Consider the following 57,671-nt stretch of genomic DNA (forward strand, 5'->3'; position numbering starts at 1 on the left):
GTGTATATAAATGCTCCTCTATTTTCTTGAGCACGAAATCATTTTCCCACTCCAAATAAACTTCATCGATCGTTGGACCAAAATCTTCCGGAAAATCCAGCCACACTTTCCCTTCTTTAAAATCTATCTCATGAACTTCCAGATCTTTACTGCGAAGCTTGGCTCTGATCTCTTCCGCAAACCGCAATCCTTGATTCGTAGTTTCAAAAACATAGATATGGCTCTCCGATTGCTTTTGTAGCACACCATTGGTCAACACATCATTTGATGGCGTCTCCCGTACCGCTTCAATCTCTTTCTCAATAGCCGAAATGGCTTTTTTTATAGTCTTTTTGATATTCAATTATCAATGATTCAATAAAGAATTAAGAATGTAATTCTTCATTCTTAATTCTATAATTCTTAATTGTCTTTTACTGATCCCAAAGCTCCGAGCGAATCATTTCTGCACTTCGATCTGAAAGCTTATAATTTAACTGGATCCTGCTTTTCTCCGGTACTTTTTGCTCTACCAGTTTCGCACTTTCCTGAGTGTATAAGATAAGATCTGTCTCCCTAACAAAAAGCGGTAATGATCGCCCATAAATACTTCCTGCCACAAAAGATCCTTCAAACGGAATCATCAGTTTTAATTCATTGATGATCTTCGATATACTTTCATCATCAGAAGTTACTAAACCGATGGTTTGAATCGCTGCAAGTTCTGTAATTTTATACAGTGTTTCCGGATCAAACATATGCACGATGGGAATGATCATCATGGTCTCGCTCAAGCTTCTGAACTTATTCATAAATTTTATCGGCACAAACAGCGCATCATAGGAAGCTGCTTTTTCAATTTCTGTGATGTCCAGAACATTACTTTTGACACCAACCTGTTTCTTAATAGCACTGGAAAGCATTGAAGCCATTTCTTTGTTATCACCAACGGTAGCACACGATTGAATTCTTTCCGGCCACTCCATAAAATCCAGTTGCTCCTGAAAAAGCAATTCTATCTCGGAATCATCAAGTCCATATCCAACGAGTTCTTCGATCAACGCCTGAACTTTACCACCCCCAATTTCCAGACGCTCAGCTTTGTCCAGCATGGAAGTTTGTTTAGTAACTGTGAAGCCTCTTCCCTGCTCACCTTTTATCAATCCTTCTTCTTCCAGAATATGATAGGCTTTCCGAACGGTATGAAAACTGGCTTCCAGCTGTTGCCCCAATTCCCGGGTAGACGGCAATACTTCCCCAACCTGAAACTGTTTGGTGGAGATCATCAATCGAATTCGATCAGCGATATGTTTAGCGGAGGTTTTCATAATTAGATTTGAGACTTAAGACATAAGATTTAAGATGCTTTCTTTTTTCAACTCAAGTCAGTCTTATGTCTTAAATCTTTCATCTTAAGTTATTTCTTATCAATATTTCTATTTAAAAAATACAATCGCACTACTTTTTTATATGATTAGAACTTTTCGCAGAAAAGTTAATCGTCCCCTCTTGAGAGGGGGTTGGGGGTGTGTCAATCTTGTTTATCTTCTCAAATTCTATCACATACTCCTCAATTGCCCTTAAAGCATCTCTATTTTCAGGATAAATATCGGAATCCTGAAACCTAAGAACATCAATTCCAATGCTATTTAAAAACTCTTCTTTTTGTCGATCTTTAATTTGAACTGATTCCTGATTATGAGACACACCATCAACTTCAATAGCCAACATTAATTCCTGACAAAAGAAATCAACTATATAATTCCCAATTGGCTTTTGGCGATGAAAATCATACCCAAAACATTGTTTACCGCTCAAAGAATGCCATAGAACTCTTTCAGCTTTTGTAGCATTATTGCGAAGTTTTCTTGCAAGTTCTTTAAGTGCGGGATTATATGGTATTATTTTTCTTCTTGGCATGATAGCTCAATATAGCTTGTTATCAACTTCTGACACACCCCTAAATCCCCTCTCAAGAGGGGACTTGAATTCTAAGTAATACTAAACTCTAATTCTTTTCCATCAATTTCGATAAAGAATCTTGTCCCGTCGTTAAATTCAATTACTACTTCATTCGACCTATTTCTATAGACCTTATTTATAGTTTTGTTCTTAAGAATTTCTTCTAATCTATTTGCTTCAGATTTCAAATCTTTATCGTTCATTTTTAATCCCGCTTCAGCGGTCTACAATTTTCTTCAATTCAGTGATCATCATCAAAGCTTCGATCGGTGTCATTCGGTTTGGATCGCTGGCTTCCAGTTTATTAAGTACCGTTTCCAATCTCGGGTCCACATGAGTGGCAAATAAATTCATTTGCTCGATCTCGTCCTGCTTTTCAATTTTGTCTGATAAATTCTTTGCAGCGTCTTTTTGTGCGGATGCCTTCCCTTCCAGAGAACCGTTTTTGTTGGTGATATCCAGACTGTGACTTTCCAGGTTCTTCAAAATATCTTTTGCCCGATCGATCACGATCTGTGGAAGTCCGGCCATATTAGCTACCTGAATTCCATAGCTGTGATCAGCGCCGCCACGCACCAATTTCCTCAAAAAGATCACTTTTCCGTCATGCTCTTTTACCTGAACATTGAAATTCTTGGTGCGATCATACATTTGTTCCAACTCGTTCAACTCATGATAATGCGTGGCGAATAATGTTTTTGCGGCAACAGGAGCATGATTATGTAAATATTCTGCCAATGACCATGCAATACTCAATCCATCAAATGTGCTGGTTCCGCGACCCACTTCATCCAGCAAAATGAGTGATCTTGGAGTGGCATTATTCAGGATGTTAGCCGCTTCATTCATCTCAACCAGAAATGTACTTTCACCGGCCGCCAAATTATCCGAAGCGCCGACTCTGGTGAAGATCTTATCAACCATCCCGATGGTAGCAGCCTCAGCCGGCACAAAACTTCCAACCTGAGCAAGCAAAACGATCAATCCTGTTTGACGAAGAATGATACTCTTACCCGCCATATTCGGTCCGGTAATGATCATGATCTGTTGATCTGAGTTATTCAGTTCGATGTCATTCGGAATAAAAGGTTCGCCCATCGGCAGGGTTTCTTCCACAACAGGATGTCGTCCTTTCCTGATGGATATCTCTTCAGAATCTCTTACTTCCGGTTTTGCATAATTATTTTTGAAAGCCACTTCAGCAAAACATTGGATACAATCCAACTCAGCTAATGCAAAAGCAATTTGCTGGATATCATCTGCAAACTCAGAAACGTATAATCTTACTTCTTCAAAAAGTTCGTACTCAAGTGTCTTACTACGCTCCTCAGCTGATAAGATCTTCTCTTCAATTTCCTTAAGCTCCGGAGTGATATATCGTTCAGCATTAACCAAAGTTTGTTTTCTGATGAAATGCTCCGGTACTTTGTCTTTATGGGCATTCGTTACTTCAATATAATAGCCGAACACTTTATTGTAACCGATCTTCAGCGATGCAATTCCTGAATCTTTAGCCAGCTTATCTTTGATCTGCGCTATGTATTTCTTTCCGTTCTTTGCGATATCACGCAGTTCATCTAATTCTTCGTTATAACCATCACGAATCATATTTCCATCCCGAATACTTGCCGGAGGTTCTTCAGCTAGTGTCTTAGTGATATGCTCCTGAAGATCGATCAACAATTTCAATCTTCCGGAAATGTCTTTCAACAAAGGATCATCAAAACTTGCAAACTGACTTTTGATAACCGGAATCTGAGCCAGTGAAAGTTTCAGTTGAACAATATCCCGGGCATTGGTTCTTCCAACACAAATTCTGGAAATCAATCGCTCAAGATCTCCAACTTGTTCCAGTTCTTCCCGAAGTTGAGATCTCACATCATGTTTGGAATAAAAAATCTCAACAGAATCCAGACGCTGTTGAATGGGCTTTAATCTTTTAAGCGGACGCATGATCCATCTTCGAAGAAGTCGACCGCCCATGGCAGTACACGTCTTGTCCATGATCGAGATCAATGTCCCTTCTACATTTCCATCCTGAATACTAGCCGTAAGCTCTAAATTTCTTTTTGTAGCAGAATCAAGAGACATATACTCATTACTCTCATAAGCATATAATCTTCTCAAATGTCTCAAATACGCTTTTTGAGTTTCCTGCATATAATGCATTAGTGAACCTGCAGCAACATGTGCTGTTTTCAGTTCCTCAACGCCAAATCCCTTTAACGAGTGAACTTCAAAATGCTCTGTTAAGATCTTATACCCATAATCCCCTTCATATACCCAGTCTTCGATATAAGTGATATTGAACTTCAGGAATGCATCTTCCAGTTTGTTCTTCAATTTCGAAGAGACCAACACTTCTGAAGGCTGAATAGCTGCCAATAAACTATCCAGTTGCCTTTCACTTACTTCGCTTAATCCGAATTCTCCGGTTGAGATATCAGAAAATGCTACACCTACTCTGTCTTTTGTCCAGTGAAGTGATACGATATAATTATTTCGTTTGTGTTCCAGTAGTTTTTCTGAAAGTGTTACTCCCGGAGTCGTTATTTCAGTCACTTCACGAGTTACGATCTTTCGACCTGCTTTTTTGGCTTCATCAGGGCTTTCAGTCTGGTCACAAACAGCTACTTTATAGCCTTTCTTTACCAACTTTGGCAGATAACTGTCCAAAGAATGAAAAGGAAAACCCGCTAAGGGAGTTTGATCTCCTCCGTTGTTCCTTTTTGTAAGCGTGATTCCCAATTCTTTACTCACCAAAACTGCATCATCTGCAAAGGTTTCGTAAAAATCTCCCACTCTGAACAGTAAAATAGTACCCGGATGTTCATCCTTGATCTCAAAGTACTGCTTCATTAAAGGGGTTTGCTTCTTTGCTGCCATTGGTGTTTAAACTATTCCTGTGCTAACTTTTAATAAAAATTCGGGCTTGGAACATACCAATGAATTGAATTAAAAACTACGACACATTCTTGCTTTGAATTAGAAATGTAACACGTATATTTTAAGATTCGAAGGTATCCCTTTGATAACGAACTTGTTTAGCTTGCAAAATCTCAAAGACTTCTGGAATAGATTATTAAAGATAGTAGGTAAGAAAGATCTTTTCTTCAGCGCCTCAGCTATCACATTCAATCTCTTTATCTGCTCTATTCCGTTTGTTTTGATCATGATCTCCATTGTTGGATATGTGTTGAGTTATGATGAAGCTCTCGAGATGATCATTCAATATGGTAGTAATTTCCTTCCATCATTTTCTTTCCAAGCTGAAACTTCAGATGTAATTCAAGGCTCACAAACAATTGAAAATTTGCTAAACCCCTTAATTGGAGCAAGAGAAGTCTTCGGAGTTATAGGATTGATCATTCTGCTTTTCTTTACTCAAGGGTTGTTACATGCAATTAAGCATGTATTGTTTGATATTTTTGATATCGAAGAACGTAAACACCCTTTAATGCAAGTAGTTTATAATTTCTTCTGGTTCGGATTACTAGGTGCGTTGGTTTATGTACTAGCTTTAGTAATCAACCTTTCTTCTGCTATTGATTTGAATGACTTCTCAGTTCCGTATACTGATATTACTTTAGAATTCTCTTGGGTTTATGAACTACTAAACTTCTTGGTTCCTATTATTTTCACCTTCATTGTGATCTATATAGTATTTAGATACTTAAGCGAGAGACGCATCCAAAGAGACATTGCAGTAGTTGGTGCTTTTGCCTACACACTATTATTCGAAATTGCACGATTAATAATCAGTGGTTATTTGGAATATGCATTCAGTTCATACCGATATTTCTATCAAGGTTACGCTATTCTTATTGTTATAGGAATTTGGGTTTTCTACAGCGCTTTTTTATTTGTTCTTTCAGCTACCATAGCCAAAGCTTATTATGATACTTACAAGAGCCATAAACCAACCGTACTTGATAATCCATACGCTGATTTGGATTGATGTCAGCTGGTAAACTAGACCAAAGTTTTTATTCAGGAAATGATCCTGTACCAATAGCCAAGGTACTTTTGGGAAAAGTTCTCTGCACAAATTTTGACGGAGTTCTTACTTCAGGAATGATCGTTGAGACTGAGGCGTACAACGGACGAACGGATAAAGCCTGCCATTCGCATGTTCATGGAAAGACAGAAAGAACCAGCATCATGTTTGGTGAACCCGGTATCGCTTATGTTTATCTCTGCTACGGAATTCATCATCTTTTTAATGTGGTAACTAATGCTGAAGGAAATGCAGATGCCATTTTGATCCGTGGAATCGAACCATTAGATGGAGTTCACACTATTCTTGAACGACGAGGAAGATCTAAACTGGAACGCTCAGTTGGTGGCGGCCCCGGAATTGTATCTCAAGCATTGGGGATAACAACCCAAAACTACGGAGAAGATCTTCAAGACGATCTTATTTGGATTGAAGACAGAGGTATCACCATCAAACCTTCGCAAATTATTTCCAGCCCAAGAGTTGGAGTTGATTACGCCGGAGAAGATGCAAAACTACCTTGGCGATTCAGAATTAAGGGAAACAAATTTACCAGTCCTGCAAAGTAATGCTAATCTCTATCAGCTGTATAGCTACAACGAATTAACGTTTAGTGAAAAATTAGTTTAACATTGAATGAATTATTCGAAACCCTTTTTGGTTTTAATACTGAAACTATTATCAATTTAAATAACAGAACAATGAACAAGGCAATTAAACTTTTATCTTTAGTACTTTTTGGAATAATGTCTACTGCAGCAGTTAATTATATAGCTACTGAGTGGTCAATCGACAAATCTCATAGTAATATTGACTTTGAAGTACGTCACTTCTTTACACCGGTTAACGGAACTTTTCATGACTACAATGCAACCGTAAACTTTGATCCTGCTAATCTTGAAGAAAGCATGATCGATGTAGAAATTATGGTAAACAGTATTGATACAAGAAATGAAAGAAGAAATGGTCACTTGAAAACAGCCGACTTCTTTAATGCAGAAAAATACCCGAAAATCACTTTCAAAAGCTCCAAAATTGAATCTAAAGGAGATAATAAATTTGTAGCTCATGGTGATCTAACTATTAAAGATGTCACTAAAAAAATCGAAATGCCTTTCACTTTATTGGGCGTTATGGATCATCCAAGAGGTGGAAAAGTAGCCGGAATCACATCTGAATTTGTGATCGACCGTAATGTTTATGGTGTTGGAACCGGAGACTGGGTTTCAGACGCAGTTGTTGGAAAGGAAGTAACAGCTACATTAAATCTTGAGCTGAACAGCAAGTAATCAATTTTTTTTTAAAAGAATTGAAAGCATCGTTTCATTGAGACGATGCTTTTTTTTATTTTAGGCAAACACCTAAAAAAAATTATATGAATAAGCGATTACTTTTAATAACCGGACTTTTACTTTTAGCTGCAATTTCAAGGATGATTCCCCACCCGTATAATTTTGCACCTATAGGGGCAATGTCGTTATTCGGAGCAGCTTATTTTTCTAACAAAAGATTAGCCTTCATACTTCCTTTACTAGCATTTTTTGTAAGCGATCTGTTAGTGAATAACATACTCTATGCTGACTATTACTCTGGTTTTGTATTCATCTCCCCCGGCTTTTACTGGACTTACGGTGCTATGATAGCAATTGTAGTTGCAGGTATTTTTATTCTCAAAAAAGTGAACTTCAAAAGAGTTATAGGTGGTGCTTTCTCCGCTTCTGTGCTGTTCTTTATAATCTCAAATTTCGGAGTATGGATCAGTACTCCGACTTATGATCTCACTCTCTCAGGCTTTGTCGCATGTTATGTAGCTGCAATTCCTTTCTTTCATATGACTGTTTTAGGAGATCTATTTTACTGTGGAGTTCTTTTTGGCCTCTTTGAGTTTGCTAAATATAAAGTCCCGGAATTAAAAGCAGCATAGTTTCTTAAAGTCAAAAAGAGTGTTATACTCTGTGAGTTAACTATAAGATCAGCATAACCTCTTTTAGATGTTTGAATTGTTTCCGGATCAACCGGTTTATGACTATCCTACATTACTGAATGTAACATATTCTTTGATTTGGGCATTTGTGCTTTCATCAATCATTGCTATTACTCACAAAGTAACTTTTACAGGACATCAGTATCCTAAAAACTTTTTTCAGGCGTTGGCATTGGGCTCAATTGTTTCTGCAATGGTAATGATGGCCATTGGCGATAGCTTAGCCCGTGGTCTTGGAGCATTTGGTGCACTGGCTATTATTCGTTTCAGAACCAGAATACAGGACGCCAGAAATATTCTTTTTATATTTGCAGCTTTAAGTGTGGGTTTGGCAATTGGTATTTTTGGTTATACAATTGCTTTTGCAGGTACCATTATCTACTGTACGATGGCGTTAATTCTACATTTTACCCCTTTCAGCACAAAAACCGGAATGCGTGGACGTTTGCTTTTCAGGCTCAGTGATTCTGACCCTACAAAATTAGCGAAAGTTACCGGCGTAATCGGAAAGTACTGTGCAGACTTTCATGATGTTGAAGTTACTTCCAGAAATTCCGGACGGTTTGATTATGAATATGAAATCGAAATGAATCTGGACGCTGACAATACAGCTTTTTTGACAGAGCTCCAGCAAGTTGAATCTATTACAAGAGTTCGTGTTACCTTCAAAAATATTCAGGAAACTAATTAGGGGTAATTATGTCTAGAGTAAATTCCTTTTATGTTTTCATCTTCCTTGCCTTTGTAACGCTGATGACCGTTAATTCCTTTTACTTCAAAGGAAGCAGTTCTTTTCTTGGAGTCACCTATGCCAAAGCATATAAGATCAATGCAGAGAAATCGGGCATCATAAATAACCTCTTAGTAGTCCCTGGGCAGGAAGTCCAAAAAGGTGACAAACTCATTGAAGTGGAAAGCCCGCAATTAAATCTGGATATCCAGAAACTCAGAAAAGAAATTGAGCTCTTCAAATCAGAAAAAAGAGAAAAAAAAGCATTACTTGATTCAAAAATAAAGCTTTTAGAGTCTGAAAAATCTATCCTCAAAGGCGAGATTGAAAATGACATAAAGCTTATTCAAAATGAAATAGATCTTAACAACAAGCTTACTCAAACCATCTCTAAAGATATCCCCACGGATTCTTTAACCGCTCTTAAACTTCAGATCAAGTCTATCCGGGAAAAGGGAAACCTGGAACTTCAGGGGTTAGATATTCGAATTCTGGATCTCAAACAGGAAGACGAATTCGATCAGTCTCAAATTCAGTCTAAAATTGAACTGGCAAATGAGGAACTGGAGTGGAAACTTCGTGAAGAAAGAAGACTAAATAAGTTCGCTACTTTTTCCGGTGTTATTGAAAATGTATACGTAAAAGAAGGGGAAGAAGTAGAGGCTTTTACATCGCTGGTTTCCATAAACCCTAAACATCCAACATCTGTTGTTGGTTACTTAGTTGGTAAAAAGGAAAGAGACAGAGAACTGGGTGAAATTGTTACTGTGAAATCTCTGGAACAGCCCCAACTGGAAATTCAGGGTAAGATCATTGGGTTTGGCGCGGTCGTGGAACTTCCACAAATTATGGAAAAGGATAATTCTCTTACTACTTTCGGTCTGGAGATCTTCATTGAAATTCCTGAGGATAATCCACTCGTTGTGGGTGAGCAGATCATCGTTAAGTAATGGCAAAACGTATTACATTTTTCATTCTAACCTTCCTTTTTTCAGGATGGAATACAGTTTTTGCGCAAACTACAGTCTCCGATTTTTTATTAACAGCTTTTGAGGATATTAATATTAAGGGATACGACGCCTCTATTGATTTTATTTCTCCACGGAATTACCGTCTGCCCGTTGTCGAAGATCTGGAATTTCGATACAGCAACGACGAATTTACATTAGAAGATCAGCAGTATGCCCTGAGGTTCAGGCCAGGAAATCCGTGGAAAATACGTCGCAATAATGCTCTTTTTAATGCTACAAAAAAGGAATTATCCATCCGTAAGCAGATCCAGTATCAGGAAAACCTGGAAATGAGATATGAACTTGCCGCTGAATATCTCCTTGATATTCGATTGAGGAAAATTGAAGAACAGAAGTATGCTTTAATTCAAAAAAGGGTAGACATTCTTAGCACAAATATGGAGAGTTCTCTTTTTAATGCTAAGGATTTTGTTGAGGCTAAAATGGATCAAGTGGATGCTATTACAAATCAGGATGATCTCAATGTTTCTCTTTCACAAACAAAAAAAGAAATTACTTCTTTACTTCAACAAGCGGATATTGAGTGGAATAATGAACTGTTGATTTCTGTAACTGCAATTGAAAACGTTTCTGACGAAGTTGCTTTAAATTCTTTCTCTTCTTTAGAACTGGATCTTATTTCTCAGCGAATTGAAGTAGCAAAAAGAGAGGTGAAATTAGAGAAAGCCGATTTTAACGTTGGCTATTTCCAAACCGAGTACTATCCCGAAAAAAACCGGGACTCTGATTTCGGTATCGCATTTGGAATAAGTATTCCGATCTTCAAATCTAACAAAAATCAGATAGCCGAGCGTAAACTGGACGAGATTGAACTTAAAGGTGAACTCGCCGCTGAACAATTTCAGGATTCAGTAAAAAGAATTACTGAATATGAATATCTGAAAAGTCTGATAAGTCAACATGAAATTCTTACAGACCGAATAAACACGTTAGATCTGGTTAGCCTTAAAAAAAATCTTAGTCAAATCGAGGACAATAATCCTCTTACTATTCTTGAACTCGAAGAAGGAATACTAAAACTAAAAGAATTAGAGCTTAAGTCATACAGGCGTGTGGTGGAACAATATATTGAGTTTTTGAACACGTTTAATGTACTTACGCAGCTTCCGCTTACAAATTATCTCTCCGAAAGTCTGGAAACATTCGAATGAAAAATATACTTATTACAGGTGCTACTTCCGGAATTGGCCGTGAACTCGCACTTCAACTCGCAGAAGCAGGTAACAAAGTTGGTTTGATGGGGCGTAGAACTGAGAAACTTGAATCAATCCAAAAAGAAATTGGTGAAAATGCTTTCATACGCACATTAGATGTCACCGATCTTGATGAAGCTGAAAATGTATATCGGGATCTTATTAATGAAATGGGCGGAATGGATATGATGATCCTGAATGCCGGAGTAGGGGTAGATAAAATTATGTCTCCATGGAAAGCAGACAAGCTTACTATTGAAGTTAATGTACTTGCTTTCTCACACGGACTTCATTTTGCGTTTGATTTCTTTCGAAGACAAGGACATGGACATATTGTTGGAATGTCATCGATTGCATCGCACTTGGCTTCATATAAAGCGGCTGTCTATACAGCTTCAAAACATTTTGTATCTAATTATATGACCGGATTTCGCCAAAAAGCGAAACGTATACCGGCTGACATTACAGTAACTGATATAAAACCCGGATTTGTAAAATCTGAAATGACCGAAAATGTACCCCGTATGTTTTGGGTTGCTGATACGGATAAAGCCGTTAGACAGATGATCAATGGTCTAGATAAAAAAAGAAACATTGTTTACATCACGAAAAGATGGGTACTTGTTGCATGGCTAGCGCGACTTACCCCTCAATTTGTTTGGGATCGCATCTAAAGTTTTACTTATCAAAATGGAATTTTTGTTTAGATTCTGAGAAACTAACGATATTTCACTATGCGTATTCTACTTTTTGTTCTTGTTACCCTATTAATCAGTTGTTCTTCAAAAGAATCTAAAGACCTGATCCCTGAAAAAAGCGGCCCCTCTTCCATGTCTTTGGGATATCTGGAAGCTCCGGCAGGATTTGAGGTCTCCGTATTTGCTGAAGGTGTTACTAATGCCCGACAAATGGTCATGAGTGATTCGGGTATTCTTTATGTAGGATCGCGTCGTGAGGGAAAAGTATACGCTGTTGTAGATAACAACAATGACTTCCTGGCCGATTCTGTTTACACGATCATTGAGGGATTAAGATTACCAAATGGAGTGGCATATAAAGATGGCTCTCTTTTTGTAGCTGAAGTCAGTAAGATCTGGCGTTTCGACGATATCGATCAAAATTATGCTGATTCTCCTGAACCGGTTTTAGTTACAGATGAACTGCCAACTGAAGGACATCACGGCTGGAAATACATCGCTTTTGGTCCTGATGATAAGCTTTATGTTCCGATTGGTGCACCTTGTAATATTTGTAATCATGAAGAAGATAATCCGCTATTTGCCACTCTTACCAAAATGAATGCAGATGGTTCTGAACATGAAATTGTTGCCAAGGGAATTCGAAATACAGTCGGGTTTACATGGCATCCTGAAACAGGAAATATCTGGTTTACAGATAACGGTAGAGACTGGCTTGGTGATGATATCCCTCCTTGTGAGTTAAATGAAATTACAGGAGAGAATCAGCATTTTGGTTATCCCTATTTACACGGCAATGATGTATGGGACCCAAAATTTGGAGAAGATGGAAAACCTATGGCCTACCGTTTTAAAAAACCGGTTCAGGAACTAGGTGCACATGTTGCTCCACTTGGTGTGATTTTTTACACCGGAAATATGTTTCCAACTAGCTATAAAAACAGAGCTCTGATCGCAGAACATGGTAGTTGGAACCGCAGTTCAAAAGTCGGATATCAAATTTCTCAGGTTATTTTTGATGATGAAGGCAATCCAACAGAGTATAAACCTTTCATTACAGGCTGGTTAGCCGGAGAGGAAGATATAAAAGGTCGTCCGGTTTCCATCCTTCAGTTAGACGATGGTTCTTTACTCATCTCTGATGATGATTCCGGCAAAATATACAGAGTCACTTATTCCATTTAGATTCTTTTTGAGAATATATCACAAAGAACGTTTTTAGTGCTTATCTTTGTTGCTTAACAAAAGAACATTGAATATCTAAAATCTCTTCATGAAGAACGTTGTACTTATTCCGGGTGACGGAATTGGCATTGAAATCACAGCTGCTGTAAAAACAATTTTAGAAACTGCAGGCGCCCCAATTAATTGGATCGAATGTGAAGCAGGGTTAGGAGCATATCGAAAACTAGGTAATCCTTTACCTGATGAAACCGTTGCTGCGATTGAGGAACACAGAATTGCACTAAAAGGACCTCTTACAACTCCTGTTGGTACCGGGTTTAGATCTATTAATGTAGCATTAAGACAAAAGTTCAACCTCTTCAGTAATATTCGTCCTGCTATCACTCTCCCAAATGTTGATACTCCATTCAAATCCGTAGATATGGTGATATTCCGGGAAAACACTCAGGGATTGTATATCGGCAAAGAGCATTGGATCGATGAAAACAAACACGCTGAAAGTATAGCTGTAGTAACAGAAGAAGCCAGTAGAAAAATTATTACCGCCGCTTTTGAATACGCACGTACTAAAGAAATGGAAAAGGTTACTCTTGTCCACAAAGCAAATATTTTGAAACTGACTACCGGTTTATTTTTAGAAGTAGGACGTTCAGTAGCAAAGGATTTTCCTGATATCGAATTTCAAGATTTGATCGTTGACAATATGGCCATGCAAATGGTTATGCGTCCTGAACAGTTTGACGTTGTTGTAACCACAAACCTATTCGGGGATATTTTATCCGATCTAGCTTCAGGATTAGTTGGAGGGCTTGGAGTAACAGGGTCTGCAAATATCGGAGACGATGCTGCCATGTTTGAAGCTGTTCACGGATCTGCTCCTGACATTGCCGGTCAAAATAAAGCTAACCCGATTGCTTTACTTTTCTCATCGTTAATGATGTTGGAACATCTTGATGAAAAGCCAATTGCTGAAAATATCCGAAAAGCCATTTACAAAACCTTAGTAGAGAAAAAAGCAAAGTGTACTATGGATATTGGAGGTAAAGGAACTACGGATTCATTTACTGAAGCCGTTTGCAGCAACCTTTGAGATTTTAAATAAATCTAGATCAGAAAAAAGGCAGAAGTTATTCTGCCTTTTTTATTTAAAATACTCTGAAAAGAATTCCGCTAACAAGTGACATCACAATCCCGAAGACGAGCGCCCACCAAAAATTCTTGATCTTAAACCCTTCAACTAATGCATCAACTAACATTATCATTAATGTGTTAATGACTAAAGCGAACAAACCAAGGGTTAAAATAGAAACGGGTAATGCGATGAATTGTAATATTGGTGTAAGAAATGTATTTACAATTGCCAGCAAAGCAGCTACAACAATTGCACTCCAAAAGTTTTTTATTTCAACACCGGGTAGTATTTTTGCGGTTGCGAATACTGCAACACTATTTAAAAGCCAAGCCCAAATCATAATGGTATAGTTTGGTTAAAATTCAATTTTGCTTACGCGAGCTCACTTATTTTGTTTAGATATTCATGAAAAAAATTATTTCCGGCTTTGACGAACTAACTAATGTTCAATTATATGACTTGCTTAAATTACGTCAAGATGTATTTATAATAGAGCAAAATTGTATTTATCCTGATCTTGACGGGTATGATAAAAAAGCTCTTCATCTTCTTATTTATGAACATGATAATCTCGTCGCTTATTCAAGAATTTTTGCCCCTGATGTTAAATACAAAGCGGAAACTTCTATAGGAAGAATTATAGTGTCGCAAGAGAAGAGAGGAGGAAATTTAGGAAAAACACTAATTGAGAAAAGTATCAACTACTGTATTACAAATTATCCAAATAGTGATATCAGAATAGAGGCTCAGGCGAAGCTCAAAAACTATTACTCACAACTTGGATTTATTGGAGATAGTGATATTTATTTAGTTGACGGGATCGACCATTTACAAATGGTCTACAAAGCTAAGAACTAAGTTCTTTTATCTTAATTTCAAAACTAGTTAGTGCTTCGTTGAAATTTCGTTTAATTGATTCAACGAGTTCAGGCATACGTTCAATTTGTTCTCTGTTTCTGGCTTTTGTTTCCAGATCTGCAACAAGCATGTGAGTATCATCCATGCCTACGTATTGAAAGGTGGGTTTTAGTTTATGGGCTTCAGCTCTTACAGCATCCCAATCTCCATCCTTTACATTTTTTTCTAAGTTGGATAATTGATCGGGGGTATCCTTTACGAAAAGCCTAAGCATCTCTACAATCATCTCCGAGCTCCCTCCTGTAACCTCTTCTAAATATGACAAATCCAATTCGCTATTCATCACAAAGAATTCAGATTTAAATAGAGTTTAATAAGTCTTTTCAATTTTCTCAATTAAGCTGTAAAAATTACAATTCCGACTAACACCAAAACTGTAATTTTGAAAATCAGAGCTTTCCAGTTTTTCATTTTCTTTATTTACTAACCATGAACATTCCAAGAATTGAAAAAAACAAATTCCTGAGTTAAAAACAAGTTATCCACATTTTTTATTTTAATAAAAAACAACAGTTGGATAATCACTCCACAGTTACACTTTTCGCCAGATTTCTTGGCTGATCAACATCACAACCTCTGTTTACAGCTATATTATATGATAAAATCTGTAATGGGATTACTGTTAACAAAGGTGATAATTCATCTTCTGTTTCCGGAACGGAAAAACTAAATTCAGATAAGTTTTCCACTTCCTCGTTACCTTCTGTAACAATTGATATAATTCTTCCTTTTCTGGCTTTTACTTCCTCAATATTGCTCACCATTTTATCATTGGTATGATTAGTACCTGCTATTACAACAACCGGCATCATTTCATCGATTAAAGCAATTGGTCCGTGTTTCATTTCTGCTGCAGGATATCCTTCGGCATGGATATAAGATATTTCTTTGAGCTTGAGTGCTCCCTCAAGAGCTACCGGAAAACCGAAAGACCTCCCGAGGTATAAGAAATTAGGAGCATAAGAAAACAAGTTGGAAACCTCATCCAGGTCACTACTTTTATCTAAAATCTTTTGAACCTTGCCGGGTATTTCGCTTAACTCTTTAATTAATTTACTCGCCTTTTCTTTGGATATGGTTCCCTTTTCCTGAGCCAACTTTATTGCCATCAATGTGAGTACTGTAACCTGCCCCGTAAAGGCTTTTGTAGAAGCCACTCCAATTTCGGGCCCGGCATGGATATATACACCCGCATCTGTTTCTCTGGCTATCGAAGAACCCACAACATTAACAACTCCAATTACGAGAGCTCCATTTTCTTTTGCCTGTCTAAGAGCGGCTAAGGTATCTGCGGTCTCTCCACTTTGTGATATTACAATCATCACATCCCCTTCACCAATTAGTGACTCTTTATACCGGAGCTCAGATGCGTATTCAACCTCCACAGATACCTTAGCTAAAGATTCAAATAGATATTCACCCACAATTCCTGAATGCCAACTTGTTCCACAAGCTGCAATTACCAAACGTTTAGCATCTGCAATCTTACCCAGAACATCTTTAATACCGCCAAGTGTAATAGTTCCGCTTTCAACATCCAGACGGCCTCTCAAACAATCTGAAATAGCTTTGGGTTGTTCAAAGATTTCTTTATGCATAAAAAATTCATATCCGCCTTTTTCAATTTCTTCTAAACTAAGCGCTAGTTCATGAACTTCTTTAGTTAAAGAGTCGTCATTTAAGTTATGAACCTGATATTCATCTTTCTTGATAACCGCAATTTCACCATCATCGAGGTAAACAACCTGATCGGTATATTCAGCAACAGCCGAAGCATCAGACGCAATTAACATTTCGCCTTTACCTATACCTAATAATAATGGAGAACCTTTTCTGGCTACTATTAACTGATCAGGATAATCAGCATGTATAATTGCAACGCCATACGTGCCCTCAACCTGAGCAAGCGCAATTTGTACTGCTCTTTTGAAGTCGTCTGTGTTTTTGGAGTAGACATCTTCGATCAGCTTCGCTAAAACCTCAGTATCTGTTTGAGAGTAGAACACATGTCCTTTTGACTCTAAAACTTTCTTAAGTGAATTATAATTTTCAATTATTCCATTATGGACAAGTGCTAATTTCTCAGAACTACTTGTATGTGGATGCGAATTTATATCGTTTGGTTCTCCATGTGTTGCCCACCGGGTATGACCAATTCCAATTTTAGCTTCATCACTGCTATCAATCAGAGATTGAAGTTTCGCAACTTTTCCTTTTCCTTTTTTTATTTCAAGAGAGCCATTGTAAAGAGCTATACCTGCAGAATCATACCCCCTATATTCCAACCTTTTAAGCCCATTTATAATAACTTCATGAGCTTTTCTATCTCCGATATACCCAACAATTCCACACATAGTAATTTTCTTATTTAGTTCTTTAAAGCTATACTTTAAATATAGATATTAACTATTACATTATTTCATATAAGTCTCTAATTTTTTTTGATGCAAATCTGTTTTTTTGAAGATACCAAATGTAAGAACTTCAAGCCTCTTACCCTTACAAGACCCACTTGGGACTTAAGAATCGGCATTTTAACTATTTATCAGAAATGGGAAAAAATGCTCCAGCCGGATCTGATAGTGTGGGATACAGAAGAACATTTGAAGCAAGTCTTTAAATCTCCCGATGCAAATCCATCTGAACCAAGTTGGTACATAAATTCGAGGGTTCTTCCTTCTAAAGAATTGATCCAAGATATTACTAAGCTAAATCCGGGTGATGCCTTGTTCTATGAAAATGAACTGGTTGCATTATGCTCTGAGGATACTTTAGATATTAGTCTACTTGACAGCTTAAACCCTTCAAAAAAAATCCAGCTTGATAAAAACCCTTCTTGTATCGAATATGTATGGGATCTTTTAAGTTTAAATGCCTCTCAAATTAAAGTAGATATAGAACTTCTGAAAGATAAACCAATACATAAAGAAGCCGACGAAACTGTTATTATAAAACATCCTGAAAATATCTACATCCATAGTTCAGCTAAAATTGAACCCGGTGTTATTCTGATAGCAGAGAATGGACCTATTTATATTGGTGAGGGTGCTGTGATTGAAGCCGGAGCAGTTTTAAAGGGACCGGTTGCTGTGTGTAAGAATGCGACTGTTAAATTGTGTGGCAGGATTTATGATGGATCAACAATTGGCCCCAGCTGTAAAATTGGAGGCGAAGTTGCCAATTCAATTTTTCATTCTTTTTCTAATAAAGCCCACGATGGATATGTTGGAAAATCTATTTTTGGACAGTGGTGCAACTTGGGAGCAGATACGAACACTTCTAATCTAAAAAATAATTATGGCATGGTAACCATTAAAGATTGGGAGACAAAACGCTCATACGATACAGGAATTCAATTCTTTGGCACCGTGATGGGTGATCATTCCAAAACCTCAATTAATACAATGTTGAATACTGGGACAACTTGCGGAGTTTCTGCTAATATTTTCCAGTCAGGATTTCCCCCGAGATATATTCAATCTTTCACATGGATAGATGGGCAAAGAAATCCAAGATTCAGATTCGACAAGGCATTAGAAGCTATGAAAGCCATGATGGCCAGAAGAGATAAAGAAGTCACTCCTGAATATGCTAAAATGGTTGAATATCTTTTTGAGATTAGAGAAAACTGATATCGATCAAAGCCTGCTGCTGGCTCCTTTTACATCTCGGTATTCAAATTCAATTTTAATGGAATCTTTGTCTTCCTCTATTTCGATGGATGCCCCAAGTTGTTTTGCCAGCACTTTAAATATTTCAGAGAAATTATACTCATTTTCTTCCAGAAGACGTCCAACAACTCGTGCTAATTCTTTGTCGAATAAATAAATACAAATATTGGCCTCGTCTTGAAAAATACCCACATTTAACTCTTTTGAAGGAGTAAATTTATTCTCACCCTCAAATCTGAATACTTCGAAAATCATCTCACTTAATAATAATGAGAGAGGCACCGCTTGGTTAATATTGAACTTGATCTTTTTGTCATAGGTTGAAACATTTACTTTAAAATCCTGAATCCTCTCCTGCATAAAACTTTCACTTAAAACTTTATCAACCGTTTTATTTACAGCGATATTTTTAAATGTACCAAGTTCGTATACAATTTCATGAATAATAGCTATCGATTTAACTCTTAGAATATTTGCAGATATAATTTCATCCTGATCTTTAATTCCCAACCCCATTTGATCCAGTTGAAGAAAACTGGAAACCAATGCAAGATTGTTTTTCACTCTGTGGTGCACCTCTCCAACAAGCAGTTCTTTTTCAGCTAATAGTTTATTTAATTTATTATTCGTCTTCTTAAGTTTTTGTTCTGATTTAAACTCACTAAATGCATTACTGATCAATCCTGAGATAGATTTTATCAGTTTATCCTCAGATTCTGTCCAGGCTCTTTTCTTTCTGACCTCATCAAAGCCAATAAATCCGTAAAACTTTTCCCCAATACTGATCGGGTATACTATTAATGATTTAATATTCTGAGGCTCTAAAACTTCAATCATATCAGGTGGCAGGTCATGAATGTCCTCTGCAACCATAATTCCATCATTCAACAGCATGGGCTTTAAAGAAGGCATCTCTTCTTTGTAGTTAAGACTCTGAAGTTCTTCGATTTGAGGTGTTACCCCCGGCGCACACCATTCATATGTATTTCTTGTTTTCTTTCCGGATTTAAAATCTTCAAAAATATATACTCTGGACACATCAACAGTTTCTCCCAAATATCGGATTACTTTATTCATTTTGTTCTTAAATGAATCAAGGGAGTTTAGGCTGAAAGAGATCTCAGCTAATGCCTCTTGGAATTTCAAATTATTGTTAAGACTTTCTTTATCCTTTTGTTCGTTCAGAATTCTCTTAACCGAAAAAGGTAATCGCTTATAGTTGTCTTTGGTGAGCACATCATTTGCGCGATTTTCCAATAAAGTTATTTCCTGCTCTCTGGTAACATCTCCGGATAAAATGATAACCGGTATCCCGGGGATTACTTTCTTGGCGTAGCTCAAAATATCTTTACCTGAAAAGCTTTTGAGATCAAAATCTGAGATAATAATATCCGGATTCCAGTCAGCTAATACTTTTTCGAATTCAGGTTGTGTGGTCACTAATTTAGTTTTAAAATCCTCATCCATTAGTTTTAGCTCTCTGAGAATTAACTCATGATCTAATGGTGAATCTTCTACTATTAGTAACTTAATTGACATATTTTAAATATTAGTGACCAAATCTATGGCAACTCATTTAGTATTACCCAATAAAAGCCAATTTCTTTTACGGCTTCCATAAATGAATTGAACTCAACAGGTTTAACAATGAAACTATTTACACCAAGTTTATAGCCTTCTACAACATCCCGCTCTTCTTTTGATGAGGTAAGCATTACGATGGGTATATTCTCTGTATCTTTGTTTGATCTGACCGCTTTCAACACTTCCAGCCCGTCTACTTTGGGCATTTTCAGATCAAGCAGAATTACTCTTGGTTGGTTGTGAACACTTCTTCCTTCAAAATCTCCGGTGCCGAACAAAAATTCAAGAGCCTCTTCCCCATCTTTTAAGCGTGTTATTTTATTACTTATCTTATTTTTCTTGAGGGATCGCAGCGCCATTTCTGCGTCATGATCATTATCCTCAACCAATAAAATTTCAACTGTTTTATTTACATCCATTCTTCTCTATCTGTTTGATATATGTTAACTGTTTGGCATTGAAAAGAAAAATGTTGAACCTTTTCCTTCTGCACTTTCTGCCCAAATTTCTCCTCCATGCTTATTGATAATACGTTTTACAATTGCCAAGCCAACTCCGGTTCCATCAAATTCATTTTTTGAATGGAGCCTATTAAACACTCCAAATAACTTGTCATGATATTCCATCTTAAAGCCCGTTCCATTGTCTTTTACAAAATAAGTAATCCCTTTTTCTTCACTTTGATCGAATCCGATATTTATAACTATTTTATCCTTTTTTGATGAATACTTAAATGCGTTTGATACAAGGTTTACTACTACTTGTTTTATTAACGCTATATCCCCCAGAGCATTAGGCAAGCTGTCGATTTTCAGATCTATTTGTTTGTCTGAATATGCACCTGATTCTACTTCACAAACGCTCTCAAAAAGTTTATTCATATCTATCTCTGACTTCTGAATTTTCTTCTTCCCTAATCTGGAAAACTCAAGTATGTCATCAATCAACTGCCCCATGGTTACTGCACTTTCCTTAACCACGCCCATCAATCTTTTTCCTTCGCTATCCAGTTGATCTGCATAATCTTCCATGAGAATATCAGAAAACCCATTTATTGATCTGAGCGGAGCTCTGAGATCATGTGAAATTGAATAACTGAAAGATTCCAACTCCTCATTCACAGAAGCTAGTTCCTTTGTTCTATTGGCAACCTCTTTTTCCAGTTTCTCTGTGTAATAAACCTCAGAAGTTATATCTGCTGTATACATGATCATCCCTCCTATCTCCCCTGGCTCATTATACCATGGAATAAGTTTCCAACTGATCCACTGAACAGTACCATCTTTTCTAACTATTTTATCTTTAGGATTTGATAGCTCCTCCCCATTTAAAACTCTTTGATGTTGTTCTAACCATTCAGGCATTTCGTTGATCTCCGGAAAAATATCATAATGTGATATACCGACCAGATCTTTTTTATCAATATTATATTGCTTGAACCATTCGTTACTTGCTGTTATATACTTCATTTCCTTGTCTAGCATGGCCACTGCTGCCGGAGCTTGTTCAACAAAGCTACGGAGCTGAGACTCTTTCAGCTGGATATTTTCCAATAACCTCATTCTCTCTGTAATATCGAGATTAATACCTATCATTTGAGCAGGAGCTCCTTTCGAATCAAGTATTAAATCACCTCTTCCACTCAATATAATTTCTGTTCCATCTGGTTTATTAAATCGGAATACAACATCAAACCTTTCACCAGTTTCAAGAGTTTTTGATGTCGCTTCTATTACCATTTCCAAGTCTGAGGGATGGACCATCTGTGAAAACATTTCAAAGTTTGGTGTAACGCTTTCTTCTACACCAAATATCTCATAAGCCTTATCGTTCCATTCCAATTCATTGGTTTTTAAATTCCATATCCAAATAGCGATCTGGCCTGCTTCTACTGACAGTTGAAGTTTCTCATTGGTTTCATCCAATTCTATGGACTTTTTCTTTGTCTCATCAATATCCATGAATAAACCACGCAAACCGGTTAACTGGCCATCCTCAAAAACCGGATGTCCTATTGCTCTTACCCAAATCTCCCTGCCGGTTTTTGTTATCAGAATACACTCCTCATCCCAGGAACTTTTGTTCTCAATAGCATTATTGATTGCATTTTGAATTACAGGCCTAAAATCTTCCCTGTAAAAATTTATTCCTTCTTCTACCTTGATTGGCGTCCCTGGTTCAACCTCATGTATTCTATATACTTCATCCGACCAGAAAGCTGTCATTGTACCGAGATCAACTTCCCAGGAACCAATTTTAGCAGCGACTTGAGTTTCAGAAAGCAGTGCTATGCCTCTTTGAATTTCTTCATTACTAGATTCAAGATCGTGTTCAACTTTCTTTCTTTCATCAATATCAATTATAGATCCAACCATCCTCACCGGATTACCATCTGTATCAAAACTGGCTTGTCCTACGGTTTCAAACCATCGATATTCACCGGATTTGTTCTTCATTCTTATTTCCAGCTTATAAAGAGCTCCACTTTTCAAGTGTTGTTCAACGGCGCTCACAACCTCTTTTTTATCATCGCGATGCAACAAAATATTCAGAAATGTATTGTAGCTGGCTTCAATTTCACCGTCCTCATAACCAAGCAGTTCATAAAATCTGGGCGACCACCATTCACTGTTATCCTCTAAATACCAATCCCACAATCCCGCATTGATGGCTTTTAGAGACAAATCAAACCGTTGAACATATTCGAACAAATCACCCTTGGAGTCAGACAGTTCCTGAACTGATTTTTCAAGTTCTTCATTTTTATTTTGTATCCGAGCTAAGAAAATCCTGAAGATCAAATAAATTTCACCACCTATTAAAAACAACGAGAACAACCCCAATATTACTTCCAATCGTATGAGCGTACGAACCGACCCGTTAGAAATAGTTTCAAAAGTCTTCACTATTTCGTCCATCTTTGCAAGGAACTGTTCTTCATGATTTCGAATAACAGGAATAGCCTCAATTACTTCTTGTCTGCTGCTAAAGTCACTAAGCGAAGCTCTTATTGCTTCGTAATGAGGTTCCGTTTCAGAGAAAAGTGTTTGGATCAAATCGTTTTGATTGGCTTCAATACCTAGCACCTCGCTTCCATTCTTTAAACCATTATGAGTTACAGACCATATCTCTAGATCTCGTTTTAAGTCCTCTAAATCAATATCATTATTCTCAGCTAGGTAAACTGTCTTAGCGATTTTCTGACTCAGCATTCGTTGTCTGCCCGCTAAATTGATTACTGTAGCATCATCCCTTTTTTCATCTAAGATCTTCTGAATCAGTAATTGATTGGATACGATCAATACAATAAGTGTGGAAACAGCTATTATGCTGATGCTTTTGACTGAAAACCTATCTGTTATACTCAAAGTACTCTCCTGGTTGTTAAATAGGTATCATTCCAGTATCTCTCCTGAAGAGCTGATATCATCACACCTGAACTTGTTGATGCATGCATAAATTGTTGATCATTGATCATAACCCCGGCATGCATTGTTTTTCTGCCCGTTTTAAAAAACACTAAATCTCCTATTCGGATATTATTTTTCTTAACCGACTTCCCCACCTTCATCTGATCGACAGTTACACGCGGGAGCTTAACATCAAAATAATCAGCAAACACAATTTGAAGGAAGGCCGAACAATCCACTCCATCGTATCCATTTCCACCCAACAGGTACGGTACCCCTTTCCAATCTTTGAAAGCTTCATCTAACTTACTTCTGACCTTTTTCTCATCTTTCGACAACGCTGTAGATTCCATTGTGGCAACAGAAATAGTGGCTTCGGGTCTTACTGACTCTTCAGTTTTTTCTACCTCTACTTTATTAGCACGTTCCTCCCACGGAATCGCACCTCGTTTAACCATGCCGCATGCAGTAAAGAGTACCCACAATAGTAAAAGATGCTTAACTGACATTCGACGTCTTTAGATGAAAAAGCTGAATTTAAATCATTATCTTAAAGTTAGTATAAATGAACTAAAAATTTACCCTAAATTAAAGCAATTTAATGTATTTACTGGTTAATATAGATCATGTTGCAACTTTAAGAAATGCAAGAGGAGAGGGTTATCCAAGTCCTGTTGTAGCAGCTCAGATATGTGAGAAAGCCGGCGCCTCAGGAATCGTTTTTCATTTGCGTGGCGACAGAAGGCATATAAGAGATGAAGATGTAGTTGCTTTAAAGGAGTCCGTTTCCGGTAAACTGGACTTTGAAATGGCCGCTTCTGATGAAATGCTCTCCTTTCTTAAAGAAATAGATCCCCATCTTTGCACCTTAGTTCCGGAAGGGCGAGAAGAGCTTACTACCGAAGGCGGACTTAATATGAATGTTGTTTTTGATGATTTTAAAGAACGAGTTTTTCCTTCTATTCGGGAAACTGATATTGAAATAAGTCTATTCCTGGATCCTAATCCTGAAGACATCAATCTGGCTTTTGAATTAGGGACCGATGCCATTGAGTTACACACCGGAAATTATGCGAATGCTCCTTCCTCCGGAGAGGCTGACCACGAACTGGAGAGGTTAAAGAAAGCAGCTGAACAAGCTCATGAGCTCGGTATAAAAGTAAATGCAGGACATGGTTTGAATCAGAAGAACCTTCCGAAGTTCATAGCTACTGTACCACATCTGAATGAAATCAGTATCGGCCACGCTTTAATCAGTGATGCAGTTTTTGATGGATTGGAAACTACAGTTACGAATTATTTGGGGATTATAAGGGCTTGACACTTTTTTCAAACCCTCTCCTTTTTTTCCTCTCCCGTGGAGAGGAAGACTTTTTAATACAAATATAATTTCAACAACGAGCTTCCCCTCCAAGGGAGGGGATTAAGGGGAGGGTCAAAATTTTAATTTTGATATGTATACAACTTCAATAAATTATAAAATGTCTCCTGAAAACTTCCCTACATACCGAAAAGATCTAATTCAGAAAGCCAGAAAACTAAGAAAAAACTCAACACCCGGCGAGATTGAACTTTGGAAGCTTGTAAAAAATAAGCAAGTACTGGGTTATCAATTTAGAAGGCAACGACCCATCAAAAATTATATAGTAGATTTTTATTGTAAGGAACTTCGATTGGCGATCGAAATAGATGGAAGTTCACATAACTATAAAGTCGAGTACGATCAAAAAAGGCAAGAGAAATTGGAAAAGTTGGGAATCACATTCCTAAGGTTTTCGGAAGAAGACACAAAGAAAAATCCTGATTATGTTGTGATGGAAATTGAGAAATGGATTATAGCTAATAAAGAAAAAACAACACCCTCCCCTCAATCCCCTCCGGCGGAGGGGAAGCTTTTTAACAAAAGTAGAAATTTAATCAACGAGTCTTCTTCTTTGCGGGAGAGGAAACAAAGGATAGAGTCATAATGAGTGATACGAATACCCCACACAAATCAGGATATGTAGCGATAGTTGGAAAACCCAACGCCGGGAAGTCTACGTTAATGAACCAGATTTTGGGAACCAAACTTTCAATAACTACTCATAAAGCTCAAACTACCCGACACCAAATTATCGGGATTCATTCTGAGGAAAATTCACAGATCATCTTTCTGGATACACCCGGGATCATTCATCCAAAGTATGAGCTTCAAAAAGCCATGATGAGGTTTGTCGAAAAAGCCGAGAAAGAAGCCGACGTGATCCTTTTCATTGTTGAAGCAAAGGAAAACAATATGCCGGAATATGCCTTTGATTCATTGAAACAAATGAAAAAACCGGTGGTTCTGGTAATTAATAAGATCGACGAATCTAACCAAGAGCAGATAGAAAAGCTGGCTAAAGACCTGAATGATTATTTCGAATTTAATGCCACTGTTTATATCTCTGCGCTAAACGGCGAAGGCGTTCCCGGCTTGATGGAAAGTATTTCCAAACTCCTTTTACCCGGACCTCCATTCTATCCAAAAGACGAACTTAGTGAACATCCTGTTCGGTTTTTTGCTGCCGAATTGATCCGCGAACAGGTTTTTCTGCAATATCATGAAGAACTTCCTTATTCCGCTACTGTAGATGTAATTATTTATGAAGAGAGAGAAGATCTGGATTACATAAACGCAGAAGTGATCGTAAACAGAAACTCTCAAAAAGGAATGATCATCGGTAAAGGCGGACGTGCAATTAAACAACTCGGTACTGCTGCACGGGAATCCATCGAAGAATTTGTTGGAAGAAAAGTATTTCTGGATCTCCACGTAAAAGTACGTGACAAATGGAGAGAGAATGAGAATATGGTCCGGAATTTCGGGTATTGATTTAGAAAAACTAAAGAGTCTGCAAAAATTCTTTGGCTAAAATTTAGATCCAGATTCCGGCCTTCGCTGCGGAATTGTAGATGTCATGTAATTCGTTGACAGTTTTTGAACGGTAAAATATATAGGGTCATCCCGAACTTGTTTCGGGATCTTTGTAAGGAATTGCTCTTGAAACAGTCTTACTTACTATGAACAAAGGCTATGTGTACTTTCTTACTAACTATCGAAGAACTACGATTTACATCGGAGTTACCAATAACATTCATTCAAGAGTGTGGAAACATAAATTGGGAGAAGGCTCTTTATTTACTTCAAAGTATAAACTAACCATTCTTATATATGCCGAAGAATACGATAATATAGGTGATGCTATAGCAATGGAGAAGCAACTAAAGAATTGGCATAAACAGTGGAAATGGAATCTGATAAAGCAAACTAATCCAAAGTTAGAGGATTGGTATGATACCTTAAGAGGATGGTAAACAAGAACAGACTAAAAGTCTTTACGTAAGATCCCGAAATAAATTCGGGATGACCTGCTTGCAATATTGAGGTTGGTATAAAGAAATTTTGTCAACGAATTATAAAACATCTACAGGTATGACAATTTTTAGAATTTAAAAATCCTATCAACAAACAATCTATATTCACCTTTATTTGATCAGCATCATCTTCTTGGTTTGCATAAAGCCTCCTGCCTGTATTCTGTAAAAATACAGCCCTGTTGAAAGACCCGACGCATTGAACTCAATTTTATGAATTCCGGCACTCATTCGTCCACTTACCAGTGTTGAAATTTCACGTCCCAGCAAATTATACACTTTCAGACTTACCACTGCTTGTTCAGGTAGCGCAAATTCAATATTCGTGCTTGGGTTAAATGGATTTGGATAATTTTGCCTTAGACTGAATTCTTTAGGCAAACCCAATTCACCCTCGTTAGATGTCATAATATGATCCAATATTTCTACATATTTTACAACTGACTCTGATGCAAAAGCTCCTGAATACACGGTAATAGAGAACTCTTTTAAGGTATCGGCTTTCTCTGAAACTTCACTGTTATTGATATAATACGCTGTCCTTATTGCATCCTGATAATCTTCCAGAGAAGCATTTCCTGATATTTTTATTCCACTTTCTACAGAATCAATGTCAAGAGAACCCGGATCGTCTATGAATAATGAATCTTCTTCCAGAAAACCATTTGATATTTTTATGATAGCGCTGTCAGCTGAAATATCAGTACTTGAGGAAATACCAATATCACCGGCTATTAATAATTCCGGACTGTCCTGAAAGTATTCTAGTGTATCCGATGATTCAAAAGTTAAGCTCGCCACTTCTGATAAACTAAAAACTTCAGAAGAGTACATTCCCCATACACTGTCTGCATTCATAACTCTCACAAACAAGATCTGATCTCCGATTGGCAGGTTTGTTGAAGGAATTGTAAACGTGGTTTCAATATCGGCTGCTGCATTAACAGAAATAGGAGTGGCAGCGGCAAAACCGGGGTCGGTATTAAAGAAATATTCTGCAGATATAATATTACTAACTAAATCAGGATCGCTTTGGTCGATCAGGATCAGTTTTTTAATAGGCATGCCCCAGTTTCCATCTGTAAACTTTGCCCTGATGAAAACTGTATGCAAACCTACTGATAATCCCTCAGTACTAAGCATTGCTTCTTTATCGATTTGCGCAGATGCAGAAATTGAAATAGCCGTTCCACTTCCGTGACCCGGATCTTCATCAAAGAAATATTCCAAAGTTTCTATTTCTCTTGCTTCTCCCTGATCCACTAAAATGAGTTTTTTAATGGTTAATCCCCATTCGTCATCACTGTTTTTTGCCCGAATAAAAAGTGTGTGTAATCCTCTGGAAAGAGACGAAGTCATAATGGAGCCTTCGTAAGTCACTTCACCATCTACTTCGGTTACGGAAATAGAAATACCGTTTCCAAAACCCGGATCAGAATCGAAAAAATACTCCAATTGAGTTACTGTTTGGCCCATTAACGGTGAAGCTAAAAGCATCACCAGCAATACGTTTGTAAGGAATTTCACGACTTAATTCCCTTTTGCTTTGATGGTAACCTCGATATCTTCTCCGGCTTTAACTTCAGTCGGGATTCTTAATTCATATATCGTTGGTAGCGAAAAAATAGGTGAGCCATCCATAGGATTTGCACCTCCGGTTGGCCCAATATCTGTGCCATCACTCCCACCGTTTATTATCAGTTCATGCTCTGGTGTTAATAGCCAATCAGAACTCCAATTAACATCTGCGCGTACACTGTCATCAGCAAAAATACCATCCAAACCCATAATTATTCCAATATTTCCAGAGCCTGTATTATTACCGCCATCGTATGAAATTGGAGTGGTTGTGAAATTATTAATAAAAGTATTGTTATTGTTGGCCCAGATTGGTCCTTCACTAGTTGTAGAATTGTTCGCGAAGATGTTGTTCTTAAAAATTGAGTCGTCAACACTACTACCCAAAGTTGCTCCTGTGATTAAACAGTTTTCAAATGAAGTATTATGTACAGATTGAAACGTTGAAACACGAATCACACTATTCAGAACTGATATATTTTCAGAGAAGCCGGAAGATTGTGAGGTACTAAAACTAGTATAAATAAAACTATTGGATATGGTAACATTATTTGCTCTATCAATATCCATTCGAGCAATAAAAGTCTCATCAATTAATATGTTAGTGGATTCACTATCTAATGCATTTCCTATTTCAAATCCCCCACTTCCATTTATGTACAATCCCTTAAGAGTTATATTATGAGAGTTTCTCATCTCCAGGTTCAGGATTCTACTATGGTAAGGTCTGTCTAACGAAGCCGCTGCCGCATTATAACCGGCACCAATTATCGTAAGATTAAATTGATTATTGATCTTGATATTTCCATAAGTATTTGTGTTGGGCATCAAATAAATTATATCATCGGAAACAGCTGCATCTATTGCAGCCTGAAGATCTGTATAGTAGTTATCGCCCAACGTATTTGACAATGATCTATCAACTATCAGTATATTCTGTGCAGTTGTAATTTGAGTTGCTAATACAGCAATGAGTAAAAAGAGAATTTTTTTCATGATGTCTTTTTGTTTGTTAAAATATTCGATTCCATCGGTGCTGTAAATCCCCACTTCTGGTGATTTTTTCAGATCAATTCGAACGCAATTGCAAATTGAACCAATCCTGCCGTTGTTGGTATCCCCGTTTTTTTCTTAATGTTTTTTCGATGACTTTTTACCGTCTCCAAAGTTATATACAGCTGTCCCGAAATATCTTTGTTACTAAATCCCTGCGCTATCCTGGTTAAAACCTGCCTTTCTCTTCTTGTAAGCGATCGGAATTCATCAAAATGCTTTCTCACATACATCTCCTCACCGGCAATGCGCTCTATTCTCCGAGTTACCGAATCTATTCCAGAAATCGGGTTTGATGAAGTGAGCAATAAATTATGCTCTTTGAAGGGTTTACAAACGGTAAAGAAAGTGTCGAACTCCCCGGTTCTGGGATTGCGAATTTTCTGAAATTCTGCATGAAGCTGATCATCATCGGCTTTCTCATAAAACTCAAGGAATCTTGGTCCCACATATTTCAAGCTGTCGGGATGGATATTCTTTTCAAAATACTCGAAGCCCATGTTATTGATCTCTTCTTTTGAAAGCAGCCCCCACTCTTCTCCCGCTTTATTTAAATGACCAATAGTTAGATCACTTTTATCATTTACATGGAATATACCCGGCATCAAATCCACTAACTCCTGAAGCGAATCAAAGTTTTTCCGGAAAAGCTTGTCTAAAATATACAAGCTTTGAACCTGCGTCTTCAGAATTTCAGTTTCTGTTCTGTACCCCATATTCGTTCTTTTCACAACCAATAAATCCGCTTACAAAATAGGATAAAAAGCGAAAGTGTCAAACCGGAAGCGCCTGTAAACGCATGCGAGCCATGCAAAAAAAGAAGAAACCATTATTCAGAAACTCTGAAAGATGATTTTTATGCAGTGATTTAACATTCCTGTAACTGATTTTTACAACTGATAGAAGTAAACTCTGACTCAACTTTAAAAATCAGGGTTATCATGATCAAACGAATTTCCTCTTCGTTAATTCTTATAGTTTTATTTTCAATAAATACATTAGCTCAAACTAGCTTGAGGTCCGATGTAAAGTTCTTAGGAGAACCTTCCGCACATTCAAATGGAATTATTTTTACATATGATACTGATCTTTGGATAGTATCAAAGGAAGGAGGAGAAGCAATCCGAATTACCGGAATGGAAGGTGAAGAATCTAATCCAGTTTTTTCGCCTGATGGAAATTGGATCGCTTTTACATCCAATCAATATGGGAATAATGATGTTTATATTATGTCGACCCAAGATCGGAAAATAACTCAACTCACTTTTCACCAAGCCAACGATCAGGTTGAGTCTTGGTCGTGGGATTCCAAAAAAATCTATTTTAGTTCTAATCGGTATAACAGAATTACTACTTTTGAAATCAGCCCTGAAGGCGGTACGCCAACTCGTTTGTTCGAGCACTATCATAATACCGTTCACAATCTGTCAGAACATCCCACTTCCGGCGATTTCTATTTCAATGAATCCTGGGAAAGCTTCATATTTCCACAGAGAAAAAGATATGTCGGTTCATTTAACCCGGATATAAAATCATACAATCCCAAGACTGACACTTATACTGAACATACCAGCTGGGAAGGAAAAGACTTCTCTCCTACTATTGATCAGAATGGAAAAGTGTATTTCATTTCTGATGAAGCTAATAACGAGTACAATCTTTATACACTGGAAAATGGGCAGAAAAAACAACTCACCAGATTCAATACTTCCATTTATAATCCGTCTGTAAGTCCCGACGGTAGTGTCGTTGTTTTTGAAAGAGATTATGTACTATACAAATATGACATCGCTTCAAACAGAGCTACGAAGATCGATGTAACCATCACCAAAAATAATACACTCACTAAATCTCAAAGTTTTGATGTAAAGGATAATATCTCTGCTTTTGATGTTTCGCCTGACAAAAAGAAAATGGCTTTTATTTCCAGAGGAGAATTGTTCGTTTCTGATGCAGAAGGCAAATTTGTTCGTCAGATCGAGACCAACAGCATGGGAAGAGTACTAGAAGTGAAATGGCTGGCAGATAACAAAACCCTGATCTTCAATCAAACTGTGGATGGATACCAAAACTGGTTTACCATTGCTGCGGATGGAAACGGCACTGAAAAACAACATACATCCGACAAAAGAAATAACAGAGACCTTGCACTGAATCACGATCGTACTGCCGGTGTTTATCTGAGTGGAAGAGATCAGCTTCGACATATTGATCTTGATAATTTCAAAAGCAAAACATTGGTAGAAAACGAGTTTTGGGGGTTTCAAAATGTAGCTCCAATGTTTTCTCCTAATGGCGAATATGTACTTTTCAGCGCGAAACACGATTTCGAATTGGACATCTATGTCCACCATCTGGATTCAGAAAGAACCATGAATCTCACCAACACCGGTGTAGATGAAAACGGAGCATTTTGGTCGCCGGATGGCAAGTATATTTATTACACGGGAAGCAGAAGCGTTCCTTCGTATCCAAGAGGTGCCGGAGAAACTGACCTTTTCAGAATTCCACTAGACTATTACGACGATCCCTATAAATCTGATTTATTTGATGAACTTTTTGCTGAAAAAGAAGAAAATGAAGACTCAAAAGACGGCAAAGAAGAAGAAAAACTCACTATCGAAATTAATACTACTAATCTGATGCAAAGAGTTGAACGCGTCGGAGAAGGTTTTGGAAATCAATTCTCACCATTTGTCACTCAGAAAGATGATAAATCTATGGTTCTGTATGGCAGCAATCACAATGAAGGTGATTTCACACTTTCTGTTACCACCTTCGAGCCTTTTGAACGACCAAAAACACAAAGTTTTGAAGGAACCGGGTTTGTTTCAGGGATCATAGAAGTAGACGGTCAACTTTACGGTCTTATCAGGGGAGCTATCAATAAATTGGATCCTTCATCAGCTAAAGCAAATAAAATTGATGTATCCCATTCTTTTGAGCGAAATCTTCAGGATGAATTCTATCAAATGTTTGATGAACTTTGGGCGAATATCGAAGAGAATTTCTACAATGAAACTTTCCATGGAATAGACTGGAAGAAAATCAAAGACCGATATAAAAAGTATCTGCCTTATGTTGATTCCCGTGCCGATCTGCGCCGAATGAATAATGATATGCTTGGAGAACTCAACTCTTCTCATATGGGATTCAACACATCTGGGAATGAAGAAAACCAATATTACTCAACCGTTTCGATGGCAACGGGAATAATTTGGGAAAAAGATAATCCTTATCAAGTATCTGAAATTATCGAAACGGGACCTGTTCACATTTCAGGAAATAAAATTAATACCGGAGATGAACTTATTGCTGTAAACGGAAAGGATGTTGATGCAACAATGAATCGTGAAATGTATTTCAGCGTACCATCCATGCCTGAAGAAGTTACACTAACTTTCAAACAGGGTAGCTCTAATATTGACATCAAGATTCACCCGACATCCTATTTTTCTGACCGCAATGATCTGTATGATGAATGGGTTTCCGGAAACCAGAAAATGGTAGATGAAAAAACGGACAAGAAAGTCGCATATGTTCACATGAAAAATATGGGTGGTGGCGAACTGAATAACTTTCTCATCGAAATGACTTCAGAAGCCTACAATCGTGATGCACTGATCTTTGATCTTCGCTACAATACCGGTGGAAATGTACACGATGACGTGCTTCGCTTCTTGTCTCAGAGGCAGTACGCAAACTGGGCGTATCGTGGCGGAGAGTTGGCTCCTCAGTCAAATTTTGCTCCGGCTGATAAGCCTGTTATTCTCCTGATCAATGAGCAATCACTCTCAGATGCAGAAGTTACTGCAGAAGGATTCAAGCAATTAGGTCTTGGAACTGTGATGGGAACCGAAACTTATCGATGGATCATTTTTACTTCCGGAAAAGGATTAGTGGACGGTTCATTTTACAGATTACCTTCATGGGGTTTATATACTCTGGATGGTGAAAATATTGAACAAACGGGCGTTGCTCCGGATATTGAAATTCATAATACATTCAAAGATCGGGTGAATGGAAATGACCCACAATTGGAAAAAGCAATTCAGGAAATACTAGATCAACTCAAAAATGACTAAGGATTTTCAGTCAATAAATTTTCTGTTGCATTCTAAAAAACTAACCCGTAATCTTGAAGTAATGAAATTAACAAACCAATATATCGCCCGGGAAATGATGTGTATGTGTTGCTATATGCGAACACTTCACTAGGGCTTTTATATTTTAGAAAAGAAATTTTCAAAGTCCTTTAGAGTGTATGATCTGAAGGACTTTTTTATTGGCTGTTAGTTTTATTCGTTCTTTAACATCATGCATTCTCATCGAGAAAGGTGGAGGGATCAGGTCCTGCGAAGCCTTGGCAACCGTCCTGTACAAATTTGTACAGGAAAAGGTGCTACATCCTGCTTAGTGCAAATAATGTACTGAGAAAGATGAGTGCGAAGAGCTCTACTGTATTTGTAAGCCTCTTTCGGACTCATCCCCGAAAGGGGCTTTTTTATTAATTATAAATCAAAAAATACAATACAATGAGTTCACAAAAATTTGAGACACTACAATTACACGCAGGACAAGAACCGGATCCAACCACAGGTTCACGGGCTGTTCCAATTTATCAAACCACTTCTTATAATTTTAAAAACACTGAGCACGCCGCCAGTTTATTCGGTTTAAGGGAATTCGGGAATATCTACACCCGAATAATGAATCCTACCACAGATGTTTTCGAAAAACGAATTGCTGCTCTTGAAGGTGGCGTGGCTGCAGTTGCAACTTCATCAGGACAAGCTGCACAATTTCTGGCGATCACAAATCTGGCCCAGAAAGGCGATAACATCGTATCAACGCAAAACCTGTATGGTGGAACATATAACCAGTTTAAAGTTACTATTCCCAGACTTGGAATCGATGTCAACTTCGCCGAAGAGGATACTGTTGAAGCTTTTGAAAAGCATATCGATGAAAACACAAAAGCTATTTATGTTGAGTCGATCGGTAACCCCAGAGGTAATGTCGCTGATTTCGAAGGGTTATCAGCCTTAGCAAAAAAATATGAGATCGCCCTTGTGGTAGATAATACTTTTGGCGCCGGTGGAGCTTTAGTTCAGCCAATAAAATTTGGCGCAAATGTTGTAACTGCTTCAGCTACAAAGTGGATCGGTGGACATGGCACTTCCATAGGAGGAGTGATCGTAGATGCCGGAAATTTCAACTGGGGCAATGGCAAATATCCGTTGTTCAGCGAACCTTCTCCGGGCTATCACGGTCTTAAATTCTGGGAAGTATTTGGTGATGAAGGTCCTTTTGGAAATATCGCATTTGCTATCAGAGCTCGCGTTGAAGGTCTGAGAGACTTTGGTTCATCCCAATCTCCGTTCAATAGCTTTCTTTTACTGCAAGGGCTGGAAACACTGTCGCTCAGAGTTGAACGACATAATGAAAACGCCAAAAAATTAGCTACTTGGTTAGATGAGCACGAACTCGTTGACTGGGTAAATTATACCGGTCTTGAAGAACATGAATATCATGAACGAGCAAAGAAATATCTGGCTGCCGGTCAGTTTGGTTCCGTATTTACTTTTGGAGTAAAAGGTGGTTTTGATACTGCCAGAACTTTCATCGAAAATGTCGAGTTGGCGAGTCATCTGGCTAATGTTGGAGATGCTAAAACATTGGTCATCCATCCGGCATCAACCACACATCAGCAACTAACTGAACATGAACAAGCTTCGTCAGGAGTGAAAGGAGATCTTGTTCGGGTGTCGGTTGGTATTGAACATATCGATGACATCATAGCTGATTTTGAACAAGCACTACTAAAATCTCAGGAACTTGTCGCTGTTTAATGTATTTCGACAAGGAATTTTTATGAGCAACAAACCAAATATCACAACAATTAATCAAGCCCGGACTACCGAATCCGGGTTTGAATTTCCTTCTTTGAACATTGCCTGGAATAGTTGGGGGACACTCAACGAAACAAAGGACAACGTGATTCTGATCTGCCATGCATTGACCGGAAGTTCTAATGCAAAAGACTGGTTTTACGGTCTTTTTGAGTCTACAGGATTTATTGATCTTGACCGACACTTTGTTTTGTGTATTAACGATCTGGGCAGTTGTTACGGATCAACCGGACCCGCTTCTGTTTCGCCTGTAACCGGGAAGCCCTATCAGGCAGATTTTCCGGAAATTACGATTCGGGATATCGTCAAACATCAACAATTACTGCTTGATCATCTTGGTATTAGAGGTGTTGAATTGGCAATTGGCGGATCGATGGGCGGCATGGTAGCGTTGGAATTCGGACTGATAGATCCAAGAATTCGATCTTTAGCTTTGCTTGCTATGGGGAAATCTCATACTCCCTGGGCAATAGGAATCAGTCATGCACAAAGAAAAGCTATTTATGCTGATGAACATTGGCAGGATGGATTTTATGACCCAAAAGTCCCTCCACAGAAGGGGTTATCTGCGGCCAGAGCACTTGCGATGATCACTTACCGTTCTCCTCAAAATTATGAACACAAATTCCGAAGAGACTTCAACAGGAATAAAGATCAGTTTGAGGTAGAATCCTATTTAGATCATCAGGGAGAAAAACTAAGTAGCCGTTTTGATGCCAATTCGTACATCTCATTGACAAAAGCCATGGATTCCCATGATGTATCAAGAGATCGTGGCTCTTTTAGTGAAGTCTTAGGTTCGTTGACAACACCTTGTTTGATCCTTGGTATTAGCTCTGACCTTCTTTATCCGATAGCTGAGCAACAAGAACTCGCCGAATTAATTCCTAATTCAGAGTTCAAGAAAATCCATTCCGATTACGGTCATGATGCCTTTTTGATCGAATTCGAGCAAATCAATAAGCATCTTAAATCATTTTATCATTCTATTTAATACTCCTATGAGCATCACACTTAATTCAATTACCGGAAAAAACATATCCATTTATAAGAGTAAAAAAACTATTCCCGTTTTTATTGCCGGAAACGGAGCAATTGGCGGCACTCTCATCCGACAAATCAATCATCTTAATAATGCTCTGTTCCAAGTTAAAATTGTTGGCGTTTGTAACAGCAAAAAAGTGATCTGGAATTCAGATCCTGTTCTATATCATGAAAAACTTAAGTATTCCGATGAAGAAACCAATTGGGAAAATATTACAAATAAACTCGCTCGTTATCCTGAAGGACTCATTTTTATAGATGCTACCGGAAGCGAAATTGTAGCCCGTCAATATCTGAAACTTCTTACTCAGGGAATTCATATTACAACTCCCAGTAAAAGAGCGAATACATTTGAACAGAGTTATTTTGAGGAGCTTAAAGCTTTTCAAAAACCGGGAAGAGCGCAGTACAGATATGAAACTGCTGTTGGCGCCGGACTTCCGGTCATCAGTACCATTAATAATTTGATCGAATCAGGTGATTCCATAACAAAAATAACCGGTGTGGTTTCAGGTACAATGACCTACATCTTTAATCAGCTTCAACAAGGAATTACTTTCAGTGAAATCATAAAAGCAGCAAAAAAAGAAGGCTATTCCGAGCCCGACCCAAGAGACGACTTATCCGGAGAAGATGTAGCCCGCAAGTTCTTAATAATGGCAAGAACCTGTGGATATAAATTTGAAAGGGATCAGATCAAAGTGGAATCATTGGTGCCAAAAGAACTCATAGATTATCAGGTCAACGGTTTTTTAGATCATCTTTCTTTTTATGATGATCACTGGAAAAACAGAAATTCACAGGCATTATTAAACAATAAACGGCTTCGATACACCGGGGAATTTACTCCTGATGGAATTGAAATTGGGATTAAGGAAGTCCCCGCCGGTTCACCTTTAGGAGGGCTAAGAAAAACAGATAATCTGATCCAGATCTATTCAGAACGCTATGCCGATTCCCCCATCGTAATTCAAGGGCCAGGAGCGGGAAAAGAAGTCACCGCTGCAGGAGTTTTGAGTGATATCATTGAAATTGGAAGGGGTATTTAAAATGTAATTTTATTCTTACATCCTCTTTTTTTAAAGCCTTACTACATAGTTATCTAGGTTTAATCTTGTAGAATTAACTCCTATTAGCTATAATTGTTTATTCTTTTAAAATGAGGCTACTATGAAAATTCTTTTTGTAAACCCGGACATGCCAGTAACTTGCTGGACAATGGATAAAGAGGTGGATCTTGCAGGTTATGATGCATTATTTCCACCACTTGGTTTGTTAACTGTTGCTGCACTTCTTCCCGAGGAATGGGATAAAAAATTGGTGGATCTAAACATAGAATCACTTGAGGATAGTGACATTTTGGAAGCTGATTATGTTTTTATTGGTGGAATGAATGTTCAGGAAGTTTCGATGCGAGAAGTTATCAGCAGGGCTAAAAAATTTGACAAACCTATTGTAGCCGGCGGACCTTTATTGACCCATGAATATGAACGCTTTCCTGAAATCGATCACTTCGTGCTAAATGAAGCTGAAATAACCCTTCCATTATTTCTTGAAGACTTAGAAAAAGGAGAACCTAAAAAAATATATTCAACTTCCGAGTTTGCAGATGTTCATGAAACTCCACTTCCTCTCTGGCACTTAGCGAAGTTAGACAGATATGGCGCAAACTTAATTCAGTATTCCAGAGGTTGCCCATACATGTGTGATTTTTGTGATGTAACCTCTTTATTTGGCAGAAGGCCACGGACTAAAACACCGGAACAAATTGTACGAGAGCTTGACAGCATACCGGACATTGAGTCATTTGGGATTATATTTTTTGCAGATGACAATCTAATTGGTAATAAAAAATTAGTTAAACAGGAACTGCTTCCGGAATTGAAAACATGGCAGGATAACAGGAAAACGAAGATCATGTTGGCCACTCAATTAACCATCACTCTTGCTGATGATGATGAAATGATGACTCAAATGCTTGAAGCTGGATTTGGAATGGTTTTCATTGGCCTTGAAACACCGGATGAAGACACGTTAGCCCTTTGCAGGAAGAAACAGAACACCAAGAGAAACCTGATCGATAATGTTAAATACCTTCAAACCAGTGGTTTTGAGGTTATGGCAGGATTTATTCTTGGTTTTGATAATGATGACGAAGGTGTATTTGATCGGCAAATAGAATTTATACAAGAATCAGGCATTGTAATGTGCATCATCGGACTCCTTAATGCACCTCCCGGAACCGAATTACACGAAAGAATGGAGCGAGAAAACCGTTTGCTTGATCAAAATTGGTTTTTTGAAGGAGCAACCAACATTGCCCCTAAAATGGACAGTAAAGTCCTCATGGATGGGTTTAACCGAACCGTAACTTACTTATATAACGGAGAAGGGTTTTATAACCGGGTTATAAAGTTTTTGTCGATGTACGAAAAACCAGCCATCCACAAGAAAACAAAGCCTACAAACAGTTTTCGTAAATATGTCAGAGCATCAATTTTAGTCATCTATAGATTAGGAATTAAAAACTTTGACAGAAAATATTTCTGGAAGGCTTTGCTTTGGTGCTTAAAAAATAAGCCCAGACATATGCCGGTGGCTGCTCATTTGTATGCGAGAGGATTTCATTTTCGGGAAGTGTACAGCGATAATGCATACAAGGGAGAAAAGTTATTAGAAGAAATGAAACTTCGAGAACAACGTAATCTCTCTATTTCGGACGGAGAGATTAACCAAATCTTGAGTGAGGTTTCATAGTATACTTATGAAATGACCAGTTTTTATAAGTGGTCTCTTCTTCCCGTCTACAATTTCATCTTGTAGAATTAACTCCGTTTAGCTATAATTGTTTATTCTTTTAATAAGAGGCTATTATGAAAATTCTTTTTGTTTACCCGGACATGCCGGTAACCTGCTGGACCTTGGATAAAGAAATCGAACTTGTAGGTTTTGATGCATTATTCCCACCACTTGGGTTACTAACTGTAGCCGCAATGCTTCCTGAAGAATGGGATAAAAAATTAGTCGATCTAAATGTAGAATCACTTAGCGATCAAGATATTATTGAAGCTGATTATGTTTTTCTCGGTGGGATGAATGTTCAGGAAGTTTCAATGCGAGAGGTGATCAAAAAAGCAAAAAAGCTTGATACACCGATTGTTGGTGGTGGTCCTTTGCTTACTCACGAATATGAGCGTTTTCCCGAAATTGATCACTTTGTACTAAATGAAGCTGAAATAACTCTTCCATTATTCCTTGAAGACTTAGAAAAAGGAACCCCTCAAAAAGTATATACTACTACAGAATTTGCTGATGTTCATGAAACTCCCTTACCTCTTTGGCATTTGGCAAAATTAGATAAATATGGTTCGGCATTATTGCAATACTCGAGAGGATGTCCTTACATGTGTGATTTCTGTGACGTAACCTCTTTGTTTGGAAGAAGACCACGTACAAAAACGGCTGAACAAATTGTAAGAGAGCTTGACAGCATACCCGATATTGATTCATTTGGATACGTATTTTTTGCAGATGACAATCTAATCGGTAATAAGAAATTAGTTAAACAAGATCTGCTTCCTGAATTAAAAATATGGCAGGACAATAGAAAAAAGAAAGCTTTGTTTGCCACTCAGTTAACCATTACTCTCGCTGATGATCAGGAAATGATGGATCAAATGCTTGAGGCAGGATTCTCAAGTGTTTTTATTGGTCTGGAAACACCGGATGAAGATACATTAGCACTTTGCAGGAAGAAACAGAACACCAAAAGAAACCTCATCGACAATGTTAGATATCTTCAAACCAGTGGTTTTGAGGTTATGGCAGGATTTATTCTCGGTTTTGATAACGATGACGAAGGAGTATTTGATCGACAAATAGAATTTATTCAAGAGTCTGGCATTGTTATGTGTATCATCGGGCTCCTTAATGCACCTCCCGGAACCGAATTACACGAAAGAATGGAACGGGAGAATCGTTTGCTTGATCAAAATTGGTTTTTTGAAGGAGCTACTAATATCGTCCCAAAAATGGATGCTAAAATCCTCATGGATGGTTTTAATCGTACTGTAACGTACTTATACAATGGGGAAGGTTTTTACAACCGCGTCATTAAGTTCTTGTCTCTTTACGAAAAACCCGCGATCCATAAAAAAACAAAGCCCATTAATAGTACTCTTAGATACCTTAGAGCATCCTTTTTAATCATTTATAGGTTAGGAATTAAAAATTACGACAGAAAATATTTCTGGAAGGCTTTGCTTTGGTGCTTAAAAAATAAGCCCAGACATATGCCAGTTGCAGCTCAAGCATATGCCCGGGGTTTTCATTTTAGAGAAGTGTACAACGACAATATTTATAAAGGAGAAAACTTATTAGAGGAAATGAAACTTCGTGAACAGCGAAACCTCTCTATTTCAGATACTGAAATAAACCAAATTCTCAAAGAAGTTTCCTAAATCTGCTCTTTCAGAACTAATTGAGTATCTATAAATAAAAAGTCATTCCTCTTTCGAAGAATGGCTTTTTTTATTAGAAGCGAAGTTTTGAGTGATATTATTGAAATTGCCAAAACCGGATAACCTAGTACTTTCAATATGCCTGAAATCTATTATTTTGATGGCAACGAAAATAAACTCCCCGAATGAAAAAAATATATCTGCTCAGCTTCCTGCTTTTGCTATCTGCCAACCTTCTATCACAGGAAAAGAAGAATGCACGTGAATATGGAATTAAGATCGGGATTCTTACTCCCGGTTTAAATAATGCTATAACAGATGTAGAAGGTGTACTGGTGGGACATACTACTCTGATTGAGGGTGAAGCAACACGGACTGGAGTGACAATGATTTTACCTCATTCCGGCAACTTATTCACGGACCGGGTTCCGGCAGCTGTATTTGTAGGAAACGGGTTTGGTAAAGCGGTTGGTTTTACTCAGATAGAGGAGCTTGGAGAAATAGAAACGCCAATCGGGTTAACAAATACATTAAGTATTCATACTGTTGCCAATGCTATTACTGACTATGTGCTTGAACAAAATCAAAATGTATACTCAGTAAATCCCGTTGTTGGTGAAACGAATGACGCTTACCTGAATGATATTCGATCTCGTGCTGTAAATTTTGAGCATGTTCATCAAGCGATAAAAAATGCCAGATCAGGAGAAGTGGAACAGGGTAATGTTGGCGCCGGCACAGGAACAAGAGCCTTGGGTTATAAAGGTGGAATAGGAACTTCTTCCAGGAAATTACCCGAACGATTTGGGGGTTACACTGTTGGGGTCTTAGTTCAATCAAATTTTGGCGGAGTACTTACTATTGATGGAGCTCCGGTGGGAGAGGAATTAAAAAACCATTATTTATCCAGCATTGTGCCTTATGATGTAGATGGTTCCGTCATGATCATTGTAGCAACTGACGCCCCTATTACTTCCCGTAATCTTAAACGATTAGCAAAAAGAGCTTTTCTCGGAATATCAAGAATTGGTGGGTTTGCAAGTAATGGAAGCGGTGATTACGTGATAGCATTCTCGATACATCCTGAAGTCCGCAACAAATTGGACCATCCTACGCCTGTAAAATCAATTTCTGAACTTGATAATAATGCTACCTCTCCTCTTTTTCTAGCCGCAGTTGAAGCTACAGAAGAAGCAATTTTAAACTCATTATTCCATGCTGAAACGATGAAAGGAGATCATGGAACTCAGGAAGCTTTACCGGTCGAAAAAGTTTTGGAGATACTTCGGAAGTATAATCTTCTGGAAAAGTAGATGTTCGGTTAACTTAACATCTCAATTTAACTGCATAAAAAAAACCATTCCTCTTTCGAAGAATGGTTTCTCTCTCTTACCAGCTGCCATTAATACTGTCAAATTAACGGCGCTTTCTTACCAAAGCCTGTCGCTTCATTTTCTGTGCTCTGTCAGGCATCGTATCGAACTTAATTTTTTGCTCCTCATTCAACAATGCTCTGATCTCTCCTTTCTTTGCAATGTGAATTTTATGGATACTCGCCTGAAGATCACCCATTTCATCAGCTACTTTATTGATTGCTGCAACATCGTAAGTGTCACCGGATGAAAGAGTTCGTAGTCTTGCAATTTTCTCTCTTAATTGATTTTCTAACGGAAGACTTTCTTGCTTTCCTTCCAGCATTATGCCTTTTATTTGCTCTTCTTGATCTTCACTCAGATCTAATTTGGCTAACATAGGTTCCTGCCCTCTTCGCATTTGTCCTTTTTGTCCGCCTCTTTTTTCGATGCGCTCTTTTAGTTCTTTGCGTTTTTCTTGCTGATCACTTCTCTGTGCCTGAACGGATAGTGTTCCAATTAGCAACAAAAGAAATGCGGTTGTTATAATTCTTCTCATGACTGTCTCCTGTTTTGATGATTATTTATTTTTGTACCTTGTACACTTCATTAGAAGAAAACCCCTAACAAAACTTGTGGTCAACCATGAAATTTTTTCTAAGTCTGCTACTTTTATTTCTATTCAGCCAAAATCAGCAAGCTCAAAGCTGGTTGATAACTCAGGAAGACTGGGGTGGCACTGATTCTCTTGATTCAAGTCTGGAACATGAAATATCTTATATCACTATTCACCACGGCGGCGAGATGTTTCCGGACGATAAAAACACAGTTACTTATTTACAGAATTTACAAAAATGGAGCCGCTCCGACCGTAAATGGAATGACATTCCCTACCATTACGTAATCGCACGAGACGGTAAAATATATGAAGGCAGACCACTTAATTATCGCGGTGATACCAATACTACATACGATCCAACCGGACATGCACTTGTTGTGTTACTTGGAAATTTTGAAGAGCAGGAAGTGAAAGCCGAACAAATTGAATCTCTTAAAACCGTGACTGCATATTTAGCAAAGCAAGAATCTGTTCCCGCCGAAAAGATACAAACTCATAAAGATTATGCGGAAACACTCTGTCCGGGTAAAAAACTGACGGGTTACTTAAATACCCGTGATTGGAATTCCTTTTTAAACGGACTGGATTAAAACAAGAAAAAACCTTAGCTCTTTTCACATTTAAAACCATAAATACAACTCAACATCAAAACCCGGAAGATGGATTAACTAAATTTTATAAATTTAAGCTTAAAATTACCTTCCGTATTTCCACAATTGTTTAATAATTGAAATTTACTACCTCCACTGATCAAAAATTTAACACCCTGTTTTTTATTGCTTGATACAAAGTTAATAATATGAAAAACTACCTGATCTCCTTTTAAATAGATTGGGGAAATTTTATAGTACCTCCCTATTTCATTCCTAGGCTTTTTTTCTAACTCCTCTCGAGTTAAATAAACAATATTATGATCTTTAAATGAATCAAAATCTAATTTTTTTAAATCATATGACTCATCAATTACTACATAAAATGGTCCTTCATGAGGAATTATACCTGGATGAGGTTGAAGCCTATCTTTAAGTTGTATCTCAAGAGCTTCTCTTAAGTAAGTTGAACTTCCTTTTTCTTGAGCAAAGCTTATTTGAAACAAGCTCAACATTACTACAAATAATGATAGAATATATTTTTTCATTTAATTTTATCAAATTTATCAGTTGGAACCACAGCCTGAACTCTCATAATGTTATAAGTATTGCTCATAATCAATCTTATAACATTTGGTGTCATAAATTCCTGAAACCAGCAGAAGGCTCAGAGCTGTAAAATCGATTTTTCTCTACCCTTAAAACACCAATAAATGAAGTACAAACTTCTCTACCTGTTATATGCTTTTATAGCTTTTCTGGTTAGTTCCTTTTTTTGAAAATAAGGAATCCAGGTACTTCCTGAAACTACCATGACCCCAACAAAAGCCCCGGCTGGGATACTCAGTTCTTCACTATCTGACTGAGAAGCCAACGAAGTTGCTGCAATAGTAACTCCTGCTATTACACCTAAAACCTGAACTACAGTCATTCCATCTCTTTTCTTCAGATATTCCATGCTTTCAGGATTATCAAATAATGCTTTTTTAAGATTTCGGGCACTTGCTCTTTGGATTTCTCCACCATCTTTTGAAAAATACTCCACCTGGCTGGACTGCATTCCACCGCCAACAAACATAGATGTACCATTCGGACCAGGAACAAAAGACCCTCCTCCTCCATAAGATTGAGTTCTCGTATAAAGATCTATATTTCCTTTTTCTAACCGTTTTGCGAAACTATCCCCATAACCGCTGTACATTCTTCGAAAATAACCATCCGTTGTTTGGTAAGCGTGCACTTCAGACAGTGGGATTTCAGTTGTATCGTTCACAATTATTTTGGAGGATCTAAATAGTTTAGTACTCAATTCCACCTTTCCTCTGATAATTGTGCTGTCTTTGAGTTCCACAAAATTTCTGTATTGAGCTGAAACCGAAATTGTGAATAAAAAAAGAACCGCGAAACAATTGAAAACCTTTATCATAACCAAGCTTTTTAAAATTTGAAGAATATATAAAAGCCTAGTCTTTAATTCCTATTAATTTTGAATTTAGAAAGTTTATGAATCGAGTGGAAAGCTTTTGAGAAAATCTTACTTATCCAGCGTAGCTCCGCTGCGGAACGAGGTTAAGTCGCAGACTTAAGAGAGCTTGGGGACCTTAAAATATATATACCCCAAAAGTATCCTATTATTGTAGTCACTGGAAATAAAAATACAATATAATCTCCACCATGGTTAATTGCTTCAATTATCATAATTACCATAAAATCCCCAAATAGAAAAAACATTACCAGTTCGACGCAAATAAGTAATATCAAAAGTATAATGTAACCTTTAATTATTTTGTGAGGAAGTAACAGTGAACTAATCGAATAAATACAATAGGCAAACATGTATGTTATTGGTATTCCATAGATAGAATAACTAAAGGTCTCCCAATCAGCTATTCGTGGAAATGCTATTAACCAAAAAAAACCTACTATCAAATCCAATATTAAAGCAGTTAAATAAGCTACTAATCCTAGTTTAATAAAATATTTCTTTTCCATGTCTTTATTCCCAAATTACTTTTGTACGGGTTTCTTTTCCATGCCATAATAGATCTCCTCCCGATAGCCTTAAAATAGTAACTTCGTAAGTTACTATTCTACATGTAGTATTTGTTCCATAATTTTTGTCTGGTTCCGTAGCTCCGCTGCAGAACGCCAATCGGATACCCCGCCTCTTTTTTCACCGTACTCAATCTACATTATAGCATCGGTTTTGAAAGGAACGACATAATTTAAAGTATTGCCTGTAATGCAAGTTACAGACTTGCTTAGCTACTGCTCTTTAAGTCACAGACTTAAGAGAACTGGGGACCTTATCTTCTCTGAGGTATATTTATCAAAAAAAGCCACATCAATCTAAGATCAATGTGGCTTTTGTAGTTTGATGCTTGTTATTTAAAACAAACTGTGGGCCCGGAGGGACTTGAACCCCCGACCAATCGATTATGAGTCGACTGCTCTAACCAACTGAGCTACGGGCCCCGAATAAGGGCGTCAAAGTTACAAGGTTTAGAACCTATTTGAAAGCTCTTTTTTCGGTTCATTCATTTAAATCATCTATACGAGTTTCACTGAGTTCATAAAACAGTATTATCAATCTTATTGAAATTTTTTAGTTTCAAATGAATGCTGGATACTCTGTTTAGTGTTTACATTCAAAACAACACAATTATGCATAGATATCTTTCCTTTTTTCTTATTTCAATTCTCTTTCCACCTTTGTTAGTTGCACAAAATTCGGAGCGTGCAACAGAGATCTTTGAAGAAGTAGATACACGTCGTAGTAAGATCACCTTCGAAAAAACGGATATGCGAATGATCATCTACAACAGCAATGGAAATACCAGAAACAGATCTATCAGTTCTTTTTCGTTTAATGAAGCTGACCAGGAAAAAAGCCTGCTTGTATTTGAGGAACCCGCCAATGTTCGGGGAACCGGTTTTCTTACATTAAGCGACGGAAACAATGAAGTCCAGAAATTATATCTACCGGCATTAGGTCGGATTCAAACGATCACGGCATCCCAAAAAGCCGACCGATTCATGGGAAGTGATTTTACTTACGAAGATCTGGGTGACCAAAACCCGGATGACTATGACTTTGAATTGATCCAGGAGAAAGACAAAACCGCAGTACTCAGAGCAGTAAAAAAAGAGAATTCGCAGTATGCCTATATCAAATTCTACATCAATACTGAACGCTATTCTTTAGAGAAAGCTGAGTATTTCGATGAAGATGACGAAATGATCAAAAGACTGGAAGCCGAAGATTTCACAAATGTGGATGCGAATATATGGCGTGCCAATAAAATGACCATGTTCGATCTGAGAGCTGAACGTAAAACAGAACTCATCTGGAGTAATCGTGTTATCAACCAGTCTATTCCGGATTGGCGATTCACTGAACGAGGGCTGAAAAGGAACTAACAGCTCAAAATTTAAAGCTGTTAGCACTTTCCATTAGTTAGATTTTAAAAATATCAGCCCAACTTAAAATTATCAGGACGTATTGTTAACATAGATATATCTACTTGTTGAACAACTTGGGCTGCTGTCGATCCCATTAAAACTCTCTTTATTCCGGTTCTACCATGAGTTGTCATAATTAACAAGTCTGCATGTTTGTTGGCATATTCTGTAATCTCGTAAGGTACGGATATTCCGGGCACTACTTCCAAATGAACCGGCACAGAGATGCTTGAAGCTCCATCATTTTTTATGATTCTATACTCAAACTCCTGTCTTGTCTTTTGGAGTGACAAACCAAGTTCCTTATTTGCATTAAAGTAATCATCAAGCCTTTTCTGAAATAATAGATTGCTGTCCTCATTTGATATACCTACTGTAGGTGCTACAAATCCATATCCCTCGGAAGAATATAATTGGTTAACATAGAGCAGTTTTAATGTAGTATCGAATTGGTACGTAAGCTCTACTGACAGGGCAAGCGATGCTAAAGAATGCTCTGATAGATCTATCGCTGTTACAATTCTTTCAAACCCGCTACTTGTATATTTTCTACTCACAGTAAATACCGGCGCATGTGCCTTCCTAATCACTTTATCGGTGATACTTCCTTTAAAGAAGTTTGTCTCATGAGCTCCTTTTGCACTCATAAGGATCAGGTCATACCCTTCTTTATTCGCAAATTCAGCGATAGCAGAAGAAGGTTTTCTATCTACCTGAACATGAGTTTTACCCAGATATTTCTCCATTATAAAGTCGGATGCTAATTCATCTAACTCCGATTTAGCCTTTTCAACTACTTTGGGATATAGATCTTTGTCCATATCGAAGGGAAGCCCCAGTTTATCCATGCTTTCACTCATATACATACTGAATGGCACAATATGGATAAGGTCGATGGTAGATCCATAAATTTTGGTGAAGAAACCGGCTAGCTTTAACGCAGATTTTGATTGTTCGGAAAAGTCGGTTGGGATGAGAATTCTGTTGACTTTCATAATTACCTCCTTTTATGTAATGGATGTACATGATGGTAATAAAAGAAAATGAAGAATTGATGAAGACCTCTTTCAGCTTTGCCTGGCTTTTCTTTCTCAAGATATCTAAACCACTTACCATAACTTTCCCGATCGGAATTACGGGGAAGCCTCTCCATGATGTTGATGTGAACACAGGAAATTAACTTTAACTGATAATCCTAATGCTTTGGATCCGGCTTCAGTGTTAATAATGGTGATTCAAGGTTTCTTGTGATCTTCTCAGCTGTGGATCCAAGGAAAAATCTTGAAAGGCCTGTTCTTCCATGTGTACTCATTATTACCATATCGGCATAATCATTTGCATAGTCGATGATATCATCATGAGCTACCATTCCTTTCTTAATTACTGTTCTAACCGGTATTGAGATACTCTCTGTTCCTGAAGTCTTAACGATCTCATCATAAAAAGGCTCCTCATTTCTTTTTATTGAAAACTGGTCCAGAGCATTTTCTTTAAAGAACTTCTCTAACCTCTCCATCAAGCCGGAATACAAATTCTCTTTATTGAATGAATTTATTTTCCCGGAATATTCCTGAGAATGCATCGACTCCATAAACATCCCGGAATTATATAGTTCCACAATATTCAGAAAATTGAGACTGGCATTAAATTTATTGGCCATCTCAAAAGCTACGGGAACTACTTCAAAAGAAAAGTCTGATATATCCGTAGGAACCAAAATTGTTTTAATTTTATCGTAATGGAATTCATTACTCAATGCTAAAACCGGTATCTTTGAATTTCGTACTACTTTTTCTGTAGTGCTTCCGTGAAGAAAATCTGTTGCATCTCCACCTCTGGCACTCATAATTATCATATCATAATTACCTTTCTCGGCATGGTGTAAAATTGAATTGGAGGCTTTACGGTCTATCTCGACTATTAAATTTCCCGACGAATTTTTATCCAGATATTCTTCAGAAAAAGACTGTAGCCTCTTTTTTGCATCTTCTGCGATCTTAGGATAGATATCATCTCCCATATCCAAAGGAAGCCCCAGTTTACTTATGCTGTCATTTAAATAAGCTGAAAGTGGGACTACATGAATAAGATCTGCTTTACAATCAAAGTGATCTATAAAAATTCTTAAAGCCTTAAGCGCTTTTTTTGAATTTTCTGAAAAATCGGTTGGAATAAGTACTTTCGAGATCTTCATATACGCAATATTTGATTCTATTTACTAATAGTATCACGATACAGCTTATAAAGTTTCTACTTCTAATATGCTTAGATGAGCTTAGCTTTTCTCTCGTAAATAATCCAATCCACCAACCATCATCATTCCGATCAAAATTCCAATTACTCCTCCCCAAACATTGGTCTCGGGATCGGAGTTTTCACTTATCCCGGGAAGAAACGGGTTCGACTTGATCATCTTCTTTTTAACCGTCTCAACTTCTACCTTTTTAAACTCATCAAATTGAGCGTCAGGGTTTATGATTTTACCAAGCCTTTGATATTCAGGCAGGTTTTCATTGATCTCTGAACTCATCAATTCTTGCGCCCTTTCGCTAGTATATTCGATCTCTTCAGTATCTCTCACTTGCTCAACAAACTCTCTGTTCTGATAGGGCCAGATCACAAATAGTGAACCGATCAGGAAACCGATTAACACTGAAATAGTTTGCGAATGATATTTCCCGAGCAACCATGATAAAAATCTCGAAAAAGCTGCGAGTCCAACTACGGCTCCCAGTAAGAATGGCAATAATCCGATTATTCCGTCCATAGTTTCCGAACCGCCTATCATCCCAATATTTGAAAGCAGATAATCGTATTTTCGCATAATAAGAAGTAAATACGAACCTGAAATTCCCGGAAGTATCATTGCACAGATAGATATCATACCACTTAAAAACACAAAGGCCGGATTTTCAGGAGTATCTGCCGGAACCAACGAAACGACCCAAAGCCCGATCCCTATTCCAACAACGCTCATTAGAATTTCCTGCCAACTGATCTCATTCAGCGTTTTGTATAAGATGTAGATGGAGCCCAATATCAAACCAAAAAATAGTCCATACACAATTTCGGGATGTGTGAACATATAAATCTGAAGCGGAACTACTTTGGTAAAAAAGGCAAGAGCTACAAAAATCCCTCCAAACAAGAAGATCAAAAACTTGATATGCAATTCCCTGAAAGCAGTTTTCCATTTAAATGAGAAAAAAGCTTTTAAAAAAGGCCCGTTTACACTTTTGATCGCATTCAACAATCGTTCATAGATCCCAAGAATCAAGGCCATGGTCCCACCACTCACGCCCGGAACTATATCTGCGGATCCCATCAAAAAACCTTTAATAACTAAAAACGGTGCCTCCTTAAATGTGGTTTTATCCTTTTGGCTATCTCTCATTATTCTCCCCATCCCTTTTCACCGATCAAAGGAACAAATTTAAAATTGTCGTACTCATCCTGCTTGTATTCAGTATCAGATACTCTTGTAATTTTCAACATTTTCTGCGTTTTATCGTCTCCAACCGGAATCACTAATATTCCTCCGACTTTCAACTGTTTAATCAGATCCTCAGGCACTACCGGTGCTCCAGCTGTTACTATGATGCCATCGTAAGGAGCGTAGGTTGACCAACCAAGAGTTCCGTCACCTGATTTTAGAAGTGGTGAATATCCCTCTTCTTTCATCGCTTCTTTTGCTCGGTGATATAATTCATTGTGTCGTTCCACACTGTATACTTCAGCTCCCAGTTCGCAAAGTATCATACACTGATATCCTGATCCGGTTCCGATCTCGAGGATCTTATCTCCTTTTGACAATTCCAGCAACTCTGTTTGAGCAGCAACGGTATAAGGCTGAGAGATAGTTTGTCCTAACCCAATTGGCAATGCACTATCTGTATAAGCTCTGTGATGAAGAGCAGTATCTACCAGTTTATGGCGTGGAATCTTCCCTATTGCCATAAGCACATTCGAATCTTTGATTCCTTTTTCTTTAAGTAATTCAACCAGTTTTTGTCGCGGCCGAACAAAACGACGACTTTGATTTACCATGCACCTGCCGATTTATTAATTACTCAAAGTATACCAAATTCATCTCTTATTTTTTTGACTTAATGAAGCTCTATTTAATGCGATTCTAAATTTCAAAATGACCTGCTTTCAATTCATAAGCTATATATATTCTGAGATGGAATGGATCGACTTACCCGTTGTTCAAGTATTTATTTATGCATTGATCACTGCCCTTGCAACGGGACTTGGTGCATTGCCTTTCTTTTTTATTGATAAAATTTCTGATTCCTTTCTGGGCAAGTCAAACGCTGTTGCTGCCGGATTGATGCTTGCTGCCAGTTACAGCCTGATCTTTGAAGGTTATAATGAAAGCGAATGGATGACAATCGCAGGAATGCTTGCCGGAGTAATCTTGGTCGTTTTAGCCAACAATTGGTTGGAAGGTCGCTCCACACCCGGCTTGGAAGATGTTGTTGGAGGAAAAAGAAAACAGATGCTGATCTTTTTGGGGATCATGACTGTACATTCTTTTGCAGAAGGTGTAAGTGTAGGAGTTTCATTTGCCAGCACGATGGAGTTTGGAGCTTTTATAGCTATAGCAATTGCCATTCATAATATTCCGGAAGGTTTGGCTATTAGTCTTGTTATGGTCCCAAACGGAACTTCTCCCATGAAAGCTATCGGATGGAGTATTTTTTCCAGTTTACCTCAACCTCTGATGGCAATCCCTGCATTTCTTTTCGTTGAAACTTTCAGAGAATATCTTCCTTTTGGGTTAGGCTTTGCTGCCGGAGCAATGATCTGGATGGTTTTCGCTGATCTTGTTCCTGAAGCACTGGAAAAATGTAAACCTCATACTATCGGACTCTGGGTTACCTTGGCAATACTGGGAATGAGTGCATTTCAGATACTTCTGGGGCGTTAATCTCTATCCTATTTTTTACATCACTTTATAAACTTTTTGTACCAATAAACTGGTCAACTTCTTAAATTTAAGTTTGTCAATTTTTCCTACTAAAACTAACAAATGCCCTTTAAGCAAAGGCTCCTTACGCTTTTTCTAATACTATTTTTTGTTGTACCTACTTCACTTATTGCACAAATAAATAACTCAACATTAACTGTCTATATTGATTGCAGAGGTTGTGATGATGATTTTGTACGTAGTGAGATCAACTATGTAAATTTTGTCAGAGACCAAAGTGTGGCCGAGGTTCAATTGCTTGTTACTTTGCAGAGAACAGGGGGCGGAGGTTATCAGTTTACTCTTGACTACATTGGCTTAGGAGAGTTTGAAGGTGAAGATAACACCATACTTTTTATTTCGCCTCAATCTGATACTAATGAACTTATGAGAAACAGGTTAGTTAAGTATGTAAAGCTGGGACTTATAAATTACTTATCTGAAAAAGATATCATTACAGATCTGGAAGTAAGCTATGTTGGTGTTGAGGATAACAGAACAACTACACCTGAAGAAATAGACGATCCATGGAATGGGTGGAATTTTGAACTAGGAGCCAGTACTAATTTTAGTGGCGAAGAATCTAAAAAAGACTACCGGATTAATGGAAATTTTGAAGCTCAACGAACTACAGAAAATTGGAAAGTGCGCTTTGAATACTGGCAGAACTACAGGAACAGACAATTTGTAAATGAAGATTCGTTAGGCAACAAAGAAACAGACACGTTTATTACCGAAGACCAGAATGTTTATGGTTTAGTAGCCAAAAGTTTATCCGAGCATTGGACTATTGGAGGGTATGCAAGAGGGAGATCTTCCACTCAAAATAATTTAGATCTAAGAATAGGAGCAACACCATCTATTGAATATAGCTTATTTCCATATTCTGAGTTTGCCAGAAGGGAAGTGACCTTTAGATACGGAATGCTTGCTCAACAAAACTTTTATTCCGATACCACTATTTTCAACAAAACTGAAGAATTCCTACTTAGGCAAGAAATTTCTATTAATACTCAATTCACCCAGGCATGGGGAGGTATTGATGGGCGGATAACTGCCGGGAATTATATGCACGATTTCTCGAAAAACAGGCTCGATTTTAATCTCAGAATAAACATGCGGGTTTCACGTCTGCTAAGCTTTTCAGCTTCTGGAAGATATTCCATAATCAATGATCAGCTTTCAATCCCTGCCGGTGATGCTTCTGATGCCGAAGTTTTATTGAACCTTCGAAACCAGGCAACCTCATATAATTTTGGCGCCTCTTTTGGTTTCGGGATCAATTTTGGATCTGTTTACAATAACGTAGTAAACAGCCGGCTATAAGTTTTAAGATTCAGAAGATAGATCTGATCCGCTTTTAAGCACAGAATTCAGTTTTTCTCCACCTCTTATTCCGAAATCTAATGTTCTGATTGGGAATGGAATCATAATATCGTTTTCGTCATACGCTTTTTTGATCGCCATAATTGCTTCACTTCTTGGTGACCAAAAATCCGGTAGTGTTCTGAAATCCACCCAAAAACGAACTACATAATTGATAGAGCTTCCGCCAAATTCTTCATAGAAAAATTCAACATCTCTGTTCTTATCAATTCCTTCAAGGTTGTTGATTGCTTCCAGCGTGATCTTTCTGGCTTTCTCCAGATCATCTCCATAAGAAACACCGCATTGAAGATCTATTCTTCGTTCTCCATTTTTGGTATAGTTCATAAATGGGTTCTCATACACTTCCTTATTCGGAATGTATACAATTTGACCCTGAGGCGTTTTAATGATGGTGTTTCTCAGATTCAATTTCTGAACAGTTCCCAGATAACCATTACTGTCAATGATATCTCCAATACCAAACGGATGTCGAACAGATAATAAAATACCTGAAATGAAATTTGCCGCTATATCCTGAAATGCGAAACCTAAAGCCAATCCAATGATACCTGCACCTGCAAGCAGACTGGTTACTGTTCCGTCAAGATTCAGAACTCCCAATGCGATAAATACACCTGCGCCAATTACAGCTACTCCTAAAACAGTTTGGGCTAATCCCACAATTGTTTTATTGGTAGTTACTTTATGCAGAAGTTTACCTGCGTATCTCTTGATCAAACTGGCTATAAAGTAGAAAACTATTAATACCAGTATTGCTACCGCCAGATTTGGCAACATCTCGATGGCAGTATTCAACCATTCTTGAAGTTTTTCAGTTATTAGGCTGTACCCTTCTTCCAAATTCATATTTTATATTCTTGTTACAAAGTTAGTCTTTATAATTATTACAATGATTTTCTAACATATAATGTTCCAAACTATCATAAATAATTGACTAACAATGACTTTACGTAAATTCAGCACCTGCTTTTTTCCTGTTTTAGCTCTCGTTTTACTTTTTTCACCTTCATCAATCGCTCAGGATTATGCGATGTCGGCCGAAGAAGTAAATCCGGTACTCATAAGTTCAACCATTCCCGATGTATCTGTTAAAAATACTGACGGTGAAAATCTCAACCTTAGAGATATCGTAAAAGATCAACCTACCATATTTGTTTTTTACAGAGGTGGATGGTGCCCCTATTGTAACAGACACCTTGCTGATCTGAAAAAAATCGAAGATGATCTAGCAAAAGAAGGTTACAAGGTTTATGCAATAAGTGCTGACCGACCCGAGCTATTGAAACAAACAATGGATAAAAACGAGTTGACCTACACACTTTTGTCTGATGCTCCGATGACGGCTGCCAAAGCTTTTGGAATTGCTTTCAAAATGGATGATGAAACAGTGGAGAGATATAAATCTTATGATATCGATATTGAAAAGGATTCCGGATACGATCATCACTTGCTTCCTGCGCCGGCTGTATTTCTTGTTGACCAGAAAGGCATAATCAAGTTTTCCTATGTAAATCCAAATTACAAAGAACGAATTGACGGCGGAATTCTTTTGGCAGCGGCGAAGGCTTTTAGTAAATAAGAGTACATCATCCTTTATTAAATAAAAAAAGACGAGCTTTAATAATCTCGTCTTTTTAGTATCTGATAGTTTCAGTACTAGCTACTTGATCAGTGTAAGCTTTCTGGTTTTTACAAAATCTCCTGCAACTATTCTATAAAAATAGATTCCACTTGCCCATGCACTAGCATTTAAACTTACATTATAAGTACCGGATGTTTGTCTCTTATTTACCAATGTAGATACTAATCTTCCATTCATATCATAAATTTTCAAACTTACATCTGTTGTTTGTGGAATTGAATAACTGATATTGGTTGAGGGATTAAATGGGTTAGGATAATTTTGATTCAAACTGTACGAGCTTATAATATTTACATTATCTTCATTAGAAACAGGTTCTTCATAAAGATTGTATTTTGATATCACATCAGACTTAAAATTTGCGTCATCAGGTTGAGGCAATAAAAGTTCAGTTCTACCATCTGAATCAAAATCTCCAACTGCAGAACTCGCAACTCGATATTTATTATCTGAGTTAATGCTCCCTAATGCAAGGTTATTATTCAAACCATTTATCATGAATATAGTTTCGGATCCAAAGTTTAACGAATCACTCTGTCCAGAAAAAATCACTGCATTTGTAAGAAAATCTTGATTATCCGTTCCAAAAAGTAACTCATCATCCAAATCGTCATCTATATCAGGTATACTAGTTAGTTCACCATTTGATTGGTACACATATTGAGTATTCTCAGAAAACTCTTCTTTTCGTAATTCTTGAATACCTACCTTAAATGCATGATCGAATTGAGTATCAAAATTTGGACCACCATAATATACAAATACAGCATCTCCCCCTTCGTATGTATAATCAAACGGAGGAAATCCAGCTCTTCCTTCTCCATTAGAATGGAACGAGCTAGAAATTACTAAATCGATTATTCCATCGCCGTTAAAATCACCGGAAGCACTGCTATTCCCAAATCCTAAAATTCTACGTGTACCACTAACTGTTTCGGGCTTGGCAAGAGAGTACTCCATTACAACCTCTTCATTCTCAGTATCAAATTCATAAATCTCAACAATTTCACTGTTAAAAATTGGAGAAGCAGCAAGAAACTCTATATTTCCATCAGAGTCTATATCTCCTACAGCTTCAAAATTGGACCGGTGCCCATCAAATATTAGATCGTATGTATTTGTTAAATCGCCCCCACCATAGGCTACGTACCAATTGGAGGAATTGATTTGATCTGCCGCCAAAAACTCCCTCGAAAATCCTAGTTCATCGGAGTTATCTTTATTTAAATCTCCAAGATTTACTACAGTTGAAAGAGCATTGTAGCCACCTATCACTGATAATGAATCAATACTCAGTACTGATAAAAGAGTAATTTCATGATCTGAAATATTATCTGTTGCTGTTCCTCCAAAATATATCCTTATTCCACCAGATTCATTTTCGTAATTAACAGCTAGGTCTTCTATTTGATCACCGTTAAAGTCCCCCACTGCAGGGAAACTAGGTAAGTAACCATTTTCATGCTCTAAAATGAGGTCTGGAGTTTCCCAATCTATTTTGTCAGTTGCTCCAAAATATATTTCTACTCTTGATGATTTATTACTATTTATGTTATTCTTAAATATAGCTCCATAATCTTCAATCCCGTCATTATTAAAATCTCCGGCATTGAAACTAGCTATTGACACTTGATCTTCGGGCCATTTTTGGAAATATGATACGGTATCTTGCAGGTTTCTGGACTCATTACCATTTATTATTATAATCCCTGCTCCTACAACAGAACTAATATCACCCGTACCTTCACTTTCAAGATGATATAGCATCAAATCATCAATTCCATCATCATTAATATCCCCAAGCGTATTTTCTGGTGTACGTATATCTGACCTTAGATACTCAACAGATTGGTCTAATTCTTCCGTTAAATTTATTGATGTATAATTTCCGGTTTCATTCTCCCCAAAGTATAAAACTCTTTCATCAAAATTTATTGAAGAAGGGCCAATAAAATCTGTTACTCCATTGTTATCAATATCGCCTACTGCATTAACTTCGGCATATGAAAATTTACTGGACACATCTAATTCTTGGTTTATTGTAATAGAAGTTGAGCTCTTTAAGAGTTCAACTATTTTCTTTTCACCTCTGTTATTTTGTATAAAAAAAGAAGCTGATGAATCTGGAGTTTTAATTAAAAAAGCTTTTAGCCTATTATTCTGGATAATGTTTTCCAAGTTCAAAACACTCTCAATTTCAATACCTAAATTGGAATCTAAAGCTAATGTTAATACATCAATCTCGTCTTCGTTCTGTACTTGTAGTGCTTCATGATATCCAAAAACAACTATCTCATACTTGCCATCTGCATCAAGGTCGGCCGGTAAAATATATGCGTGATTATAAAGATCTACTTCTTCATTGTCATTACTTGTGATAGTATAGCTTTGAAATTTTGTAGAATCAGGATCATCGGCCCCAAAAATGATTTTAACCTCTAAATATTGAGCATTATTTCTGTAATCTTTCTGAATTATTACATCCTGAAATCCATCACCATTTAAATCGAATTCACTTAAATAGTCACCGTTTGATATTGATTCTGCAAATTCTGAAGAAAGAGGTATACTTTGTATATTATTTCTCAGCCCATTGCTGAGGTCGAAGTTTATTATATAATCTGAGCTAAGATTCGATCTGCTAACAAAGTCTGATATCCCATCACCATTAAGATCACCAACTGGATAATAACTCGAATTGGCTTCTGAAGATAATGTCTCTACTATC

At 37.5% G+C, this 57,671-nt stretch carries 53 protein-coding genes, 1 tRNA gene and 1 riboswitch (2 of these 55 only partly in view); of the genes, 29 read left to right on the forward strand and 25 right to left on the reverse strand.

Annotated features, from left to right (window positions below):
- The 5 genes from A8B79_RS14210 to mutS form a co-directional block, all read right to left on the reverse strand.
- A protein-coding gene (locus tag A8B79_RS14210; RefSeq protein ID WP_066223936.1) for a DEAD/DEAH box helicase crosses the window boundary here: on the reverse strand, window positions 1-343 show its 5' end (the start). 1,577 nt of this gene lie to the left of the window's left edge; 343 of the gene's 1,920 nt are visible here — the first part of the coding sequence; it begins with the start codon at window positions 341-343; its stop codon lies off the left edge, out of view.
- 70 nt (window positions 344-413) lie between these two features.
- Window positions 414-1,307: a GntR family transcriptional regulator gene (locus A8B79_RS14215; protein WP_066223939.1), complete on the reverse strand. Its 894-nt coding sequence runs from the start codon at window positions 1,305-1,307 to the stop codon at window positions 414-416.
- Window positions 1,308-1,437: 130 nt separating this feature from the next.
- The gene (locus A8B79_RS14220; RefSeq protein ID WP_066223941.1) at window positions 1,438-1,899 is read right to left on the reverse strand and encodes an endonuclease domain-containing protein; all 462 of its coding nucleotides are present in this window, start codon (window positions 1,897-1,899) and stop codon (window positions 1,438-1,440) included.
- Between the two features lie 71 nt (window positions 1,900-1,970).
- The gene (locus A8B79_RS16185) at window positions 1,971-2,144 is read right to left on the reverse strand and encodes a hypothetical protein (protein ID WP_161485178.1); all 174 of its coding nucleotides are present in this window, start codon (window positions 2,142-2,144) and stop codon (window positions 1,971-1,973) included.
- A 13-nt stretch (window positions 2,145-2,157) separates the two neighbouring features.
- Complete coding sequence (mutS, locus tag A8B79_RS14225) at window positions 2,158-4,827, reverse strand: DNA mismatch repair protein MutS (RefSeq protein ID WP_066223944.1); 2,670 nt, start codon at window positions 4,825-4,827, stop codon at window positions 2,158-2,160.
- Between the two features lie 163 nt (window positions 4,828-4,990).
- Between mutS and A8B79_RS14230 the strand changes: the two genes are divergently transcribed.
- The 10 genes from A8B79_RS14230 to A8B79_RS14275 all read left to right on the forward strand — a co-directional run bounded on the left by A8B79_RS14230 (window position 4,991) and on the right by A8B79_RS14275 (window position 13,849).
- On the forward strand, window positions 4,991-5,899 hold the full coding sequence (locus tag A8B79_RS14230; RefSeq protein WP_066224107.1) for a YihY/virulence factor BrkB family protein: 909 nt from the start codon (window positions 4,991-4,993) through the stop codon (window positions 5,897-5,899).
- A complete protein-coding gene (locus A8B79_RS14235) occupies window positions 5,899-6,507 on the forward strand; it encodes a DNA-3-methyladenine glycosylase (protein WP_066223946.1) in 609 nt (202 codons plus the stop codon). Before A8B79_RS14230 ends, A8B79_RS14235 begins: the two co-directional genes overlap by 1 nt.
- 132 nt (window positions 6,508-6,639) lie before the next feature.
- On the forward strand, window positions 6,640-7,227 hold the full coding sequence (locus A8B79_RS14240; protein ID WP_066224109.1) for a YceI family protein: 588 nt from the start codon (window positions 6,640-6,642) through the stop codon (window positions 7,225-7,227).
- Between the two features lie 86 nt (window positions 7,228-7,313).
- On the forward strand, window positions 7,314-7,862 hold the full coding sequence (locus A8B79_RS14245) for a DUF6580 family putative transport protein (RefSeq protein ID WP_066223947.1): 549 nt from the start codon (window positions 7,314-7,316) through the stop codon (window positions 7,860-7,862).
- A gap of 67 nt (window positions 7,863-7,929) precedes the next feature.
- Window positions 7,930-8,613: a DUF4956 domain-containing protein gene (locus A8B79_RS14250; protein WP_066223949.1), complete on the forward strand. Its 684-nt coding sequence runs from the start codon at window positions 7,930-7,932 to the stop codon at window positions 8,611-8,613.
- 8 nt (window positions 8,614-8,621) lie between these two features.
- The gene (locus A8B79_RS14255; RefSeq protein WP_066223950.1) at window positions 8,622-9,602 is read left to right on the forward strand and encodes an HlyD family secretion protein; all 981 of its coding nucleotides are present in this window, start codon (window positions 8,622-8,624) and stop codon (window positions 9,600-9,602) included.
- Window positions 9,602-10,834, forward strand: a complete 1,233-nt coding sequence (locus A8B79_RS14260; protein ID WP_066223952.1) for a hypothetical protein — start codon at window positions 9,602-9,604, stop codon at window positions 10,832-10,834. The genes A8B79_RS14255 and A8B79_RS14260 overlap by 1 nt, the downstream gene beginning before the upstream one ends.
- Entirely contained in the window at window positions 10,831-11,550 is a 720-nt protein-coding gene (locus tag A8B79_RS14265) for an SDR family NAD(P)-dependent oxidoreductase (protein WP_066223955.1), read from the forward strand. Before A8B79_RS14260 ends, A8B79_RS14265 begins: the two co-directional genes overlap by 4 nt.
- 60 nt (window positions 11,551-11,610) lie before the next feature.
- Complete coding sequence (locus A8B79_RS14270) at window positions 11,611-12,759, forward strand: PQQ-dependent sugar dehydrogenase (RefSeq protein ID WP_066223957.1); 1,149 nt, start codon at window positions 11,611-11,613, stop codon at window positions 12,757-12,759.
- A gap of 88 nt (window positions 12,760-12,847) precedes the next feature.
- Window positions 12,848-13,849, forward strand: a complete 1,002-nt coding sequence (locus tag A8B79_RS14275) for an isocitrate/isopropylmalate dehydrogenase family protein (RefSeq protein ID WP_066223959.1) — start codon at window positions 12,848-12,850, stop codon at window positions 13,847-13,849.
- Between the two features lie 55 nt (window positions 13,850-13,904).
- Here A8B79_RS14275 and A8B79_RS14280 read toward each other — a convergent pair whose 3' ends face one another.
- Window positions 13,905-14,231 carry a phage holin family protein gene (locus A8B79_RS14280; RefSeq protein ID WP_066223961.1) on the reverse strand — a complete coding sequence of 109 codons (327 nt, stop codon included), beginning with the start codon at window positions 14,229-14,231 and terminating at the stop codon, window positions 13,905-13,907.
- Between the two features lie 65 nt (window positions 14,232-14,296).
- Between A8B79_RS14280 and A8B79_RS14285 the strand changes: the two genes are divergently transcribed.
- Window positions 14,297-14,749 carry a GNAT family N-acetyltransferase gene (locus A8B79_RS14285; RefSeq protein WP_066223963.1) on the forward strand — a complete coding sequence of 151 codons (453 nt, stop codon included), beginning with the start codon at window positions 14,297-14,299 and terminating at the stop codon, window positions 14,747-14,749.
- Here A8B79_RS14285 and A8B79_RS14290 read toward each other — a convergent pair.
- On the reverse strand, window positions 14,739-15,092 hold the full coding sequence (locus A8B79_RS14290) for an Hpt domain-containing protein (RefSeq protein ID WP_066223965.1): 354 nt from the start codon (window positions 15,090-15,092) through the stop codon (window positions 14,739-14,741). The genes A8B79_RS14285 and A8B79_RS14290 overlap by 11 nt on opposite strands.
- A 238-nt stretch (window positions 15,093-15,330) precedes the next feature.
- The gene (gene glmS, locus A8B79_RS14295) at window positions 15,331-17,163 is read right to left on the reverse strand and encodes a glutamine--fructose-6-phosphate transaminase (isomerizing) (RefSeq protein ID WP_066223967.1); all 1,833 of its coding nucleotides are present in this window, start codon (window positions 17,161-17,163) and stop codon (window positions 15,331-15,333) included.
- 90 nt (window positions 17,164-17,253) lie between these two features.
- Between glmS and A8B79_RS14300 the strand changes: the two genes are divergently transcribed.
- Complete coding sequence (locus tag A8B79_RS14300) at window positions 17,254-18,441, forward strand: putative sugar nucleotidyl transferase (RefSeq protein WP_066223969.1); 1,188 nt, start codon at window positions 17,254-17,256, stop codon at window positions 18,439-18,441.
- Between the two features lie 6 nt (window positions 18,442-18,447).
- On the opposite strand, the gene A8B79_RS14305 is transcribed toward A8B79_RS14300, so the two are convergent.
- The 4 genes from A8B79_RS14305 to A8B79_RS14320 are packed head-to-tail and all read right to left on the reverse strand — an operon-like array spanning window position 18,448 to window position 23,983.
- Entirely contained in the window at window positions 18,448-20,019 is a 1,572-nt protein-coding gene (locus tag A8B79_RS14305; RefSeq protein ID WP_066223971.1) for a histidine kinase dimerization/phosphoacceptor domain -containing protein, read from the reverse strand.
- A 23-nt stretch (window positions 20,020-20,042) separates the two neighbouring features.
- Window positions 20,043-20,483 (reverse strand): response regulator, encoded by a 441-nt coding sequence (locus A8B79_RS14310; RefSeq protein WP_066223972.1) that lies wholly within the window; start codon window positions 20,481-20,483, stop codon window positions 20,043-20,045.
- Window positions 20,484-20,507: 24 nt separating this feature from the next.
- Window positions 20,508-23,432, reverse strand: a complete 2,925-nt coding sequence (locus A8B79_RS14315; RefSeq protein WP_066223975.1) for a PAS domain-containing protein — start codon at window positions 23,430-23,432, stop codon at window positions 20,508-20,510.
- Complete coding sequence (locus A8B79_RS14320) at window positions 23,429-23,983, reverse strand: NlpC/P60 family protein (RefSeq protein ID WP_082894198.1); 555 nt, start codon at window positions 23,981-23,983, stop codon at window positions 23,429-23,431. Before A8B79_RS14320 ends, A8B79_RS14315 begins: the two co-directional genes overlap by 4 nt.
- A 92-nt stretch (window positions 23,984-24,075) precedes the next feature.
- On the opposite strand from A8B79_RS14320, the gene A8B79_RS14325 reads away from it, so the two are divergent.
- The 4 genes from A8B79_RS14325 (at window position 24,076) to A8B79_RS14340 (ending at window position 26,810) form a co-directional block, all read left to right on the forward strand.
- Window positions 24,076-24,795, forward strand: a complete 720-nt coding sequence (locus A8B79_RS14325; protein ID WP_066223977.1) for a pyridoxine 5'-phosphate synthase — start codon at window positions 24,076-24,078, stop codon at window positions 24,793-24,795.
- Window positions 24,796-24,928: 133 nt separating this feature from the next.
- Window positions 24,929-25,441: an endonuclease domain-containing protein gene (locus A8B79_RS14330; RefSeq protein ID WP_201118625.1), complete on the forward strand. Its 513-nt coding sequence runs from the start codon at window positions 24,929-24,931 to the stop codon at window positions 25,439-25,441.
- A complete protein-coding gene (gene era, locus A8B79_RS14335) occupies window positions 25,441-26,328 on the forward strand; it encodes a GTPase Era (RefSeq protein ID WP_066223981.1) in 888 nt (295 codons plus the stop codon). The genes A8B79_RS14330 and era overlap by 1 nt, the downstream gene beginning before the upstream one ends.
- 188 nt (window positions 26,329-26,516) lie before the next feature.
- Window positions 26,517-26,810, forward strand: a complete 294-nt coding sequence (locus A8B79_RS14340) for a GIY-YIG nuclease family protein (protein ID WP_066223983.1) — start codon at window positions 26,517-26,519, stop codon at window positions 26,808-26,810.
- Window positions 26,811-26,981: 171 nt separating this feature from the next.
- On the opposite strand, the gene A8B79_RS14345 is transcribed toward A8B79_RS14340, so the two are convergent.
- The 3 genes from A8B79_RS14345 to A8B79_RS16310 all read right to left on the reverse strand — a co-directional run bounded on the left by A8B79_RS14345 (window position 26,982) and on the right by A8B79_RS16310 (window position 30,217).
- A complete protein-coding gene (locus A8B79_RS14345) occupies window positions 26,982-28,397 on the reverse strand; it encodes a T9SS type A sorting domain-containing protein (protein ID WP_153038449.1) in 1,416 nt (471 codons plus the stop codon).
- A 3-nt stretch (window positions 28,398-28,400) separates the two neighbouring features.
- On the reverse strand, window positions 28,401-29,444 hold the full coding sequence (locus A8B79_RS14350; protein WP_153038450.1) for a hypothetical protein: 1,044 nt from the start codon (window positions 29,442-29,444) through the stop codon (window positions 28,401-28,403).
- A gap of 68 nt (window positions 29,445-29,512) precedes the next feature.
- On the reverse strand, window positions 29,513-30,217 hold the full coding sequence (locus A8B79_RS16310) for a response regulator transcription factor (protein ID WP_066223990.1): 705 nt from the start codon (window positions 30,215-30,217) through the stop codon (window positions 29,513-29,515).
- A 225-nt stretch (window positions 30,218-30,442) separates the two neighbouring features.
- Here A8B79_RS16310 and A8B79_RS14360 point away from each other — a divergent pair, with 225 nt between their 5' ends.
- The 7 genes from A8B79_RS14360 (at window position 30,443) to A8B79_RS14390 (ending at window position 42,230) form a co-directional block, all read left to right on the forward strand.
- Window positions 30,443-33,586 carry a S41 family peptidase gene (locus A8B79_RS14360; RefSeq protein WP_066223991.1) on the forward strand — a complete coding sequence of 1,048 codons (3,144 nt, stop codon included), beginning with the start codon at window positions 30,443-30,445 and terminating at the stop codon, window positions 33,584-33,586.
- Window positions 33,587-33,823: 237 nt separating this feature from the next.
- A riboswitch (SAM riboswitch) is annotated at window positions 33,824-33,947 on the forward strand.
- An 89-nt stretch (window positions 33,948-34,036) separates the two neighbouring features.
- The gene (locus A8B79_RS14365; RefSeq protein ID WP_066223994.1) at window positions 34,037-35,353 is read left to right on the forward strand and encodes an O-acetylhomoserine aminocarboxypropyltransferase/cysteine synthase family protein; all 1,317 of its coding nucleotides are present in this window, start codon (window positions 34,037-34,039) and stop codon (window positions 35,351-35,353) included.
- 22 nt (window positions 35,354-35,375) lie between these two features.
- Window positions 35,376-36,407 carry a homoserine O-acetyltransferase MetX gene (metX, locus tag A8B79_RS14370; RefSeq protein WP_066223996.1) on the forward strand — a complete coding sequence of 344 codons (1,032 nt, stop codon included), beginning with the start codon at window positions 35,376-35,378 and terminating at the stop codon, window positions 36,405-36,407.
- A 7-nt stretch (window positions 36,408-36,414) separates the two neighbouring features.
- Window positions 36,415-37,506, forward strand: a complete 1,092-nt coding sequence (locus A8B79_RS14375) for a hypothetical protein (protein ID WP_066223998.1) — start codon at window positions 36,415-36,417, stop codon at window positions 37,504-37,506.
- 121 nt (window positions 37,507-37,627) lie between these two features.
- Window positions 37,628-39,214: a B12-binding domain-containing radical SAM protein gene (locus tag A8B79_RS14380; RefSeq protein ID WP_066224000.1), complete on the forward strand. Its 1,587-nt coding sequence runs from the start codon at window positions 37,628-37,630 to the stop codon at window positions 39,212-39,214.
- A 116-nt stretch (window positions 39,215-39,330) separates the two neighbouring features.
- Window positions 39,331-40,917 (forward strand): B12-binding domain-containing radical SAM protein, encoded by a 1,587-nt coding sequence (locus tag A8B79_RS14385; RefSeq protein WP_066224002.1) that lies wholly within the window; start codon window positions 39,331-39,333, stop codon window positions 40,915-40,917.
- Between the two features lie 185 nt (window positions 40,918-41,102).
- A complete protein-coding gene (locus A8B79_RS14390; protein WP_066224004.1) occupies window positions 41,103-42,230 on the forward strand; it encodes a DmpA family aminopeptidase in 1,128 nt (375 codons plus the stop codon).
- Window positions 42,231-42,333: 103 nt separating this feature from the next.
- Here the strand turns inward: A8B79_RS14390 and A8B79_RS14395 are convergent, their stop codons facing one another.
- Window positions 42,334-42,828: a Spy/CpxP family protein refolding chaperone gene (locus tag A8B79_RS14395; RefSeq protein WP_066224006.1), complete on the reverse strand. Its 495-nt coding sequence runs from the start codon at window positions 42,826-42,828 to the stop codon at window positions 42,334-42,336.
- Window positions 42,829-42,914: 86 nt separating this feature from the next.
- On the opposite strand from A8B79_RS14395, the gene A8B79_RS14400 reads away from it, so the two are divergent.
- Window positions 42,915-43,478 (forward strand): peptidoglycan recognition protein family protein, encoded by a 564-nt coding sequence (locus A8B79_RS14400; protein WP_066224008.1) that lies wholly within the window; start codon window positions 42,915-42,917, stop codon window positions 43,476-43,478.
- A gap of 74 nt (window positions 43,479-43,552) precedes the next feature.
- Here A8B79_RS14400 and A8B79_RS14405 read toward each other — a convergent pair whose 3' ends face one another.
- The 3 genes from A8B79_RS14405 to A8B79_RS14420 all read right to left on the reverse strand — a co-directional run bounded on the left by A8B79_RS14405 (window position 43,553) and on the right by A8B79_RS14420 (window position 45,953).
- Entirely contained in the window at window positions 43,553-44,026 is a 474-nt protein-coding gene (locus A8B79_RS14405) for a hypothetical protein (RefSeq protein ID WP_153038451.1), read from the reverse strand.
- A gap of 182 nt (window positions 44,027-44,208) precedes the next feature.
- Window positions 44,209-44,751, reverse strand: coding sequence for a hypothetical protein (locus A8B79_RS14410; RefSeq protein WP_153038452.1), 543 nt, complete (start codon window positions 44,749-44,751; stop codon window positions 44,209-44,211).
- A gap of 1,128 nt (window positions 44,752-45,879) precedes the next feature.
- A tRNA-Ile gene (locus tag A8B79_RS14420) sits at window positions 45,880-45,953 on the reverse strand.
- A gap of 189 nt (window positions 45,954-46,142) precedes the next feature.
- Here A8B79_RS14420 and A8B79_RS14425 point away from each other — a divergent pair.
- Window positions 46,143-46,898, forward strand: coding sequence for an outer membrane lipoprotein-sorting protein (locus A8B79_RS14425; RefSeq protein ID WP_161485179.1), 756 nt, complete (start codon window positions 46,143-46,145; stop codon window positions 46,896-46,898).
- Between the two features lie 53 nt (window positions 46,899-46,951).
- Here the strand turns inward: A8B79_RS14425 and A8B79_RS14430 are convergent, their stop codons facing one another.
- Window positions 46,952-47,935, reverse strand: coding sequence for a universal stress protein (locus tag A8B79_RS14430; RefSeq protein WP_066224019.1), 984 nt, complete (start codon window positions 47,933-47,935; stop codon window positions 46,952-46,954).
- 29 nt (window positions 47,936-47,964) lie between these two features.
- Here A8B79_RS14430 and A8B79_RS16190 point away from each other — a divergent pair, with 29 nt between their 5' ends.
- Window positions 47,965-48,120 (forward strand): hypothetical protein, encoded by a 156-nt coding sequence (locus A8B79_RS16190; protein ID WP_161485180.1) that lies wholly within the window; start codon window positions 47,965-47,967, stop codon window positions 48,118-48,120.
- 15 nt (window positions 48,121-48,135) lie between these two features.
- Here A8B79_RS16190 and A8B79_RS14435 read toward each other — a convergent pair whose 3' ends face one another.
- From A8B79_RS14435 to A8B79_RS14445, 3 genes are all read right to left on the reverse strand, one after another.
- Window positions 48,136-49,134 (reverse strand): universal stress protein, encoded by a 999-nt coding sequence (locus tag A8B79_RS14435; RefSeq protein ID WP_066224021.1) that lies wholly within the window; start codon window positions 49,132-49,134, stop codon window positions 48,136-48,138.
- Window positions 49,135-49,215: 81 nt separating this feature from the next.
- Window positions 49,216-50,334 (reverse strand): DUF368 domain-containing protein, encoded by a 1,119-nt coding sequence (locus A8B79_RS14440; protein WP_153038454.1) that lies wholly within the window; start codon window positions 50,332-50,334, stop codon window positions 49,216-49,218.
- Window positions 50,334-50,987, reverse strand: coding sequence for a protein-L-isoaspartate(D-aspartate) O-methyltransferase (locus tag A8B79_RS14445; RefSeq protein WP_066224026.1), 654 nt, complete (start codon window positions 50,985-50,987; stop codon window positions 50,334-50,336). The genes A8B79_RS14440 and A8B79_RS14445 overlap by 1 nt, the downstream gene beginning before the upstream one ends.
- 136 nt (window positions 50,988-51,123) lie before the next feature.
- Between A8B79_RS14445 and A8B79_RS14450 the strand changes: the two genes are divergently transcribed.
- Both A8B79_RS14450 and A8B79_RS14455 read left to right on the forward strand, forming a co-directional pair.
- Window positions 51,124-51,873 (forward strand): ZIP family metal transporter, encoded by a 750-nt coding sequence (locus A8B79_RS14450; RefSeq protein ID WP_066224113.1) that lies wholly within the window; start codon window positions 51,124-51,126, stop codon window positions 51,871-51,873.
- Between the two features lie 102 nt (window positions 51,874-51,975).
- Window positions 51,976-53,238, forward strand: a complete 1,263-nt coding sequence (locus A8B79_RS14455) for a hypothetical protein (protein ID WP_066224028.1) — start codon at window positions 51,976-51,978, stop codon at window positions 53,236-53,238.
- A 3-nt stretch (window positions 53,239-53,241) separates the two neighbouring features.
- Here the strand turns inward: A8B79_RS14455 and A8B79_RS14460 are convergent, their stop codons facing one another.
- Complete coding sequence (locus A8B79_RS14460; protein WP_066224032.1) at window positions 53,242-54,147, reverse strand: mechanosensitive ion channel family protein; 906 nt, start codon at window positions 54,145-54,147, stop codon at window positions 53,242-53,244.
- Window positions 54,148-54,241: 94 nt separating this feature from the next.
- Here A8B79_RS14460 and A8B79_RS14465 point away from each other — a divergent pair, with 94 nt between their 5' ends.
- On the forward strand, window positions 54,242-54,880 hold the full coding sequence (locus A8B79_RS14465; RefSeq protein WP_066224033.1) for a peroxiredoxin-like family protein: 639 nt from the start codon (window positions 54,242-54,244) through the stop codon (window positions 54,878-54,880).
- Window positions 54,881-54,961: 81 nt separating this feature from the next.
- Here A8B79_RS14465 and A8B79_RS14470 read toward each other — a convergent pair whose 3' ends face one another.
- Window positions 54,962-57,671, reverse strand: partial view of a T9SS type A sorting domain-containing protein gene (locus tag A8B79_RS14470; protein ID WP_066224035.1) — the 3' portion only. It continues 293 nt past the right edge of the window; the window shows 2,710 of its 3,003 coding nt (coding positions 294-3,003); its start codon lies off the right edge, out of view — the gene reads right to left on this strand; the stop codon is at window positions 54,962-54,964.

Source organism: Balneola sp. EhC07, assembly GCF_001650905.1.
In the GTDB taxonomy this organism is placed as follows: Bacteria; Bacteroidota; Rhodothermia; order Balneolales; family Balneolaceae; genus Balneola.

Bases quoted from the DNA above. Each gene is read 5' to 3' on its own strand.
- A8B79_RS14215 (WP_066223939.1), bottom strand. From the start codon at position 1,307: ATGAAAACCTCCGCTAAACATATCGCTGATCGAATTCGATTGATGATC.
- A8B79_RS14220 (WP_066223941.1), bottom strand. From the start codon at position 1,899: ATGCCAAGAAGAAAAATAATACCATATAATCCCGCACTTAAAGAACTT.
- A8B79_RS16185 (WP_161485178.1), bottom strand. From the start codon at position 2,144: ATGAACGATAAAGATTTGAAATCTGAAGCAAATAGATTAGAAGAAATT.
- mutS (WP_066223944.1), bottom strand. From the start codon at position 4,827: ATGGCAGCAAAGAAGCAAACCCCTTTAATGAAGCAGTACTTTGAGATC.
- A8B79_RS14235 (WP_066223946.1), top strand. From the start codon at position 5,899: ATGTCAGCTGGTAAACTAGACCAAAGTTTTTATTCAGGAAATGATCCT.
- A8B79_RS14240 (WP_066224109.1), top strand. From the start codon at position 6,640: ATGAACAAGGCAATTAAACTTTTATCTTTAGTACTTTTTGGAATAATG.
- A8B79_RS14245 (WP_066223947.1), top strand. From the start codon at position 7,314: ATGAATAAGCGATTACTTTTAATAACCGGACTTTTACTTTTAGCTGCA.
- A8B79_RS14250 (WP_066223949.1), top strand. From the start codon at position 7,930: ATGTTTGAATTGTTTCCGGATCAACCGGTTTATGACTATCCTACATTA.
- A8B79_RS14255 (WP_066223950.1), top strand. From the start codon at position 8,622: ATGTCTAGAGTAAATTCCTTTTATGTTTTCATCTTCCTTGCCTTTGTA.
- A8B79_RS14260 (WP_066223952.1), top strand. From the start codon at position 9,602: ATGGCAAAACGTATTACATTTTTCATTCTAACCTTCCTTTTTTCAGGA.
- A8B79_RS14265 (WP_066223955.1), top strand. From the start codon at position 10,831: ATGAAAAATATACTTATTACAGGTGCTACTTCCGGAATTGGCCGTGAA.
- A8B79_RS14270 (WP_066223957.1), top strand. From the start codon at position 11,611: ATGCGTATTCTACTTTTTGTTCTTGTTACCCTATTAATCAGTTGTTCT.
- A8B79_RS14275 (WP_066223959.1), top strand. From the start codon at position 12,848: ATGAAGAACGTTGTACTTATTCCGGGTGACGGAATTGGCATTGAAATC.
- A8B79_RS14280 (WP_066223961.1), bottom strand. From the start codon at position 14,231: ATGATTTGGGCTTGGCTTTTAAATAGTGTTGCAGTATTCGCAACCGCA.
- A8B79_RS14285 (WP_066223963.1), top strand. From the start codon at position 14,297: ATGAAAAAAATTATTTCCGGCTTTGACGAACTAACTAATGTTCAATTA.
- A8B79_RS14290 (WP_066223965.1), bottom strand. From the start codon at position 15,092: ATGAATAGCGAATTGGATTTGTCATATTTAGAAGAGGTTACAGGAGGG.
- glmS (WP_066223967.1), bottom strand. From the start codon at position 17,163: ATGTGTGGAATTGTTGGGTATATCGGAGATAGAAAAGCTCATGAAGTT.
- A8B79_RS14300 (WP_066223969.1), top strand. From the start codon at position 17,254: ATGCAAATCTGTTTTTTTGAAGATACCAAATGTAAGAACTTCAAGCCT.
- A8B79_RS14305 (WP_066223971.1), bottom strand. From the start codon at position 20,019: ATGTCAATTAAGTTACTAATAGTAGAAGATTCACCATTAGATCATGAG.
- A8B79_RS14310 (WP_066223972.1), bottom strand. From the start codon at position 20,483: ATGGATGTAAATAAAACAGTTGAAATTTTATTGGTTGAGGATAATGAT.
- A8B79_RS14320 (WP_082894198.1), bottom strand. From the start codon at position 23,983: ATGTCAGTTAAGCATCTTTTACTATTGTGGGTACTCTTTACTGCATGC.
- A8B79_RS14325 (WP_066223977.1), top strand. From the start codon at position 24,076: ATGTATTTACTGGTTAATATAGATCATGTTGCAACTTTAAGAAATGCA.
- A8B79_RS14330 (WP_201118625.1), top strand. From the start codon at position 24,929: ATGTATACAACTTCAATAAATTATAAAATGTCTCCTGAAAACTTCCCT.
- era (WP_066223981.1), top strand. From the start codon at position 25,441: ATGAGTGATACGAATACCCCACACAAATCAGGATATGTAGCGATAGTT.
- A8B79_RS14340 (WP_066223983.1), top strand. From the start codon at position 26,517: ATGAACAAAGGCTATGTGTACTTTCTTACTAACTATCGAAGAACTACG.
- A8B79_RS14350 (WP_153038450.1), bottom strand. From the start codon at position 29,444: ATGAAAAAAATTCTCTTTTTACTCATTGCTGTATTAGCAACTCAAATT.
- A8B79_RS16310 (WP_066223990.1), bottom strand. From the start codon at position 30,217: ATGGGGTACAGAACAGAAACTGAAATTCTGAAGACGCAGGTTCAAAGC.
- A8B79_RS14360 (WP_066223991.1), top strand. From the start codon at position 30,443: ATGATCAAACGAATTTCCTCTTCGTTAATTCTTATAGTTTTATTTTCA.
- A8B79_RS14365 (WP_066223994.1), top strand. From the start codon at position 34,037: ATGAGTTCACAAAAATTTGAGACACTACAATTACACGCAGGACAAGAA.
- metX (WP_066223996.1), top strand. From the start codon at position 35,376: ATGAGCAACAAACCAAATATCACAACAATTAATCAAGCCCGGACTACC.
- A8B79_RS14375 (WP_066223998.1), top strand. From the start codon at position 36,415: ATGAGCATCACACTTAATTCAATTACCGGAAAAAACATATCCATTTAT.
- A8B79_RS14380 (WP_066224000.1), top strand. From the start codon at position 37,628: ATGAAAATTCTTTTTGTAAACCCGGACATGCCAGTAACTTGCTGGACA.
- A8B79_RS14385 (WP_066224002.1), top strand. From the start codon at position 39,331: ATGAAAATTCTTTTTGTTTACCCGGACATGCCGGTAACCTGCTGGACC.
- A8B79_RS14390 (WP_066224004.1), top strand. From the start codon at position 41,103: ATGAAAAAAATATATCTGCTCAGCTTCCTGCTTTTGCTATCTGCCAAC.
- A8B79_RS14395 (WP_066224006.1), bottom strand. From the start codon at position 42,828: ATGAGAAGAATTATAACAACCGCATTTCTTTTGTTGCTAATTGGAACA.
- A8B79_RS14400 (WP_066224008.1), top strand. From the start codon at position 42,915: ATGAAATTTTTTCTAAGTCTGCTACTTTTATTTCTATTCAGCCAAAAT.
- A8B79_RS14405 (WP_153038451.1), bottom strand. From the start codon at position 44,026: ATGAAAAAATATATTCTATCATTATTTGTAGTAATGTTGAGCTTGTTT.
- A8B79_RS14425 (WP_161485179.1), top strand. From the start codon at position 46,143: ATGCATAGATATCTTTCCTTTTTTCTTATTTCAATTCTCTTTCCACCT.
- A8B79_RS14430 (WP_066224019.1), bottom strand. From the start codon at position 47,935: ATGAAAGTCAACAGAATTCTCATCCCAACCGACTTTTCCGAACAATCA.
- A8B79_RS16190 (WP_161485180.1), top strand. From the start codon at position 47,965: ATGATGGTAATAAAAGAAAATGAAGAATTGATGAAGACCTCTTTCAGC.
- A8B79_RS14435 (WP_066224021.1), bottom strand. From the start codon at position 49,134: ATGAAGATCTCGAAAGTACTTATTCCAACCGATTTTTCAGAAAATTCA.
- A8B79_RS14440 (WP_153038454.1), bottom strand. From the start codon at position 50,334: ATGAGAGATAGCCAAAAGGATAAAACCACATTTAAGGAGGCACCGTTT.
- A8B79_RS14445 (WP_066224026.1), bottom strand. From the start codon at position 50,987: ATGGTAAATCAAAGTCGTCGTTTTGTTCGGCCGCGACAAAAACTGGTT.
- A8B79_RS14450 (WP_066224113.1), top strand. From the start codon at position 51,124: ATGGAATGGATCGACTTACCCGTTGTTCAAGTATTTATTTATGCATTG.
- A8B79_RS14455 (WP_066224028.1), top strand. From the start codon at position 51,976: ATGCCCTTTAAGCAAAGGCTCCTTACGCTTTTTCTAATACTATTTTTT.
- A8B79_RS14460 (WP_066224032.1), bottom strand. From the start codon at position 54,147: ATGAATTTGGAAGAAGGGTACAGCCTAATAACTGAAAAACTTCAAGAA.
- A8B79_RS14465 (WP_066224033.1), top strand. From the start codon at position 54,242: ATGACTTTACGTAAATTCAGCACCTGCTTTTTTCCTGTTTTAGCTCTC.